The organism is Sulfitobacter delicatus, from assembly GCF_900102535.1.
Taxonomy (GTDB): domain Bacteria; phylum Pseudomonadota; class Alphaproteobacteria; order Rhodobacterales; family Rhodobacteraceae; genus Sulfitobacter; species Sulfitobacter delicatus.
The window spans coordinates 244851-301913 of sequence record NZ_FNBP01000003.1; the positions used below are offsets into that span (position 1 = coordinate 244851).

Consider the following 57063-nt stretch of genomic DNA (forward strand, 5'->3'; position numbering starts at 1 on the left):
CTGCTGCTTTCAATTCGGTGTGGTCAGCCAGGGCATTCCTTCCCTGAAAGTGGTGAGTATTAATGTCCCACCTGAGTATCCATGTGCCGTGACCGAACCGCTTTGACGAGTTCCTTGATGGGCCGTTGCGCATGGATGACGTTCACTTGACTGGAACTGCTTTATGTTATTTCCGCTAACGCTGGCGAAGGGGCTAGGAGTGCCAGTGCGAAGGCCCATATGTCAAGCGGTTTGAGGCCGACGTTCTACTGCGGTTGCCTTAATAAGGTCATGATTCATCACTTGAAATGGTCAAAGTGTAGCTCTTATTCTCGAAGTTCATCAGACGGCAAATATCCCAAAAACAATATTATGAACCTAAGAAAGACGATACATATGCGCATTACAAAAGCTCTTGTTTCCAGTTTCCTTGCGATGACTTTGGCTGCCCCGGTGCTGGCAAACCCCAATGAGGCACCTGACTTCACTGTCGAACTTGCGCGGCAGCTAGGCATGCCCACTTCTGCAGTGAATAAAGTAGAGAAAATGGGTGAGGACCTCACGCGCGAAGGTTTGACGGCGCATTACTTTACGGCTTTTGAAGCTGAGGTCTCTTCAATGCGCGAAATGTTTGCCAAAGTCGACGGCGGCGACGGTTACGTTGTGGTTCAAAAGGTTCTCGATACGGGCGACAGAATTCCAGTGATAGGTAATGTTCTGGGCGCTTATGAAGAAAACGGTTGGGAGGTTCGGGTGAATATCGAGGATGTACAAATGCCCGGTGGCCGCCCCATGAATAGCTTCCGCAGCGGCAATACCATTGTCATGCAAGCCGGAACTGACAAGCTTGAAGCTTTTTTGAAGCAGCGTGATGAGGCGCTTGAAACAGCACAAGAGCTAAAGCTGGCAGAAATGGAACGGAAGGCCGAACAGGATGCTTTGGCGCGTGATTTAGAGCGCAAACAGAAAGAAGCTAAAGCCAAGGCTGCCGCTAAGGCAGAAGAGGAGCGTCGCCTTTATGAGAAAAAGGTTGAAGCTACTCGTATCGCTGAGCGCGACAAGGCCGACGCGATGCTCATGAGCCTGTTTAGCATGGACAAAGCTCCAGAGTTGGAACTGACGTACGGCGGCATTCGCGCACCTGCTACTGTGGAAATGGTTCGGGCGGATGAGAGCATGGTCGAGATGAAGGCGACCTTTGAACTAGGGATGGGTAAAACCTATACAACAGATGTGAAATTCAATCTGAGCCATGAAGAGAATACGCTTCGCATGGGCATTCCTCAGGTTAAGAACTGGCGGGGCGGTTCGAATCTTTGCACCATCATTTCCGAGCCAAACACAGAAGGTGGTTTTATCTTGTTCAGCGACACCGCTAATTTCGGTTCGTGCGGTTTGGAGTTGCTGGTCAAAGGTCTGGACATCTCTAAGTCTGAAGGATGAACTAAATTTGGCGGCATTGCGAGTGGAGCCAGGCTAAGTTGTATTAACGGGCAGTAGGAGACTGCCGCCCGTCTTCGATCCTTCTCTTCATTTAAGAAGAGCCGCTCGGAGCGACTTAGGTTGAATCGTTCCTGTTAAGTTGCTCCCCTGAGAGTGGTTAGTATTAGTGTCCCATCTGAGTACCCATGCGCCGCGACGAAACGGGTCTGACGGGTTCTCTGGTGGACCCAGTGGCGGGCTTTGGGTTTCGTGGTGGTCCCATCGGCATAGACGACGGGTACTCAGGCGGACCTTCTTCTGTTTCTTTCGCCAGTGTCGCCAATCGTTCGTGGCAAGCTGAGTGCCACTGCGAGTCTGCATTCGCTTCGTGGTTGGGAGCCATTCGTGGGCTTTCCGATGATACCAGTTGCCGGGGTTGTGCAGGGCGATGAAGCCCTTTTCCTCCAATTCGACAAACGCGCGCTGGGCGGTTCCTTTTGATATGCCCAGCGCGCTAACGGCTTCATTCATGGAAAGTCGTACGTTGCCGTTGTTGCCGCCGTTGAAGCGGGTATGCAGTTCGAGCCAAACTTTGACGGCGGCCCCCGAAAGGGACCGCCATGCTTCAGACTTCAATTGAGCATAGGGCAGGATGATGTACTGCCCTTCGCTGTCACGGCGCTTGCCTTTCGCCATTAGCGATGCCCTTCGCGCAATTCGTTTAGCGTTCGGACCCAGTGACTGGGCAGGCGCTGCTTGCGAGCCAAATGGCGCTCGAAGGGAGTGAGCGGGATGCTGAACGGTGCGTTGTGATGTAATTTCATGTTCACGGTTTTCCATCCAATAGCTGGATGCTTGCATCACAGGTAAGGACGTAGCGGGCATGCTGGCCGAGATAGCTGCCTTCATGCGGCTCCATGATGGTATCTATTGGGACGCCTCGTTCACGGAGGTCGAACACGTATCCAGACCATCTTGGCGCTGGACGTGTGATAGGTGTGACGCCTTTTGGACCTGTCTCGGCTAAATGTGCCATGGCCCAACCCAAGCGGCCCTTTAGTTTGAGTGTGCGGGGTTCTTCGCTCGAAAGCGCTACTTCAATCTTCATAGACTGAATCCTTTACGTAAGGATTGCAGCGCGGTAATGGGAAGGTGTTAAGACGACCCAGCGCCTGCGCCAGTTTTGTTACTGCGTGGGCTTTGTATTATCCGCCATAGTGCGCATTGGGGTGAGAAGCCAGCCAAGCGGCTACAGCACTTTCAGGCCATGCCACTGCGCGTTTGCCGATGCGGATGGGGCGCGGGAAATCGCCCGCGTCCACCATGGAGTAAAGGCTTGATCGGCTAAGTCCTGTAGCAGCTTCGACTGCGGGGCGGCGTAGGTGTTGTTCTGGCACGTCGCGGTTCCTTTCGGCTAAATGCGGTTCGTGCTGGAATACTTGACGGTTTTTGGCTCAACGTAAATCTGGGCAAGTGGGCAAGTGGGCAAGTGGGCAAGTGGGCAAGTGGGCAAGTGGGCAAGTGGGCAAGTGGGCAAGTGGGCAATGGCTGGGCGTCCTTTGCCTATTGACGTTGCCCTGTGATTGCCCACTTTGAATGCAGCCCGTTTTGCTTTAGCGAACGCACTATACTCCGCCGAGAATAGCCGACTCTCGCTTCTACGTCTGGCCACGTCGCGCCGCCCTTTCCATCAGGGAAGGCTGCCAAAATACACTCAAGAATGTGGTTCTCAGGTTTTTTTCTGGATTGGCGCTTGGCTCTACTCTCTTCGCGCGCTACCCAGTCGATTTCGCCAAAGCCCAAAGTTTCGTAATGCTCATGGTGAGTTTGTGGAACATCTGCCTCGTTCCAGCAAATAGACCAGCCGACAATCGGCCTTATCTGTTGGCGTAATTGTATCTGTCCATGAATCCGTGAGCGCCTTGAGCTTCGCGCCCCTGGTTTCAATTGTGTGGACGATATCCAAAAGATCGCGCGTCGATCGCGCCAGTCGGTCGAGCCGCGTTACAATCAGCACGTCACCTTCGGATAGCGCGTCGAGGCCTCTATTCAGCTCGGGACGATCCGATCACGCGTCGCTTATCTTCTCCCTGAATGCTGATGCGCACCCCGCACCGCCAAGCTGTGTATCGAGGGTCTGGCCGGAAGTGGAAACGCGGGCATATCCGATCAAATTCATGCCACCAATATGTACGCGATTTATGAACGCGCCAAGTGGTTAATATCATTGGAACGAGAAAGGCGTGCATTAGTCTTGATTTATGCAGGTAAGGCAATTGTGCATTACATATCTGAGTCATCTGTTTTGGGAATAGATTTAGATTTCAACGCGTCAAGACTGGGGAATGAACTATCATGGATAGGATCAATCTGCCCACCTCGAAATCAAACCGCGAACTGGAAGTATTACTTGGCAAAATCCGCTTCGCCGTTGAAATCTTGCGCCACCAGTAGTCGAGACCGAGGCGGGTCAGCGTACTGGCGCGAAGCGCGGGCTCGTCGTAGTAGGGCGCGAGATGGTTGCGCCATACCTTGAGGCATTCCGGGTTGAAGCAATTCGCTCGCCAATCTGGGACGAAAGCCACTGGAAGCTCTGCATATGCCCTGTAGGTGCCGGTTTTTCTAATGATTGGGATCGCCCCGTGGAGAATGGCTTGCCAGGCTTTTGGCGACGGATCGAGTCCACCACCCTCAACGCAAAACACAAAGGCGTGGTTCTCGACTTCCGCGAGAAACTCTGGTTCTGAAAGCTCTTCCCGAGCAACGGTGCACCAGTCAGACCATTCACCCTCGGCGCGGGTCGTAACTTCGCGGCGAATTTTCCATTGTTCGCCTTCGCGCACGCGGTGGGCGCAGAATGCGCGGAGTGGCCTGGTTGCCGTTGCAGAGGTGTGGGGTATACTTATACCTGCCCTCAGGCAGCCCCTCGGGAAACACCATTCCAGTAGGCAAGGCTACAAAACAGTCATTATCGGCATCCGAAAGGTTTTCCGCAAACCACCGGATCAACATGGGATGGTTCAATATAGCCTGGATACACGCGTCTTCTGAATCGTCGAACGACCGCCAGCGTTTATCCAATTGCCGAGGTATCGTCGTATCTTCTGACCCGGATACGAGAACGAACGGCGTACTCAAGCATGGCAAAATCTGATTTGCGAAGGCGCGGACAGCAGCAAAAGGGTTGCGGAGAGACAAGAATATATGACGGGGGGGATCCGTACGCAGGTTCTTGTGCAGATGCGTCGTATCGCTGTTGGTGTCACTCAACACAACCCAGTCGCAACGGCTCGCGATGCCTTAAATCTTGTAGGCGGCGGAACCCAAGTTCTTTGGAAATAAACGCATTGACAGCGGAATGAAAAAACCCGTCTCTTCAGATGCCGCATTGAGGTCCCGGTCGGGACTGGACACAATCGCCATTTGATCAGACCACCCGAGCTCGGAGCGCATCGTAGGTTGATTGAAATTCGGGAGAAAGCGCGACCGATTCGGAAATCGAGTTCCGCCTAAGATCAGGCTCAAAAAAGGAATTGGTGTCTTCCGATTGCGAGATACCGATAAAATCCAGAATACCGTTCAATTGCTCTTGGTAATCATCAGCTGAGCTATCGAATGAAATAAGCGGGACATATTGTTTTTCGCAGACATCGAGAAGCAGACGGTTATAGTGGAGCCAGAGCTCCATACCTTTCTCGAGGGGAAACTGGTTTCGCTCTTGAAGGGACCGCGCCGCCGCTACAGGATGGCGGAACGATCCGACGATCTGGGCATCAGGTATGGCGTCAAGCCACCCCTGTAGCACCAGAAGAGTTCGTGGTTCCTTGAAGCCCCATTTCCGATCCGACGGATATTCGCCAATAAGCCGATCGCGCTCGGCAATGCGCTTGGCAGCCCATTTTACAGCGAGGGACGGAGGGTCACTCCAAGTAGCCTGGTTGTCCGCTAAAACCGCATCGTTGAGAGCCATGATTCTGCGGTTTTCCCGGTTGCCTTTGGGGTTCGTGTGAGGCGCTCGGTCAATATCTCCCATTTCCAGCCCAGCGGCCTCTAGACAACCGGTCAAGCAACTGGTTCCACTCCGGTGCATGCCGAGAATAATAACGGGTTCTATCATAAGTTTTGTCAGGCCTCCAATTGCAAGTCAGCTAAACAGATATAGAGTTTCTGCCTTAGCTCAAGGATGAATTTGAGAAGCCCCACCTGAGTGGATTGAATGCTGGCGCATGATTGGCCTGAATTCCACCCCGACGCCCATCGTGCCACGAGATCGTCCTATTCTTGCCGATCCTAGGCTCATGGAAACAGGCTTCGATGATGCCCGTCCTGTGGTAGTCGGGAAAACACGCTACCGCCCTGTTTCGCTGGTTCTGACTTCGTCTCAAAACAGACGGAAACACAACACAGGCGAAGGAGTGTCTAGTATGTCTCGCGGGCTTTGCTGGAGGTCTCCGGATTGCTGCACACCATGTCGTTCGCATCGGAACCGGCCCTGCCAACCGATGGTCGCCTCCATGCATTCCCGAAAGCCTACTCCGTGCTGTCGGGTTTGTCGGTCAGTACTGTGTTGATGATTGCGACGTAGCGGTCGGCGAGGTTGCGAACGTCCTGGTGCGCAAGTTCGATGATTTGCCGCAACTGAGTGTGGTCCCCAATTGGTTCGTAGCCTTGCGACATCATGTGCGCCTCAATGGCCGAGATCCTGATCGGATCGTCGGCCAAAAACTCCCGAAAATTCCTATCTGCTTTTCGCGCATTGCAGGCGCGACAGCTAGGGACGAGATTGCCAAGCCGATGCTCGCCGAGAGCCTGTTTGTTGATGGGGACGATGTGGTCCATAACCAGTTCCCCTTCTGCACCGCAATAGGCGCAAGCTCTGTCGAACGCATCAACCACTTCTTGCCACTGGGGCGCGTTGAACTGCTCATCGCCGAGACGGCTTAGAATGTTTCGTACCAGATAATTCTGTGCGTTTCCGATGGCGCTTCCCTTGTAACGACCTCGCGCAGCACGGGTGGCAGCGTCGGATGGCAGGGCATCGGAAGTCGCTGGCACAGGGTGAAAATCTGCGGGGAGTCCTTTGCTGGTCAAGTAACGCTGCAAAAGGGGAAGGCTCTTGCTGGTCGGAGGATTGAACCATTGGCTCGTCACGCGCACGGGGACGCCATTAACCTCATATACGCGCGTCCAGTACCTGACCCGATCAGCGGCACTTATCTGGGCCACCTGACGGCAAAACGGATAATTGATATCGAAGGTTTCTTTTGAATATCTCGGGTCTTGCAGGCGCGCAAATTCTTCGGGCTCAGTGTCTTCGCAGTATTTGAAGATTGCCGGAACGCAGCTTTGGACAATCTGACCTATCTTCATGAATCCTCCGTAATGCTTGCAAAGAAAGCCTACCCGCGGAGCTATTTTTAGACGACTATCATTTTCGGCCAAGGTTGACTTCCATCAGCGAAACGCTCGCTCCGCCCGGCGCATGCGAAGCTTACAGTAATTTGCAGCCAGTCACGCTTCCGTCTACAATCACTTTAATCAGGAACGCAGCCTTTCAATTCGACCCAATTTCAAGCTGAACCGTGATGGCGCACGCACTGAGTAGTGCTGTCTCTGCGCGAAATAGGGGGCAGCGTCATCGCTCATTCAGAGACTGGTTCGAATTCGTCTGGCAGCCCCGCTAGCGCTTTCATACAATGCTTGATTATAGGTAGCGTTACGGCCATCTCTTCCAAGAACGCCAAAACCCCTCAGTGAAAATCCCGCGACTTCGGAATTACCCTTACTTCACGCGGGTGTGCGTGCATCGCCATTTGGCCGGGCAGCGGATGGGTCGGGTGATCGCCCCGCGTGGTGATGCCGGGCATCGGCGCATCCGACAGCGCGGCGAGCCGGTCAGAGCGGTCCTCCAGCCGGTCGGCCACCACATGGATCACCCGCCCGTCGGTCTGCACGCGGCCTTCCACGACCAGCAAGCGTGCAGCCATGATCGTGGGGCGGTAGAGCTTGAACATATTGGGCCAGATCACGAGGTTGGCGACGCCGCCTTCATCCTCTAGCGTGATGAAACAGACGCCCTTGGCGCTGCCCGGCTTCTGGCGCACCAGCACCAGTCCAGCGAGCTTGACCCGCCGGCCATGCCCCATCCGCGCCAGATCGCGGGCCGAGGAAAACCCCTGCGCGGCGAGACTCGAGCGGTAGAACGACATCGGATGCGCCTTGAGCGACAGTCGCAGCGTCTGGTAATCGGCCACCACCTGTTCGGCTTTTGGCATCACCGGCAGGGCGACTTCCGGCTCCGGCCCCTGAGACGCCGCCTCGGCATGGTCAAAGATCGGCAGCGCGGGCGCGTCGCGCAGCCCTTGGCTCTGCCACAGCGCTTGGCGCCGGTCGATCCCCATGCTGCGCATCGTGTCGGCGGCGGCCAACTGGCGGATCGCCTTGGCATCCAGCCCGGCGCGGGTCTTGAGGTCTTCGACATCGACAAAAGGCGTCTCGCGCCGGTCCATGATCCGCACGGCGGCTTTCTCCTGCAACCCATCCACCATGCGCAGCCCCAAGCGCAGGGCAAAGCCCTCGCCACAAGGCTCCAGCGTGCAGTTCCAATCCGAGAGGTTCACGTCGACGGGCCGCACCTCGACCTGATGCTCGCGCGCATCGCGCACGATCTGGGCGGGCGCGTAAAACCCCATGGGTTGTGAGTTCAGCAGCGCGCAGGCAAAGGCCGCCGGATAATGGCATTTCATCCATGAGGAGACATAGACCAGCTTGGCGAAACTCGCGGCATGGCTCTCAGGAAAGCCGTACTCCCCGAACCCCTTGATCTGGTCAAAACAGCGCTGCGCAAAGACCGGGTCATAGCCGCGTTTGGTCATCCGGCCGACCATCTTGTCCTGCAGCTTCTCGATCGTCCCGCGCGAGCGGAAGGTGGCCATGGCCTTGCGCAACTCATTGGCCTCGGCGGGCGAGAACCGCGCCGCGTCGATGGAGATTTTCATCGCCTGTTCTTGAAATATCGGCACGCCTAAGGTGCGGCTGAGGATGCTGAACAATTCGTCCTGCGGATAGGCCGGGCCGGGGGCGGGGTAGACGACGCTCTCGAGCCCCTGACGGCGGCGCAGATAGGGGTGGACCATATCGCCTTGGATCGGGCCGGGGCGGACAATGGCGACCTCGATCACCAAATCATAGAAGACGCGCGGCCGCAGTTTTGGCAGCATCGCCATCTGCGCGCGGCTTTCGACCTGAAAGACCCCCAGACTGTCGCCCCGGCAGAGCATGTCATAGGTCGGTCGCCCGGTGGCGTCGTCCTCGTGATCCTCCACCGGGACGGTCGCCAGTTCCAGCGGGCGGTCGTAATGCGCTTCGATCAGATCAAAGCATTTGGCTATACAGGTGAGCATGCCAAGGGCGAGGATATCGACCTTGAAGATCTGCAGCGCGTCGATGTCGTCTTTGTCCCATTCGATGAAACTGCGCTCGGGCATGGCGCCATTGCCGATGGGGACGATCTCGGTCAGGGGGCGTTCGGTCAGGATAAAGCCGCCGACGTGCTGGCTCAGGTGCCGCGGCATGCCGATCATCTGTTTCGCCAGCGTCAGAACCATACGCAGATAGGGGTCCGACAGGTCCAGCCCCGCTTCGCGGGTGCGATCATCGTCCATCTGGCCCTCGAAACTGCCCCAGATCGTGCCCGCGAGTTTCGAGGTGACGTCCTCGCTGAGCCCCATCGCTTTGCCGACCTCGCGAATGGCCGAGCGCGGGCGGTAGTGGATCACCGTGGCGCAAAGCCCGGCACGGTGGCGGCCGTATTTGCCGTACATATATTGGATGACTTCCTCGCGGCGCTCATGCTCGAAATCCACATCGATGTCGGGCGGCTCATCGCGTTCCTCCGACAGGAAACGCTCGAACAGCAGGTTATGCACCGCCGGGTCAACCGAGGTGATGCCGAGGCAGAAACAGACGGCGGAGTTGGCCGCCGAGCCGCGTCCTTGGCAGAGGATCGGCGGCTGCGCGTCCTGCCGGGCAAAGCGCACGATGTCGTAGATGGTCAGGAAATAGCGGGCGATCTTTTTGCTCTCGATCAGGGCGAATTCCTTGTGGATGGTCTTTTCCACCGCCTCGGGCAGGCCGTCAGGATAACGCCGCGCCGCGCCCTCCCATGTCAGGCGCGACAGTTCCTCCATCGGCGTGCGGCCTTCGGGCACGATCTCATGCGGGTATTCGTAAGCTAGATCAGTGAGTTGGAAGGTGATCTTATCCGCCAGCCTGCGCGTCTCGGCGATGGCATGGGGCCAATCGGCAAAGAGGCGCAGCATGGCTTCGGGGGATTTCAGGTGCCGCTCGGCATTGGCCTCCAGCAGATAGCCCGCTTTCGGCACGATGACCCCTTCGCGGATCGCCACCATCACGTCCTGCAGGGGGCGGCGGTGGCGGGCGTGGTAGAGCACGTCGTTGGTGGCGAGGAGCCTCAGCCCATGGGCGCGGGCGAGCGCATCCAGCCGGTTGATCCGCGCCCGGTCATCGCCGCGGTAGAGGTGGCTCGCGCCCAGATGCCGCATGTCCGGCAGCGCCTTGACCAGCCGCGGCAGGCCGGCGGCAAAGACGTCGAGGTTCTCGGGTGGCATGACAATCAGGTGCAGCCCTTCGGCGTGTTGCGCCAGCATTTCCAGCGTCAGATGGGTCTCGCCCTTTTGCTGCCATTCCCCGTCCACCGATTGCATCTTGCCCGCCGACAAAAGCGTCGAGAGCCGCGCATAGGCGGCGCGGTCCTGCGGGTAGGCCAGCAGTTCGGTGCCGCAGAGCAAAACCAGCCGCGCGCCGATCAGGGGGCGGATATGGGCTTTCTCGGCCTCCACATGTATCCGCACCACACCCGCCAGCGTGTTGTGGTCCGCGATGCCGATGCTGTCATAGCCGTGGTGATGCGCCGTCTCGACCAGATCGACGGCGTCCGAGGCGGCGCGCAGGAAGGAGAAGCAACTGGCCAGCCCAAACTCGACATATTCCGCACGGGGCGGGGTGCTGAACCCGTCTTCGCCCAGCGTGCGGCGCTTATGTCCCTCCTGCTCGGGCATCAGGCGAAAAGCCCATGCAGAAACCAGCGTGGCTCGGCCCCGCGCCCGTCGTGGATCACCCCCTCGCGGTAGAGCCAGAAGCGCTGGCCGCCTTCGACCTCCACCTTGTAATAATCGCGCAGACGGGTGCCGGGGCGGTCGCGCCACCATTCGGGCGCAATGCGCTCCGGCCCCGCGTGGCGCATGGTTTTATAGGTTACGCGGCGCCAGTTGAACTGCGAGGGCGGGCCTTCGGGCACGGCATAGATCACGCGCACTTCCTCGGGCGGGGTCAGCAGGCGCAGGGGGCGGTCGCGCAGCAGGGTGGGTGCCGCGGTGGGCGTGCCTTGCAGCGCATCGACGCGGCGCTCCACCCGTTCGGGCCTGTGGCTCTCTTGCCAATCGGGCCAGCTGACCTTGTCCGCCCCCAGCTTGGCCGCGAGACGGTCGAGTAGGCCTGCTACATCCGCCGAGGGGTCGCGTTTGCCGTCGAGGTGGTCTTGGATCAGCGGCAGCGGCTCGCTGTCGGTGGCCTCCAGCGTCAGCAGGTCAAAACCAAAGCCGCTGTCGATGTTCTCCAGCTTGCCGTCGAACAGCCTGCGCAGATGCGTGGGGTCTCGGCTGGCCCGCGCCGTGGCGACGCCGAGGGCGCGCCAATCGCCGTCGATGCGGTAGATCGTGAGCCTGAGCCGCCGTGCGCCCAGTTCGGCGCGGGCCAGAAGGGTGCAGAGGTCCTCGACCAGCGTGGGCAGATGCGGGGCGGGGTCGATCACCGGTTCAGCCAGGCGGCTGCGGGTCATGAAGTGGCGATGGTCGGGCGGGGCGTTGAGCGGATCGGGCGCGGTGCCGAGCGCTTTGTCGAGCAGGATCAGCGGGTTGCGGTCAGGCTTGAGGCTGGCGAAGCGGCGCATTAACGCGGCGCGAGGCAGATCGGAAAGCGCGCCGATGGTCTTGAGGCCGAGCCGGTCCAGTAGCCGCGTGGTCTGGGCGTCGAGCCGCAGGGCGGCGACGGGCAGGGGGGCGAGGGCGGTGGCTACATCTTCGCGCCCGCAAATCTGCGCGCCGGAGCCGAAGCGCGCCAGCGCCTGTGCGGCACCGGGGGTGGGGGCCATGGCGACCCGTGCCGTCAGCCCTTGCAACGCGAAACGCGCCCGGATGTCGCGCAGCATCGCGGCTTCGCCGCCGAACAGATGCGTGCAGCCGGTGACGTCCAGCAGCAGACCGTGGTCCACGTCCCGCGCCGTCCAAGGGCACCAGCGCCGCGCCCAATGCACCAGCCGCTGGATCAGCGCCTCATCACCTTCCAGATCGGCAGGCTCGACATGCAGATCGGGGTGGATGGCCTGCACATCGACCACCCGCGCGCCTGCCTCGATCCCGCGCGCCTGTGCCGCAGCACTTAGCCCATGGACCACCGGCCCATGGCTGCCGTCGCGTGACAGGACGACGGCCACGTCATCCCCCGGTACGCTGCGGTATTGGGCGATCACCCGGCGCCACCGCTCCATCGTCAGCATAGGGAACCAGACGGAGACGATCTGCGGCGCGGGGGCTTTGGCGTTTTTCGGGGTCATGGCTGGCCACCCAACGGCCCGGTGGATGCCCGCGGGCGCGAAACAGGTCGAGATCCCACCGCGCCGCGCCCGGCGCCTGCGCGTCCTGCGGATGGGCTTGCGAGGGCAGGGCAGAGATGCGCCAGCGCATCCGTGCCGCACTCAGGCCCCCCGGATCGCCGCTGCGAATGAGATAGAGCGGCACGCCCGAGGCCTCGGCCCGGAGCGACAGCCGTTTGGTGGCGGTGAAATCCAGCACCTCCGGCCCGCCATGGACCTCGCCGATCACCGCAGAAAGCCCCGCGCAGGCCGCCCCTTCCTCCATCGTCCAAAGCACGTCGCGCGGGTGGCTGACGGTGACCAGCAGCACCGGCTGCTCCAGCCCGAAACCGCGCAGGCTGGGGGTATAGGGCGCCCCATTCTCGCGCCGCGACAGAAAGTCTTGCACCCAAAGCACCGGGCCGGCGCTTTGCGGCAGCAGCGAGAGCACAAAACCGGTGGCCGAGGGGGCTGCAAACCCGGTCGGAAACACATCCGTCAGCGGCGCATGTGTGGCCAGCACCCCCGGCTCGGGGGGCGTCGACGGCTTGCGCCGTGGCAGGGTAAGGACCTGCCCATATGAAGAATCGGTTGTCATGCACGAATCCATATGTTCACATTTTGTTCTACATATAAATCACGAACTGCGGTCCTGTCAAAGATCGCTGCACCCTTGCCGGGGGCTAATAAAACCGCATCTACTGGGCGCAACCACGGCGGCAAGGGGGCCTGATCCATGTGCAATCTCTATTCCCTGACCAAGGGCCAAGACGCGATCCGCGGCTGGTTCGACGGCATCGATGACCAAGCGGGCAATCTGCCGCCGATGCCCGGCATCTACCCCGATTACAGCGCTCCCGTGGTACGCGGCGGCGCGGAGGGCCCGGTGCTCACCATGATGCGGTGGGGGATGCCCTCGCCGGCCTTCGCGCTCAAGGGCAAAAAGACCGACCGCGGTGTCACCAACGTGCGCAACATCGGCTCGCCCCATTGGCGGCGCTGGTTGGGGCCGGAGCATCGCTGCGTCGTGCCCTTCACCAGTTTTTCAGAGCCGCACAACCGCCCCGGCCAGCCCTCGCGCCCGGTCTGGTTCGCGCTCGACGAAGACCGCCCGCTGGCGTTTTTCGCCGGGATTTGGACGCAGTGGACCTCCGTGCGCAAACTCAAGGACGGTGAGACGACCGACAACCTCTATGGTTTTCTGACCACCGAGGCGAATGCCGAGGTCGGCGCGGTGCACCCCAAGGCGATGCCGGTAATCCTGACCTCGCCCGAGGCCGTGCAGGCGTGGCTGAGCGCCGAGACCGCCGATCTGCCCGCCTTACAACAACCCCTCCCGGATGGGACATTGCAGGTCATCGACCCCGAGGATTAAGCCGCCTCCGCCATCATCCGCGCGGCCATGGCGAGATCGGAGCGGAACTGCGCCTCGGCTTCCTCGCGCCGCGCCGGGTCCGGCACGCGCAAGAGGTAGGACGGGTGCAGGGTGATCAGCACCGGGATGCCCTCGGGCCCCGCCTCAATGCTGCCGCGCCGCTTGAGAATGCCCGTGCCCTTGCCGGTCAGGCTCTGCGCCGCCGTGGCACCCATGGCGAGGATCAACTTGGGCTGTACCTGCGCCACCTCGGCGTTGACCCACCAGCGACACTGATCGATCTCGGGTGTCTCGGGGCGCTGGTGGATGCGGCGTTTGCCGCGGGCGGTGAAATTGAAGTGTTTGACGGCATTGGTGACAAAGGCGGCCTCGCGGTCGAGGCCAGCCTCTGCCGCCACCCGGTCGAACATCTGCCCGGCGGGGCCCACGAAGGGGCGTCCCGCGAGATCCTCCTGATCGCCGGGCTGTTCGCCCACCACCATCAGATCGGCATTCCGCGGCCCTTCGCCCGGCACGGCTTGGGTGGCGTGGCAGTGTAGCGGGCAGCGGGTGCAAGCGCGGATGGCCGAGGGGAGTTCCTCCATCGGGCCATCCCAAGCGGAATCGAAGGCCGAAAGCTGCGCCTGCACGCGGTCCATGCGGACGGGGGGCAGGGTGGGCGCGGCTTCGGCCATGGCGCGGGCGCGGGCAGGGGCTTCGGCGATCATCTGCGGGATGAAGGCGGCCTCGGGCATGTTTTTCCAGTATTTCTTGGGCATCTCGGATTGCATCGCCTTCACCATCAAGCGGGCGGGGTTAAAGATGTTTTGGAAATAGGTGATCCACAACTGCTCGCCTGCGTCCTCGGGGAGGTCGGGCTTGGCATGGCCCTCTTGGAAGGTGAGTTTGCCATTCTCGAAAATCGCCGAGACATCTGGCGTGAGAATGCGCCAGTCCATATCCGAAAACCGCCGGACGAAGAAATCCGCCGTCGGCTCCACCGTGTGATGCGTGGGCTCGAACCAAGCCGCGAAACTGCGGCGCGGCGCATCGGGAGCGCCGATCTCGCGGAAGCGGACGAAGGCTTTCATCTTGTGCTGGCAGCGACGGACGTTCTTCTCCATCCCCCGCAGCACGGCGAGGTCCGCATCGCCCCGATCCGCCATCAGATGCGGCGCGTCCTTCACCCGCCACAAAAAGGCATAGAGCCGGGCGAAACGCTCGGGATCGCTGTGCCAGACGGCGGTTTCGGCCATGGAGATAAAGCTGCGCGGGACCGAGACCTTGCCCCCCGACGGCGTGGCACTTTCCCCGCCAAAAAGATCGGGTGCCGCCGCGTGGTCGCCCCAGAGGATTTGCTCCGGCGGCACACCCGCCGCCAGAAATCCGCGTGCGGCTTCGCGCCATACCTTGGCCGTGCCGATGGGGGACAGGGTGACGTGGTGCATCAGAAGAGCGTCATCTGTTCAGGCGGGGGGGCGAAGCGGGCGCGCAGGTTGGCGCTGTCAGTGAGGCCCCCGGGCGTCCAGCCCCCGGCGGTGGTGAAGGCACGGGCCTTTTTCATCGAGGCGCCCATGCGGGTGAGGTCTTCGTACCGCAGACTGCGGTGCCGCCGTGTGGCGAGGATGCGGGTCACCGTTTTCACGCCAAAGCCGGGCACCCGCAGCAACATTTCGCGGCTGGCGCGGTTCACGTCGAGGGGGAAGTGTTCGCGGTGCACCAGCGCCCAAGCGAGCTTGGGGTCGATTTCGAGGTCGAGGTTGCCGTCGCGGGTGACAGAGGTGATCTCGTCCAATTGAAAATCGTAAAACCGCAGCAGCCAGTCGGCCTGATAGAGCCGGTGCTCGCGTTGCAGCGGCGGGCGGATCAGCGGCAGTTTGGCGGAACTGTCGGGGATCGGGGAGAAGGCGGAGTAATAAACGCGTTTGAGCTTGTAGCTGGAGTAAAGCCGCGTCGATTGGCCGAGCACCGTGGCATCGTTGGAGCCATCCGCGCCGATGATCATCTGGGTCGACTGGCCTGCGGGGGCAAAGCGCGGCGGGCGTTTGCCTGTATAGGATTTCTCTTTGCCTGCGTCCTTCACCATCCGCACATTGGCCATGGCCCGGCGGATCTGTTCGGGCTTTTTCTCGGGCGCATATTGCTGCACCGCGCTGTCGGTGGGCAGTTCGACATTGATCGACAGGCGGTCGGCCAGACGCCCGGCTTCTTCGATCAACTCGGGCGAAGCATCGGGGATCGTCTTGAGATGGATATAGCCACGAAAGTTCTCTTCGTGCCGCAGCTTGCGGGCGATCTGCACCATGTCGGACATGGTGGCATCCGGCGATCGGATCACGCCAGACGACAGAAACAGCCCTTCGATATAGTTGCGGCGGTAGAACTCGATGGTGAGCTTCACCACCTCATCCACGCTAAACCGCGCTCGGTCGACATTTGAGGACACGCGGTTGATGCAATAGCTGCAATCATAGATGCAGAAATTGGTCATCAGGATTTTCAGCAGACTGATGCAGCGCCCATCGGGGGCGTATGCGTGGCAGATGCCGCTGCCTTCGTTGGAGCCCAGCCCCTTACCATCGCGCGAGTCGCGTTTGGTTGAGCCCGAGGAGGCGCAGGAGGCGTCGTATTTCGCCGCATCGCTGAGAATCGCCAGTTTTTGATCGAGTGTCTGTTTTGCCATGTGTTCTATATATGTTCTCATGGCGGGGGTGTCATTAGGAGAAGTTAACGACGCCGATAAACTGGGCGTGATACCGCCAGTTCGTGCTGTGTATAAGGGCGGGAATGAGCGGGCGCGGTTTCGTTTGACGGATGCGAAACTTGCCGCTACGAATTACATGCAGATACATATTATGCAAATGCATACGAGGGCACCGGGGCACAGATCGCGGGTCTTTGATAACAACTGGGAGACAGACAATGAAAACAACAACCACGCTCAGCGCGGCGCTTTTTGCCGTTAGCACCATCGCCACCACCAGCACTGCCAGCGCCGAGGAAGTTACCCTGCGCGCCGTGTCGGCCTTTACCCTCGGTACTGCTTTCAGCCGTGAATTTGAATCCTTTGTCGATTGGGTCAACGAGAACGGCAAAGGGGTCGTGCAGATCAATATGGTCGGTGGGCCCGAGGCCGTGCCACCGTTCGAGCTTGGCAATGCCGTGCAATCCGGCGTCGTCGACATCGCCAACAACACCACGGCCTATTACCCGAACCTGCTGCCCACGGGCGACGCGCTGCATCTGGCGGAAAACACCATCCAAGAGCAGCGCGAGAATGGCTGCTATGAGCTGGTCGACCGCATTCACCAAGAGCAGATGAATGTCAAATACCTCGGCCATGGCGGCGACGGCATCGGCTATCATCTCTATCTGACGAAACCGATCGACGGGCCGGACCTCAGCGGCCTGACCATCCGCACCACGCCGGTCTATCAGGCTATGTTCACGCAGCTGGGCGCCAATCTGGTGCGCACCGCGCCGGGCGAAGTCTATAGCGCGTTGGAGCGTGGGGCGATTGACGGCTACGGCTGGCCCTCGCAGGGTGTGCTCGATCTCGGCTGGGATGAGCAGACGAAATACCGTGTCGATCCAAGCTTTTACAACGTCGATGTGAACACTCTGGTGAACCTCGACACATGGAACTCACTCACCGACGAACAGCGCGCCAAGCTCGAAGAGGGTGCGGCTTGGATGGAAGAGCTTAACAACGACAACGCCGACCGCAACGCGTCGGAATATGCCGCGCAGGCCGAGGCGGGGATCGAGACCATCACGCTGAGCGAAGCGGATGCCGAGGCTTGGACCAATGCCGCGCGCGACGCGGGCTGGGCTGCGGTGGAAGAGGTGGATGCCGATCTCGCGCAGCAGATGCGCGCCTGCATGACCAAGTAAGCAAAGATGATCTCGATCCTCTTTGACCGGGCACTCCGGGGGCTGGCCGTTTTATCGGCCGGTATCCTCGGGGTGATCGCGGTGTTCATCGCCCTCAATGTGGTGCTGCGCAATCTCGGGTTGCCGGTGGTCTATGGCGCGTTGGATGCGATCCAATATGCGCTGATGATCGCCACCTTCCTCGGCGCACCTTGGGTGCTGTCGATTGGCGGACATGTGAAGGTTGACCTGATCACCAGCAATCTGACCGAGGGCACCTCCCGTGCGTTGACCCGCCTTACCAGCGCCATCGGCGCGGTGACGGCAGGGGTGCTGGGCTGGTACGGGCTGCAAGCGGTGCTGGCTTCGGCGGCGCGTGGCTCGATGATCCGCACCTCTTTTGTGATCCCCGAGTGGTGGATGCTGGCCTTTGTGCCGCTGTCGCTGGGGCTCTGCACCATCATCTTTATCCGACGTTTGCTCTTTCCGGAAACGGCCGAGCGTAGCCTGAGTGGTCTTTGACATGGAATGGGGCCTGATCCTGACCCTTATGCTGGGCGGTTTGGCGGTATTGCTGCTGATCGGCCTGCCGGTCGCATTTGCCTTTATCGCCGTGACCACCGTGGGCGCGTATTTCGTGCTGGGCGGAGACCGCGGCATCCTGCAACTGGCGCGCAATTCGGCGCAGTCGGTGGCGAATTTTCAACTCGCACCGATACCGCTGTTTATCCTGATGGGAGAGATCCTGTTTCAGACCGGGGTGGCGCACCGGGCCATCGACGCGATTGAGCGTGTGGTGACGCGCATCCCGGGGCGCATGTCGGTGGTGACAATCTTTGGCGGCACGATCTTTGCCGCCCTCTCGGGCTCGACCATTGCCAATACCGCGATGCTGGGCGGCACGCTGCTGCCGGGGATGCTGAAGCGCGGCTATCACCCGTCGATGGCCATGGGGCCGATCATGGCCTCGGGCGCGATTGCCATGCTGATCCCGCCCTCGGCCCTGGCGGTTCTGGTGGGCTCGCTTGCGGGCATCTCCATCGCCGGGCTGCTGATCGCGGGTGTGCTGCCCGCGCTGCTGCTGGCGGTGCTCTTCGTGGCCTATGTGGTCGGGCGCAGCTTGCTCGACCCCAAAGTCGCGCCGCCGGATGTCTATGAAGAGATGTCCCTGCGCGAGCGTTGGACGCCCTTTGCAATCTATGTGCTTCCGCTGTCGGTGCTCTTTGCCGTGGTGATCGGCTCGCTGCTGGCGGGCATCGCCACGCCGACGGAAAGCGCGGCCTTGGGCAGCATCACCGCCGTGATCATCGGCGCGGCCTACCGCTCGCTGAGCTGGGCCAAACTGGGCAAGGCGCTGATGGAGACGCTGAAGCTGTCGGTGATGATCCTCTTCATCATCGCTGCCAGCCAGACCTTTGCTCAGGTGCTCAGCTTTTCGGGGGCCACCAACGGGCTGATCAACGCCATCAACAGCTTTGACCCGACACCGCTGATGGTGCTCTTGGGCATGATCGCGATCCTGCTGTTTCTGGGCTGTTTCATTGACCAGGTGTCGATGCTGATGGTCACCGTGCCCGTCTTTGTGCCGCTGGCGAATGCCATGGGGATCAATGAGTTGGTGCTAGGCGTGGTCTATCTGCTGACCATGGAGATCGGCCTGCTGACCCCGCCTTTCGGACTGCTCTTGTTCGTCATGCGCGGCGTGGCACCGCCGGAGATCCGGATGCCGCAGATCTATGCGGCGGTGATGCCTTTCCTGCTGATCAAACTCTTCGTGCTGGCGCTAATCGTCTGGGTGCCAGAGATTGGGACTTGGCTGCCCAGCCTGATGGGCCGGTAGGGAAGGGCTATTTCGCCACCGCTTTGAGGTTCGCCATGAGGTGGTGGAACTTCTCGCCCTGAATGGCCACATGACCGCGCAGCGCCGCCGCTGCGCGGTCAGCATCGCCTTCGGTGAGCGCCGCCACGATGTCGCGGTGTTCGGCCATGGACTGCTTCATTCGGCCCCGCAGATGCAACTGCACGCGGCGGTAAGGTTTCAGCCGGCGGTGCAAGCGCCGGGCCTCTTGCTCCAGAAAACCATTGCCTGAGCTTTCATAGATAAGATGATGAAAACGCTCGTTTTCGAGGTAGTATTCATCCGGGTTTTCGGCATCCAGCGCGGCCTGACAGCGGTCGTTCACGGCGTCCAACTCGGCCAGCGCGGCATCGCTGATCCGCAGCGCCGCGAGCCGTCCGCAGGTGGCCTCGAACTCGGCCATGACCTCGAACATCTCCATCAATTCCACCGGGCCGGGTTGATGCACGAAGGCACCGCGCCGGGGTTCTTGAGTGACCAATCCGGTGGTCGCGAGCTTTTGAATCGCCTCGCGGACGGGGGTGCGGGACACGCCAAAGCGTTTCGCCAGTTTGATCTCGTCCAACCGGTCGCCGTCAGAAAGTTCGCCTGTAAAAACAAGCTGTTCCAACTCCGTGGCGATCTTATCTGCGCTGCGTTCGGTCATGGGGGCAGAGTATCCTTCCACCCAGAAAGTGCAAGATAGATATTCTTGTATACAAGATTGTTGACTCATTATGCAGATCGCGGGAACGTGTTGCCGTCGGGTTCGATTCGTCGACCGGCTTTTCTGGGAGGAATAAAATAATGAAACTGAATTTCGCATCGACCGTCGCTGCTGCCGCATTGATGATCGCCGGGGGGAGCGCCGGTGCTGAGGAGCTGCGCCTGTCGCATCAATGGTCCAACACAGATATCCGCCATGAGGTGGCCAAGATCGTCGCCGACGAAGTCGCCGCCGCGGACGTGGACCTTGATATCAAGATTTTCGGCTCGCAATCGCTGTTCAAAGCGCGCGAGCAATATACGCCGCTGAGCCGGGGCCAGTTGGACATGACGGTGCTGCCCTTGTCCTACGCGGGTGGCCAGCAGCCGGCCTATAACCTGACGCTGATGCCCGGTCTGGTGAAAAACCACGACCACGCGGCGCGGCTGAATGAGTCGCCCTTTATGGAAGCGCTCGAAGAGAAGATGGCCGAAGATGACGTGATGGTCCTGGTGCACGGCTACCTCGCGGGCGGCTTTGTCGGCGCCGATGGCTGCATCACTAAGCCTGAGGACATCAAGGGCCTGCAAACCCGTGCGGCGGGCAAGGCGTTTGAGCAGATGCTGGCCGGGGCAGGGGCTTCGATTGCGTCGATGTCGTCGTCCGAGATTTACAACGCCATGCAGACCGGCGTTCTGGACGCGGCGAACACGTCGTCCTCGTCATTTGTCTCTTACCGGATCTATGAGCAGGCGAAATGCTACACCCCGGCGGGCGATATTGCGCTGTGGTTCATGTATCAGCCACTGTTGATGAACAAATCGACCTTTGAAGGGCTGAACGAAGAGCAGCAGGCCGCTTTGCTTGCCGGTGCCGAAAAGGCGCAGGCGCATTATCTGGAAGAGGCTAAGAAGGAAGACGCGGCCTCCGAAGAAGTGTTCCGCGAGGCCGGGGTTGAGATCGCGCAGATGAGCCAGGAAGATTTCGACGCATGGCGCGAACTGGCGAAAGAGACGTCCTACAAGCAGTTCGTCGAAGACACCCCTGACGGGCAAAAGCTGCTCGACATGGCGCTCGCGGTCGAGTGATCGGAGTGGGGGGCGGTGCCCTGTGCCGCCCCAATCTAAGACCCTGAAAAGAGAGGCGTTTCAATGGCAACGCAGCCGAAGGCCGTGCAGTCCCGCGCGCGCAAAAACTTGTTCGTGAACACCGTGGACGCGATTTCGACGCTGGCGGGCTGGTGCGCCGCCGCGATGATCGTCGTCGCTGTGGGGATCACCTGTCAGATGATCTTTGTCCGCTTTGTGTTGAACCACTCAACGATCTGGCAGACGGAGATGGTGATCTACCTCGTGATCGCCGCGACGCTGATCGGGCTGCCCTATGTGCAAAAGCTGCGGGGGCATGTGAACGTCGATCTGGTGCCGCTGATGCTGCCACCGCGTCTGCGTTTTGGCCTTTGTGTCGTGACCCTGTCCATGTCGATCCTGATCATCACGGTCATGCTCTGGTATGGCTATGAGTTCTGGCATTTCGCGTGGGACCGGAATTGGAAGTCCGACACCGTCTGGGGCGTGCGTCTGTGGATTCCCTATCTGTCGCTGCCCGTCGGTCTTGGTCTGCTGGCGCTGCAACTGACCGCTGACCTTGTCGCCGTCATTCTGCGCATCGACACCCCCTTTGGATTGGAGACCTGAGCATGGATCCCCTCGTACTTGGCGGCCTTGTCGCAGTCTTCACCATTCTGGTCCTGTTTTCCGGCGTCTCGGTGGCCATTGGCCTGCTGATCGTCTCTGCTGGTTTCCTGATCGTTTTCGACGGTGCCCGCTCGCTTGAGCTGATGCCTGAAATCCTCTTCGGCAAGCTCGACAATTTCGCGCTGCTTGCGATCCCGATGTTCATCATCATGGGCTCGTCAATCGCCTCAACACGCGCGGGTGCCGACCTTTATGAAGCGCTGGAGCGCTGGTTGACCCGCGTGCCGGGCGGGTTGGTGATCTCAAACCTCGGTGCCTGCGCGCTCTTTGCGGCGATGTCGGGCTCCAGCCCCGCGACCTGTGCGGCGATTGGCAAGATGGGCATCCCCGAGATGCGCAAGCGCGGCTATCCGGACGGCGTGGCCGCAGGCTCCATCGCGGCGGGCGGCACGCTGGGCATTCTGATCCCGCCGTCGGTCACGATGATCGTCTACGGCATCGCGACTGAAAGCTCGATCGGGCGGCTGTTCTTGGCGGGCGTTCTGCCGGGGCTGCTGCTGGTTGGTCTGTTCATGGCGTGGTCGCTTTATTCCACCGCTAAGTCCGGCAACCGTGATCTGCTGAATGTGACACCTTACACATGGCGCGAGAAGTTCGAGATTCTGCCGCGGGTGCTGCCCTTCCTGCTGATCATCCTCGGCGTGCTTTATGCCATGTATGGCGGCATCGCGACCCCGTCCGAGACCGCTGCCGTGGGCGCGCTCCTTTGCCTTGTGATCGCGATGGTGATCTACCGTTTGTGGAACCCCAAAGACCTCTGGGTCGTGCTGCGCGACAGCACACGGGAAAGCGTGATGATCCTGTTCATCATCGCCGCCGCCGGGGTGTTCTCTTACATGCTGTCGAGCCTGTTTATCACCCAGTCCATCGCCGAATGGATCGGCACGCTCGACATCAACCGCTGGTTCCTGATGGGCGCGATCAACATCTTCCTGCTGATCGCCGGGTTCTTCTTGCCCCCCGTCGCGGTGATCTTGATGGCTGCACCGATCTTGCTGCCGGTGATCGTGACGGCGGGCTTTGATCCGATCTGGTTTGCCGTGGTGCTGACGATCAATATGGAGATCGGTCTGATTTCCCCGCCCGTTGGCCTGAACCTCTATGTCATCAACGGCATCGCGCCAGACATTCCGCTCAAGACGATCCTGCTCGGCTCGCTGCCTTTCGTGGCCTGTATGGTGCTGGCGATCATCCTGCTTTGCCTGTTCCCGGGCATCGCCACATGGTTGCCTGACCTCGTGATGGGGGCCGCGATATGAGCCTGTTGGCCGATCTGCTCTCAACCGTCTTTGACCGCTCGCGCCGGGCCGTTCCGGCGGGGCAGTGGGACAACCGCGCAATGGAGGAACTGGTGGCCGATCTAATCGGCAACCGGGGCGAGGTGCGCGGCATGATCCTCGCGCGGCAAATCCTCGACCGCTACGCCGCGATGACGCAGGAGGAAAAGCGCGGATTCTTCCTGCATCTCGCCACTGGGTTGGACATCAATCCGGACCGTGTGCGCAGCACTTTGCAGGACTATGAAACCGCCTCCTCCAAGGCAAGCTACCGCGCTTTCATGGCCGCCTCCGAGCCGCCACGGCAGGAGTTGGTGCGTCGGTTGAACCAAGTGCCGGGGGCGACGGGCAGTCTGGTGGCGATGCGCAACGATCTGCTCGCCATGACACGCGAGGAGCCGACGCTGGCAGCTGTCGACCTCGACTTTCGCCACCTGTTTTCCTCGTGGTTCAATCGCGGATTTCTGGTCCTGCGTCCAATCAACTGGGAAAGCCCGGCGCATGTGCTGGAAAAGATCATCGCCTATGAGGCCGTCCACGCCATCGACAGTTGGGACGACCTGCGCCGCCGGATGCAGCCCACAGACCGGCGCTGCTTTGCCTTTTTCCACCCCGCGATGCCCGACGAGCCGCTGATCTTTGTCGAAGTGGCGCTGACCAAAGGCGTGCCGGGGGCGATCAGTCAGGTGCTGACTGAAGACCGCGATGTGCTGAAGGCCGAAGAGGCCGACACGGCGGTGTTCTACTCCATCTCCAACTGTCAGGCGGGGCTGGCGGGGATTTCCTTTGGCAACTCGCTGATCAAACAAGTGGTCGATGACCTTTCCCGTGAATTGCCGGGGTTAAAGACCTTTGTGACCCTCTCGCCGATCCCAGGTCTGACCGCGTGGCTGGAAGAAGAGGGCGTGAGCGAAGAGACCGCCCGCGCCAATCTCGCGCCCCTGACCGCACGCTATCTGTTGCAGGCCAAACGCCCCGGCGGCGCGCCGCGTGATCCGGTGGCGCGGTTCCATCTGGGCAATGGCGCAATGGTCCACGCAGTCCATGCAGAGGCTGACCCGTCGACCAACGGCCAGAAACAGTCGTTTGGCGCGATGGTCAATTACCTCTATGACCTCTCCGCCGTGGCGCAAAACCACGAACGCTTTGCCGACAGCCACGAGGTCGCCGCCGCGCCGAGTGTCGTGGCGCTGGCACGCGCTGCCGAGAAAGCCGCCGAAAAGGCTGGCGATAAGACCGACACCAAAGGAGCAAAGTGATGGCAAACCCCCTTTACGATACATTGTTCGGCCGTCACGCCGGAAAGACCACGCCGTTCCTGCATCTGGCGGGTGGGGTGACGCTGACCCACGCTGGCTTCCTGTCGCGTGCGGCGCGTTTTGCCAATGTGCTTAGCGATCTAGGGCTGCGGGCAGGGGACCGGCTGGCGGTCCAGATCGACAAATCCCCCGATGCGCTCGCCGTCTATGCCGCCTGTGCGCAGGCAGGGGTGATTTTCCTGCCGCTCAACACCGCCTATACCGCCGATGAGGTCAGCTATTTCGTGACCGACAGCGGGGCCGCGGCCTTTGTCTGCCAGCCTGCGCGGCGCGATGAGATGGCCCCGGTGGCCAAAGCCGCGGGCACGCAGTTGGAAACTCTTGGCGCCGATGGTGACGGCAGTCTGGCCGCCCGCGCCGATGCCGCCGAGGATAGCTTTGACACGGTCGAGCGCAGCGGCGATGACCTCGCGGCCTTCCTCTATACTTCGGGCACAACCGGGCGTTCCAAGGGGGCAATGCTGACGCAAGCGAACCTGCTGTCCAACGCAGAAACGCTGGCCGATCTGTGGCAGTTCACCGCCCAAGACGTGCTTCTGCATGCCTTGCCGATCTTCCACACCCACGGGCTCTTCGTGGCAACGAATGTGACGCTGGTCGCGGGCGGGGCGATGGTCTTTATGCCCAAGCTCGACATTGACCAGATGATCGAACACATGCCCCATGCCACCGCAATGATGGGCGTGCCGACCTTCTACACACGGCTCCTGGACGACGCCCGCTTCACCCGCGACGTGGCGGACAATATGCGGCTTTTCATTTCCGGCTCCGCGCCGCTGCTGGCCGAGACCCATGTCGCATTCGAAGAGCGCACCGGCCACCGCATCCTTGAGCGTTACGGGATGACCGAGACCAATATGAACACCTCCAACCCCTATGAGGGCGAGCGCCGGGCAGGGACCGTGGGCTTCCCGTTGCCGGATGTGGAGCTGAAGATCACTGACCCGAAGACCGGGGAAACCCTGCCTGACGGCGAGATCGGCAGCATCGAAGTGCGCGGGCCGAATGTGTTCAAAGGCTACTGGCAGATGCCCGAAAAGACCGCCCAAGAGCTGCGTGAGGACGGGTTCTTTATCACCGGCGATCTGGGGCGGCGCGATGCGGATGGCTATGTCACCATCGTCGGGCGCGACAAGGATTTGATCATTTCGGGAGGCTATAACATCTATCCCAAAGAGGTCGAACTGCTGCTCGACGACCAGCCCGGCGTGCTGGAAAGCGCGGTGATCGGCGTCCCGCACCCTGATTTTGGCGAAAGTGTCGTCGCGGTGCTGGTGGCTAAGAAGGGGGCGGAATTGGACCTCGCCCAAATCGCTTCGGATCTGGGCGGGTCGCTGGCGAAGTTCAAACAGCCGCGCAAGCTGATCGTTCTGCCGGAACTGCCTCGCAACACGATGGGCAAGGTGCAGAAGAATGTGCTGCGCGAGAGCTACAGGGATTTGTTTCAGTAGGGCGCCAAAAGGGGGGGGCAGTGCGATTGCCTGCCCCTCAGTTCGGGGTGGATCGAAAGCCGCAGGTGATTGACACCGCCAGATGCAAACCGCACCACATGACTATGAAAGTCTGGTTCACCATTTTAGCGCTACTCTGGGCGCAGGCCGCTTGGGCAGAGCCTCCAGACCGTCAGTGTTCCAGCACGAAGTGGGGCCAATCCCACTGCATCCGCAGTGCCCATTTCGTCTATGACACCTGCAATGCTATCGCTGTGTTCTCCGAACGCCACGGCCTGAACCGCGACTTCTTCGCGCGCCTGATCTGGCAAGAGAGCCGCTTTGATCCCAACGCGCTGAGCCATGCCAATGCGCGCGGCATTGCGCAATTCATCCCCTCGACCGCCGCCCTGCGCGGGTTGGTCGATCCCTACAACCCCGCCGACGCGCTGGAGCATTCCGCGCAGTACTTGGCCGAAATGGCGCGCCGTTACGGCAATGAAGGGCTGGCGGCGATTGGCTACAACGGCGGCGAACGCCGGGTCGAAGGTTTCCTGGAAGGCGGAGGGCTGGCGGATGAAACGATTGCTTACGTCCCGATTATCACAGGTCTGGACGCGGAGGCTTGGCGCGACACGCCGCCCGAGAACCCCGATTTCCGCCTGTCAAAAACGGAGGACTTTCTGTCTGCCTGCTACGCCATGGGCAAGGCGCGACGGCTGACCCCACTTAAACTGCCAGAACCACCACTCAAACCATGGGGTGTGCAGATTGCCTTTGGCAAATCAAAGGCCAAGGCGCAGGCCGCTTACGCGCGGCGGGTCGCCCAGTGCCGCTCGCCGCTGTCAGGTGAAAAGCCGGACTACATCAAGGTCAAACACCGTGCCAGCGGGCAGAAGGGTTTTGTTATGGCGCGGGTCGGACGCAACAGTCGCGCGGCAGCTGACAAGCTCTGCGCCTCGGTCCGGGCTTCGGGCTGCCCCTGCGCTGTCTACGCGAATAAATAGGGCTGCTCAGGAACGGTGAGCCCTAAGAGCTTCCGGCACCGCGATCAGCAGCAAAAGGGTCGCAGCGATAATAAAAATCCAGCTCCCGACAAACTGAAACAAGAGCGCTCCACAAAGACCTCCGACGGTAAAACAGGCGAGGGTCAGACTGTGCAGCCAAAGCTTCGGCGTCGCGTCTCGCCGGGCCATCTCATCTCCCGCTAACGCGGCCAGTTCGATGCCGATATCGGTCGCCATTCCGGACACATGGGTCGTGCGGACCCGCGCCCGCGAGATCATCGTCGTGACAGCGTTTTGCAGCCCCATGACAAAGCTAAGAACGATGACCAGAAAGGTCTCGTGTTCGGCGGGCGATGACATGACGAATGCAGCGCTAACCAGCAGAAGAATAATGGCCTCGGCGGTGATTGCCAAAGCGTAGATTGAGCGGAGCTTCCGGCGTTCACCAGCTTGGATCGCAAGCGCCACCATTCCGGCGCCGCCTATAAAGGCAATGACCAGCCCCAAAAAGGAAAACGCGATCAGAAACGCGCCACCCGCGAGCAGATCCGCAAATGCCGAGATGTTGCCTGTCATATTTGCTGTGAACGAACCGGCGATAAGGAACCCGACGGCGTTCAGCGCACCCGCGACCGAGGAAAGCAGCCCTGCAAGAACCAGATCGATATTCGTGGTGCGGGCATCACCGACTTTGATCAGCATCTCTCGTCCTAGTATTCAGATCTCAAAGAATGGCACTGCCCCTATGCCCGCGCAACTATCGCTGACATTCAGACAAACGGCAACAGAACCGCTGAGCATAGCAGCCCGCTCTGCGACAAACTGGCCGCAAATGCCCGGTTTCGCTTGAGGTTCTGACATTTTTTCGACAGAAGGTGATGACCTTTCAGTCCGATAGATCAGGAGTTCGCGTGTCCCTCTTCCTAATCGTTGCCTTGCCCTTTCTCGGGGCGTTGTTGCCCGGATTGATGAATTCCGCAGGCCGTCAGGCCTGTGCAGGCGTGACCTTTATGGTCAGTTTGGTGGCGCTGGTGGGGCTGCTCACACATCTACCAGCGGTACTGGCGGGCGAGTTGGTGACGGCGCGGGTCGACTGGATCCCGGCTTTGGGGCTGAACCTCACGCTGATGCTTGACGGGTTGGGCTTTTTCTTTGCCTGTTTGATCCTCGGTATCGGTCTGCTGATCATCGCCTATGCGCGGTCTTACCTGTCGCGCGACGATCATATGGGCGAGTTTTTCACCTACCTTCTGCTCTTCCAAGGCGCGATGGTGGGGATCGTTCTGAGCGATAACGTTTTAATCTTGCTCATTTTCTGGGAGCTGACCTCGCTCTCGTCTTTCTTGCTGATCGGTTATTGGAAGCACCTGCCCGAAGGCCGCCAAGGAGCGCGTATGGCGCTGACGGTAACCGGCATGGGCGGGCTGGCGATGATCGGTGGCATGCTGCTCTTAGGCCAGATCGTCGGCAGCTATGACCTGAGCGTGATCTTGGAAAACCGCGATCTGATCCAAGCCTCGCCGCTTTATCTGCCTGCGCTGATCCTGATCTTGCTGGGCTGTTTCACCAAGTCCGCTCAGTTCCCGTTTCACTTCTGGCTGCCGCATGCCATGGCCGCACCAACGCCGGTCTCGGCCTATCTGCACTCTGCCACGATGGTGAAGGCCGGCATCTTCCTCATGGCGCGCATGTGGCCGGTGCTGTCGGGCACGCCGGAGTGGTTTGTCATCGTCACCACGGCTGGGCTGATCACCATGGTGCTCGGCGCGGTGATTGCGCTGTTCAAACATGACCTGAAGGCGTTGCTGGCGTTCTCGACCGTGAGCCATCTTGGCCTGATCACCATGCTCTTGGGCACGGGCACGGCCTTTGGCGCGCTGGCGGCGGTGTTTCACATCCTCAACCATGCGACCTTTAAGGCGGCGCTGTTTATGTCGGCGGGGATTGTGGATCACGCGGTGCACACCCGGGACATCCGGCGCTTGGGTGGGTTGCGGCATCTAATGCCGGTGACCTTTGTGATCGCAACGCTGGCGGCGCTGTCGATGGCGGGGATCCCGCTGCTGAACGGGTTCTTGTCCAAAGAGATGATGCTGGAAGAGACCCTGCACACTACGCTGTTTGATATGCCATGGCTGGTGCCAGGGCTTGCGACCTTTGGCGCGCTGTTCTCGGCGGCCTATAGCTTCCGGCTGATTGGTCATACTTTCCTTGGCAAAGAGCGCGACGACTATCCCGACCACCCGCATGATCCCAAGCCCGGCCTTTGGCTGCCGCCCGCGCTTTTGATCATTCCGGTGGTGGTCATTGGCCTCGCGCCCTTCCTCGCCGAGCCTTTTGTCAAGCTGGTGACCGCCTCTGTCTTGGGCGGCGCGGCAGAGATGCCCTCGGCGCATTTCAAAATCTGGCATGGGTTCGGTCCGGCGCTTTATATGTCGATCATCGCCGTGGTTGGCGGGCTTGTCCTGCTGGCGCTCTTCACCCCGCTGCTGCGTGTTTGGGACGCCAGCCCACGGCCTGAGGCCAAGCGCATCTTTGACCGGGTGATCGCTGGCGCGGTTGGCCTTTCGCAAGCGGTATCCCTCCGGCTGCACAACGGCGCCTTTTCGCGCTATGCCGCGATCATGGCGGTGACGGTGGTCGCGGTGGGCTATTACGCTTGGGCCACGGGCACGGTCGGGGCCGCGACCCGTGCGATGCAACCGACGAATGCTGTGCAGATCGCCGGTTGGCTGATGCTGGTCGCCGCCGCCTGCGGCTTGGTCTTCTTGCACCGCAACCGTCTGCTTTCGCTGATCCTCATCGGCATTGTCGGGCTGATCGTCTCGGCCGGTTTTGTCTTCTTCAGCGCGCCGGACTTGGCGATGACCCAACTAACCGTCGAAGTGGTCACGATCATCCTGCTGCTGCTGGCGCTGAACTTCTTGCCCAACCACACGCCGATTGAAAGCACCGTCCTGCGCCGCAGCCGTGATGTGGTGATCTCGGTCGTGGCCGGGCTGGCAACCATGGCGCTGTCCTATCACTATCTGCTGCGCGACACGGTGGCGCCGAGCATTTCGGAATTCCACCTCGCCAACTCCTACAAGGGCGGCGGCGGTACCAATGTGGTGAACGTGATCCTCGTCGATTTCCGTGGCTTTGACACCTATGGCGAGATCATCGTTTTGGGCATCGCGGCCCTGCTGATCTACGCGCTGACCGAGACGCTGCTGTCGGGCCCGGTCCGGGCGCGTTTGCTCAACCGCAAGCCGGACCAGCCGCGGGCAGGGGGCCGGCATCCGATGATGATGGTCGTCATGACCCGCGTGATCATGCCAGTGGTGCTGCTGGTGGGCTTCTACATCTTCCTGCGCGGCCATAATGAGCCGGGCGGTGGGTTTATCGCCGGGCTGATCGTGTCGATCGCTGTGGTGATGCAATATATGGCCAGCGGCTTTGCCTGGGCCTCGGCGCGGCTGCGGTATCCGTATCACGGGATCATCGGCACCGGCGTGCTGATCGCGGGGCTGACGGGCATTGGCTCATGGTTCTTTAACAAACCTTTCCTGACTTCGGATTTCACCTATGTGCGCATCCCGCCCTTCTACAAATTCGAACTGGCCACGGCGGCGCTCTTTGACCTTGGGGTGTTCCTTGCGGTGGTTGGTGCGGTGATGCTGACGCTGGAAAGCTTCTCGCGTCTTGCACGCCGCGCCCATGTGCCGGAAGCCGATCACCCGATGGACATCGACCCATCCCGCGAAGACACAAAGGCGGAGGCATAAAATGGAACTTCTCGTCGCTTCTGCCATCGGCATTCTGACGGCCTCTGGCCTTTACCTCGTGCTGCGTTTGCGGACCTTTCCGGTGATCATGGGCACCTCGCTGCTGACCTATGCGGTGAATGTGTTTCTGTTCGCCTCGGGCCGTTTGACCGTCGGCGCACCGCCAATCCTGACGGATGCTGCGCGCTACACCGATCCGCTGCCGCAGGCGCTTGTGCTGACGGCCATCGTGATCTCATTTGGCATGACCGCCGTGGTGGTGATGATCGCGCTTGGCGCTTATCTGGGTGGCAATGACGATCACGTCGATGATCTGATCCCCGCATCCGACGCGGAGGACCGCACATGATCCATTGGCTAATCCTGCCCATCGTGCTGCCTGCCTTTCTTGCACCTTTCATCGTGCTGGCGGCGCGCTATCACATCACCATCCAACGGGTGTTTTCGCTCTTTGGCGCCGTGGCGCTGATCGCCGTGGGGCTGGGCCTCTCGGTTGAGGCGGCCTCTGGTGAGGTCATGCTCTACCGTCTCAGCGATTGGGCCGCGCCCTTTGGCATTGTGCTGGTGGGTGACCGTCTGTCGACCCTGATGGTCACGCTGACCGCCGTTCTGGCGCTCTTTGTGTTGCTCTACGTCATAGGGTCCAAATGGGACGAACGCGGGCGGCATTTCCACGCACTGTTTCAGTTCCAGTTGATGGGCATTATGGGCGCTTTCCTGACGGGCGACCTGTTTAACCTCTTTGTGTTTTTCGAAGTGCTGCTGATCGCCTCCTACGGGCTGATGATCCATGCGGGTGGCACGGTGCGGCTGCGGGCGGGGGTGCAATATGTGCTCTATAACCTCTTGGGTTCGACGCTGTTCCTCTTTGCCCTCGGCGCGATCTATGCCGAGACGGGAACGCTCAACATGGCCGATCTGGCGCAGCGCGTGGCGCTGATTGATCTGGGCGAGACTGTGGGCATCCGCATCGCCGCCGTGCTGCTGTTGATGGTCTTCGCGATCAAAGCCGCCTTGGTGCCGCTGCACTTCTGGCTGCCGTCGAGCTATGCCGAAGCGCCCGGTCCGGTGGCGGCACTCTTCGCGATCATGACCAAGGTCGGCGCCTATGCGATCATCCGCGTCTATACGCTGATCTTCCCGCCGGAACTGGCGGCGACCGCCGATCTGCACACCACATGGCTGCTGCCTGCGGCGCTGCTGTCGTTGGCGCTCGGCATGGTCGGGGTCTTGGCGGCCAAGCAGTTGGACCGGTTGGTGGCCTTCTCGGTCATCGGGTCGATGGGCATGGTGATGGTGGCGATTGCGCTGTTTACGCCCGAAGGGATTGCCGCCGCGCTCTACTACATCGTGCATTCGACGCTGGCGGCCGGGGCGTTGTTCCTGATCTGCGATCTGGCGCGGGCCGGGCGGGCGAACCTTGATCTGACGGCGCAGCCGCAGGTGGCGGGGGCGCGACTGACCTCGGCGATGTTCTTTGTCGCGGCGATTGCGATGGTTGGTGTACCGCCCTTATCGGGTTTTGTCGGCAAGCTCCTCATCATGGATGCAGCGGTGCAGAACCCATACATGGTCTGGATCTGGGCCGTGATCTTGGGCGCCAGCCTGCTGAGCCTCGTGGGCTTTGGCCGCGCCGGTAGCACGCTGTTCTGGAAGGCCCGTGCCGTGCCGGTTGACGAAGACGCGGAGCCGACGGCGGCCCCCGGTGTGCTATGCTATGTGGGGGTCGGCGGCCTGCTGGCGCTGCTGGTGGCCCATACGCTGTTGGCCGGTCCGGCGACGGCCTATGCCACAGCGATCTCGAAACAGTTGTTTGGCCCGGAGCGCTATCTGACCACCGTGCTGGAAACCCCCGGCAAGCTGTCAGACGGCAAAGAGGAGGATCACTAAGATGATGCGACCATTCCGCTGGCTCTTTCCACACCCGTTCCTGACGATCCTACTCTCTGCGGTCTGGATCCTGCTGCAAAACGAACTCAGCGCCGGGATGTTGGTCTTTGGCCTGATCCTTGGCATTGTGATCCCGATCCTTACCGCCCGCTGGTGGACAGACCGGCCCCAAGGCATCCGCCCGCTGCGCATGATTGCCTATGTGTTGCTGGTGATTTGGGACATCATCGTCGCCAATGTGCAGGTGGCGTGGATCATTCTGACGAAATCCAACGCAAGCATGAAACCGGCTTGGGTGGTCATCCCGCTCGACCTGCGAGAGCCTGAGGCGATCAGCATTCTGGCGGGCACCATTACGCTCACCCCCGGCACTGTCTCGGCAGACCTGTCCGACTGTGGTCGCTACCTGCTGGTGCACGCGCTCGACGCCGAAGACCCCGATGCGGTACGTGATGACATCAAAGACCGCTATGAACGCCGGCTGAAGGAGATTTTCCTGTGACCCAAGCGAATGAACTGCTCACGATGGCGCTTTATGGCGCGCTGACAATGGTCGCGATTGCGCAGATCATGGCGATGATCCGGCTGTGGATCGGTCCGGGCACCGGGGACCGGATCCTGGCGCTTGATACGATGTTTATCAACGCCATCGGCTTGATCGTCTTGCTGGGCCTCTTGCAGGGCACGCAAATCTATTTCGAAGCGGCATTGATTATCGCCATGTTGGGCTTCGTCTCGACCGTGGCTTATGCCCGTTTTGTGCTGCGCGGAGATATTATCGAATGAACCCCGAGATCATCGCCACCTATGCCGTTATTCTCCTGCTGCTGATCGGCAGCTTCTTCATCATTGTCGCGAGCATCGGCTTGCTCAAACTGAGCGACCCGATGACCCGGCTACACGCGCCAACCAAAGCCGGCACGCTTGGGATCGGTGCCTATCTGCTGGCCGCGGTGGTCCATTCCTTTAGCGTTGGCGAAGGATCGCTGCACGAGTTGCTGATCATGGCCTTTATCTTTGTCACTGCACCGGTTTCTGCGAATTTCATGGCCAAGGCCAATATCCACCGCCGAGATTGCGCGCTGCAAACGCCGGAGCTGCCGGATGGGGACACTTGGGCCACGCTGAATGTGCCGGAGGAAGACCGCGAGGTCGAAGGCCCCCATACCTGAGCGGTTTGACCGACCCCATCCAACTCACGATCAAGCGGCCAAGAGCAATCTTGGCCGCTTTGCCATGTGCAAATGGTGGAAACCTGAAGGCAGCAGCATAGGTTAAGCGTCGGCCCGCCGAACCAATGCCAGAAAGGAGCCCGCTCTATGCGTCTCGCCTCGATCTTGCTGTTTACCCTCATGCCACTCGCCGCGCTGGCCCAAGAGCGCGCGGCTTTGGTGATCGGCATGGGCGACTATGAAAATGCCGAGGATCTGGACGGCCCGCGTGCAGATGCGAAAGCGGTCGGCGCCGCGCTGGAAGAGTTGGACTTTGACGTGACCACCTTGATCGACATGCCGGGGGCGGACCTAAAGCAGGCCATATCGGACTTCGCATTTCGCGCCGAAACAGCTGAGATCGCGCTGGTTTACTATGCTGGCCACCGCCTTGCGGCAGGGGGGCAGAATTTTATTATCCCGGCAGATGGTCCACTGGCCCCCGTGACCGCGCTACGCGAACAGGCGGTCGCCTTGCCCTCACTGATGCGGGCTGCCGGAAAGGCGCGCCACATGCGGATCGTGGTGCTTGATAGCTGCCAAGCCGCACCCCTGCAGAGCGTGGCACCCCTGACGCCGCCGGAGCCACGCGAAGGCACTTTGGTGCTGACGTCTGGCCGGGCAGGAGCTTGTGACAGTGGCGCAGAAGGGCCGGGCATTTTTGCCAAGACCTTGATCGACGCCTTGTCGCAGCCGGATGTGGAGATCAGCGTCGCCTTAGACAGGCTAAGGGCCGACCTGCGCAGCCGCACGGGCGGCGAACTTGCGCCTCGGCGCTTTGGCCAGTTAAAGGCCACACCCTATTTCCTTGCGGGCGGGCCAGAGGATGAAGATCAGGGCCCCGGAAACGACCGTCGTCGGACATGGTCGCGCTTGAATGATGCTCAGGCCACTGAACTCGCAGCGCTGGCCAGCCAAGGAGACAGCCGCGCTTTGCTTGCCTCGGCCTATCTCCAGCTTAACCCGGACGATCCCCGTCACGACCCCGCCGCAGCCGCTGAAAGCCTGGAGCGCGCCGCGCGTAGCGGCTCAGCAGAAGCGCGGTACCAATTGGCGCAGCTCTATGAAAAAGGGCAAGGTGTGCCGGAGGATAAGGACCGTGCGCTGGCGCTTTACGCAGAGGCCGCGGAGGAGGGATATGCGCCGGCGCTGAACGACCTCGGTTTCATCCATTTGCAAGGCGAATTGGGGCAGGAAGCGGACGAGGAGCGCGCCCGAGACTATTTCCGCCGCGCGGCAGACCGGCGTCACCCGGCCGCCATGTTCAACTACGCAGCGTTGATCGACGACGGGAAAGTCGAGGGACGCGGCGCGCCGGATGCGGCGCTCTACCTCTACCGCGCCTTGCGCGGAGGGGATGCGACATTGCTGGACCTGATGACCGACGAGTCAGAGCTTTTCAACAGCGAGACCCGCAAGGCGCTTCAGCGCAAGCTGGCGAGCGAAGGGTTCTATGACGGGCCGATTGACGGGGATTACGGGCCCGGCACGCAAGCCGGTATCCGGGCGGCCTACACCGGAGGGGAGCCTGCCGAACCCGAAGCTGACGGCGCTGAAGTGTCTGAACTTACAGTCGATAACGGTGAGACTGTAGCCAAGGAGGAAGAGGGGGAGGTCGCAGAGGTCGCTTCTGCCAGCACGGCGGAGGCAGTGTCGGAGGAAGCATCACAGGAGACGGAAGAAACGCCACAGACGGGCGCGGAGACTTTCACGCCTGACGCCACCCCCGAACCCGGTGCAGACGAAGACGTGACCCCGGTGCTGCGCCCGCAACAGGCCGCGCGGGACTGATCCCGCAAAACCATTGGTATTGGTTCTGGGCCTGCTTTAGATTGGCAAAATTAAATCCGGTTGCAATATCACCGCTGATGGCTTTTGATTGGCGCATCAGTCAATAAAAACTTCTCTGGGGAGAGACACCAATGAAAAAACTGCTTACGACATCCGTTCTGGCAATGACCGCCGCGACTTCGCTGGCCGCCGCCGAATGTAACGAAGTCACCTTCTCCGACGTTGGTTGGACCGACATCACCGCCACCACCGCCGCCGCTTCGGTCGTGCTGGACGCGCTTGGCTATGACACCGAGACCAAGATCCTTGCCGTGCCGGTGACCTATACCTCGATGGCGGCGGGCGACATTGACGTCTTCTTGGGCAACTGGATGCCCACCATGGAAGGCGATATCGCCAAATACCGCGAAGAGGGCAGCGTCGACACCGTGCGCGCCAACCTTGAAGGCGCGAAATACACGCTGGCTGTCAACAAGGCCGCCGCTGACATGGGCATCAAGACCTTCGCCGACATCGCCGCCAATGCTGACGCGCTGGAAGGCAAGATCTACGGCATCGAGCCCGGCAATGACGGCAACCGCCTGATCCAGTCGATGATCGACGAAAACGCCTTTGAGTTGAAAGACTTCGAAGTCGTCGAATCCTCCGAGCAGGGCATGCTGGCCCAAGTCCAGCGCGCCACGCGCAAAGAAGAGCCGGTTGTCTTCCTTGGTTGGGAGCCGCACCCGATGAACGCCAACTTTGAGCTAACCTATCTGGAAGGCGGGGACGATTACTTTGGCCCCGATCTGGGCGGTGCGACGGTCTATACCAACACCCGCGCCGGTTTTGTTGAGGAATGCCCGAACCTCGGCAAATTCCTGAACAACCTCGAGTTCACGCTGGAGATGGAAAACGAGATCATGGGCGCGATCCTTGATGACGGTGAAGAGGCCGAAGAGGCCGCCGCTGCTTGGATCAAGGAAAACCCCGAAGTTCTCGACACATGGCTCGCCGGTGTGACCACCGTGGACGGCGGCGACGCGATGGAAGCCGTCGCTTCGCTGAAGTGATCCGCACGACATGATGAAAACGGCCCGTCCCAGCGTTTGGGGCGGGCATTCTCATGCGCAATTCTCCAGAGTTGAAGGACTGACATGGACTGGCTGACCGAAAACAAGATCCCCGTGGCTGATGTGGCCGAACGCGCGCTGGATTGGCTGCAAATCAACGGGGCGTGGTTCTTTGACGGGCTGTCCGAGGCCATGGAATGGCTGATCGACGCGATCCTCTGGGTGCTGCAAACCCCGCATCCGCTGATCATCATTGCGGTCTTTGCTGCGATCACATTCGCCATTCAGCGCAACTGGAAGACCGTGGCCTTCGTGGTGCTGGGCTTCCTGTTCATCCTCAACCAAGATTATTGGGAAGAGACCACTGAAAGCCTGACGCTGGTGCTTTCGGCCTGTGTGGTCTGCATGGGGCTGGGCGTGCCGATTGGCATCGCGGTGGCGCATCGGCCTAAGCTCTATGCGTTGGTCGCGCCGGTTTTGGACCTGATGCAGACGCTGCCGACCTTTGTGTATCTGATCCCCGCCATTGTGTTTTTCGGCATCGGCATGGTGCCGGGCCTGATCGCCACGGTGATCTTCGTGCTGCCCGCGCCGATCCGGCTGACGCAGCTGGGCATTTCCTCGACCCCCAAGGCGCTGCTTGAAGCCGCGCAGGCCTTTGGCGCCAAGCCGCGCCAGACGCTTTGGAAGATCGAACTGCCCTATGCGCTGCCGCAGATCATGACCGGTTTGAACCAGACCATCATGCTGTCGCTGTCAATGGTGGTGATCGCCGCACTTGTGGGCGCAGACGGCTTGGGCGTGCCGGTGGTGCGCGCCTTGAACCAAGTCAATACGGGCTTGGGATTTGAATCCGGGTTGGTGATCGTCGTCGTGGCGATCATGCTCGACCGTATCCTGCGGGTGGGGCGGAAATGACTAAAGCAGTAGAATTCGACAATGTGTCCATCGTCTTTGGCGACAAGCCAGAGAAGGCCCTGCCGTTGATGGACGAAGGCCAGAGCCGCGCCGAGATTGAATCGGCGACGGGGCAGGTGCTGGGTGTGCATGATTGCTCGCTGAGCGTTGAGAGCGGCGAGATCCTAGTGTTGATGGGGCTGTCGGGCTCGGGCAAGTCCACGCTGCTGCGCGCGGTGAACGGGCTCAACCCGATGGTGCGCGGCACCGTGCATGTCCACGCTGCGGACTGGACCTGTGACGTGCATGCAAGCAGCGCCGCCGAGTTGCGGCAGGTGCGGCGGGAATGTGTGTCGATGGTGTTCCAGCAGTTCGGTCTGCTGCCGTGGCGGACGGTGCGCGACAATGTGGCGCTTGGGTTGGAGCTTTCCAATGTACCGAAAGCCGAGCGGTTGGAACGTGCGGATCGACAGTTGGCGCTGGTGGGGCTGAGCGATTGGGCTGACCGCAAGGTGGGTGAGTTGTCGGGCGGGATGCAGCAGCGCGTTGGTCTGGCGCGCGCCTTTGCCACCGAAGCGCCGATCTTGCTGATGGACGAGCCGTTCTCCGCGCTTGATCCGCTGATCCGGACGCGGTTGCAGGATGAATTGCTCGACCTTCAGCGCGAGTTGAACCGCACGATCATCTTTGTGAGCCATGACCTTGACGAAGCGTTCAAACTCGGCGGGCGGATCGCGATTATGGAGGGCGGGCGCATCGTGCAAATCGGCACCCCGCGTGAGATTTTCTCGAACCCGGCGTCGGACTATGTGGCGGAGTTCGTGGCCAATATGAACCCGCTTGAGGTGTTGACCGCCCGGGACGTGATGGGGCCGGTTGATGGCGTTGGTACGCAGGGCGAGACCGCAGCGGAAAGCCCGGTGCGTGATCTGATGGACCGGCTGCGCGGGCCGGATGCGGCGATTGCTGTGATGGAAGACGGTGCACAGATCGGCACGGTCACGGCGCATAGTATTGTGGATCGGTTGAAGGCTTAAATCGACACTCCGAAAGTGTCCCGCCCGGCGGCACGCCGGGCAGCGCCGACCCGCCCCCCAGGGGCGGCGCTTTCTGCGCCACCCCGCGGGTCTGCGCTGCCCTTCGTGGTTGACAGCTAGCGTTGCTCCGCAGCGGTCTCCGTCCCCAGCGTCTTCAGAATCGGGCAATCTGGCCGATCATCCCCCGCACAATCCCGCACCAAAGTGCTCAGCGTATCGCGCATCTCTTGCAGGTCGCGAATCTTAGCCTCGATCTGCGCCAGATGATCCTTCGCAATCGCCCGAACATCGGCACTGGCCCGGTTGCTATCCTCCCAAAGCGCCAGCAGGTTGCGGCAATCCTCGATGCTGAACCCCAGCGTCCTCGCCCGCCCAAGAAAGGCGAGCTTGTGCATCTCGCTCTCTCGAAAGGCGCGGTAGCCATTGGTATCGCGCAGCGGTTTGACCAGCCCGATATCCTCATAGTAACGGATGGTTTTCGGCGGCAGGCCAGTGCGTTCTGCAACTTCTCCGATGTTCATGCGACGCTCCTATTCTGCTGCCACGGGCACTGCGGCCCGGGCAGATTGGGTCTCAGCCGTCTCCGCCAGCGGCGGGGTGATCCAGCGCAGGCGCAGCGCGTTGCTGAGGACAAAGACGCTCGACAAGGCCATGGCCCCCGCCGCCAGCGCGGGCGACAGCAACCAGCCGGTAAGCGGATAAAAGGCGCCCGCCGCCACCGGGATCAGCAGCACGTTGTAGCCAAAGGCCCAAAACAGGTTCTGCTGGATATTGCGCATGCTGCGTTGACTCACGTCGATGGCATTCACCACGCCGCGCAGGTCGCCGGACATCAGCACCACATCTGCCGCCTCAATCGCGACATCCGTGCCGGTGCCGATGGCGAGGCCGACATCCGCCTGCGCCAGCGCCGGGGCGTCGTTAATGCCGTCGCCGACAAAGGCCACTGGGCCAGCTTCCGCCTTCAGCGTGTCGATGGCAGCGACTTTGCCGTCTGGCAGCACCTCGGCCACCACCCGGTCGATCCCAAGCCGTGCGGCGATGGCGTCTGCCGTGCCTTGATTGTCGCCCGTAATCATCGCGACCTTGAGGCCAAGATCATGCAGGGCGGCAATGGCCTCTGGCGTGCCGGGTTTGACCGGGTCGGCCACGGCGATCACGGCGGCAAGCTTGCCATCTATGGCGGCATAGAGCGGCGTCTTGCCCGCCGTGCCGTAGTCCGCGCCAATTTGCGCTGCATCACCAAGGGCGAGGCCATCGCGGGTCATCAGTCGGTCGGCCCCCACGCTCACCCGATGCCCCGCCACCATCGCGCTGACGCCATAGCCGGTGTGGGACTGAAAATCGGTGATCTCTGTCGGGACATTGCCCGCCCGTTCGGCCCGTCGCAAAATCGCCTGCGCAATGGGGTGTTCCGAGCGCGCCTCAACCGCGCCGATAAGCGGCAGCACCTCGTCTTCGGTAAAGCCGTTCAGCAGCGTGAGGTCAGTCAACTCCGGCTGGCCTTTGGTCAGCGTGCCGGTCTTGTCCAACGCCACGGTCTTTACGTCATGCAAGGTCTGAAGCGCGTCGCCTTGCCGGAACAGCACCCCAAGCTGCGCCGCGCGGCCCGTGCCCACCATAATGGAGGTCGGCGTGGCCAGCCCCATGGCACAGGGGCAGGCAATAATCAGCACCGCGACCCCGGCGACGAGCGCGTGGCTCAGCGACGGGCCAAAGGCCAGCCAGACGCCAAAGGTCACCAATGCCACGGCGATCACCGCGGGGACGAACCACAGGGTGATACGGTTCACCAAGTCCTGAATGGGCAGCTTCGCGCCTTGTGCCTCTTCGACCATGCGGATGATCTGCGCGAGCATCGTGTCGCCGCCGACTTTGGTGGCGCGGAAGGTGAGGCTGCCGGTGCCATTGACCGTGCCGCCGACAACTTCGGTGCCTTCGACCTTCTCAACCGGCACCGGCTCGCCGGTTATCATGCTTTCATCGACATAGGACCGGCCCGAAGCCACGACCCCATCGGTGGCGATTTTTTCGCCCGGGCGCAGGTGGATGATGTCGCCCGCGACGATCTCCTCTACCGGTAGTTCGACCACCGCCCCCTCACGTTCCACCCGAGCGCTGCGGGCGCGCAGGCCGATCAGCTTGGCAATCGCCGCCCCCGTCCGGCCCTTGGCGCGGGCCTCAAGGAAACGGCCCAAGAGGATCAGCGTCACGATCACCGCGGCGGCTTCGAAATAGACCACCCGGCTGCCTTCGGGCAGCACAGAGGGTGCAAATAGCGCAGTGACCGAGAAGAGCCACGCCGCGCCAGAGCCAAGCGCCACCAGCGAGTTCATATCTGGCGCGCCTTTGAGCAGGGCAGGGAGGCCCTTAAGGTAGAACTGTCGTCCCGGCCCGATCAGGACCAGCGTGGTAAGGACAAACTGCAAGAGCCAAGACGTCTCTGTCCCGATGGTCGCCGTCACCCAGTGGTGAAAGGCGGGGATCAGATGGCCGCCCATCTCCAAGATAAAAACGGGCAGGGTGAGCGCGGCAGCGATAAGGGTTTTGCGTTTCAGATGTGTCGCTTCGGCCTCCTTACGCGCCGTTGCGTCCTCTGCGGCTGCATCCCCGGCATCAAGCGTTGCGGGATAGCCTGCCTGAGCCGCGGCGGCCTGCAGCGCGCTCAGCACGTCGGGGTGGTCCAAAGCCTGCACCTGCGCCTCTTCCGTGGCGAGGTTCACTGACGCCGAGACCACGCCCGGCACATTGGCCAAGGCCCGCTCCACACGGCCCACACAGGAAGCGCAACTCATATTGGCGATGCGCAAGCGATGCGTGACCAACCGCGCGGGGTAGCCCGCCTGGGCCATGGCCTCGACCATCTGCAGTGTATCCACGTCAGCGTCTGTGGTGACTTTCACGCTTTCCGTGGCGAGATTGACCTGGGCTTTGCGCACGCCCTCAACGCCGCCCAGCACCTTTTCCACCCGTCCAACACAGGACGCGCAACTCATGTTTTCGACACCGAATGTCAGCGAAATCTGATCGTCCATTTCCGGCCCTCTGGTTCAAGTTGCTCCTCATATGGGGCTTCCAGTCACTGGAGGGTCAAGGGGTATCGGCGGAAAACTTGTCACGCACATTGCCACGTGAATGCGCTCAAAGGCCCGGCACGGTCGTATTACATGATGAGATGAAAGTGGTGCCCCCACACGGACTCGAACCGCGGACCTACTGATTACAAATCAGTTGCTCTACCAGCTGAGCTATAGGGGCACTGAGGGCTCATTTAGAGAAAGCGCGCGGGGGGTGCAAGAGGAGAAATGCGTCTTTCTTTGGGATTTTACACTGGCATCCAGAGCGGCTATTTACCCTTAAGGATTTGATAGTTGATCGGAATATCATGCAGCTCGTTTTGCATACTGGCGTTCATTTTACCGAAGACGAGCGGCTGCTGAAATGTCTGCTGCGCAATCAGGATGATTTCGCCAGCCGGGGAATCAAAGTGCCGGGGCCGAGCACCTATCGCAACCTGTTCCGGGACACGCTGAACGCGATGCACAAGACGGCCCCCTCGGAGGTTGCGCGCGATGTGCTGCTGGATGCGATTCTCGATGATGGCTCCGCCGAGCGGGTGATTTTGTCGGACGCGAATTTCTTCCGCTCGCCCGCCACGGCCTTGCAGCAGGGGATGCTCTATTCAGCGGCGCCCGTTCGGATGATGCGCATGGCGCAGCTGTTTCCAGACGATGACATCAGCATCTTCATGGCGATCCGCAACCCGGCTTCGTTGGTGCCGGTGCTGTTTGAAAAGGCCGCCGATCAGTCTCCCGATGCTTTTTGGGGCGATCGGGATCCGGAGGATTTGCGTTGGTCCGAGACCATCCGCCTGCTGCGCGAGACCGCGCCGGAGATTCCGGTCACGGTCTGGTGCAATGAAGATGCACCGCTCATCTGGGCGCAGGTGATCCGCGATATGGCGGGTCTTACGCAGGATACCAAAATCAAAGGCGGCTTTGATCTGCTACATTCGATCATGTCGGCGGAGGGCATGCAGCGCTTCCGCGGCTATCTTGACACGCACCCCGATATGTCCGAGGCGCAAAAGCGCCGGGTGATCACGGCCTTTCTTGATAAATTCGCGCTGGAAGAAGAGATCGAAGAAGAAATCGACATGCCCGGTTGGACCGAGGAACTGGTCGAGGAGATGACCGCGATCTATGACGCGGATGTCGAAGTCATCCGCGCCATTCCCGGGGTCACGCTGATCACGCCTTAGGGCGCAGCGAGTTCGGTGATGACGTCATATGCCATCGCCACATCTTCGGCGGTGGCGGTGAAAGCGCCTGCTTGAAAGCGGATCACCAAGTTCCCGTCAATGCGGGTTTGCGTGAGGTAGATGCGCCCGTCGGTGTTGATCCGGTTCACGAGGTCTTGGTTATGCGCATCGAGGTCATGCACCCCGGCAGGCGCGTGGCGAAAGGTGAAGAGCGACAGCATCGGCGCGGTCACGATCTCGAAATTTGCCGTATCATCCAACCGCGCGGCGAGGTCCTGCGCCCATGTCACATGGTTGCGGATCATCTCGCGCAGACCCTCCAGTCCGTGCGCCCGGATCAGGAACCATAGTTTCAGCGCCCGGAAGCGACGGCCTAGCGGGACCGACCATTCGGAGTAGTTCACGATCCCATCCGCACCGTGGGTCTTGAGGTATTCCGGCTGGATCGCCAGCGTGCGCACCAAATCTTCGGGGTCGCGCAGGAAATGCGTGGTGCAATCAAACTGCGCGCCCAGCCATTTATGCGGGTTCAGCACAACGGAATCGGCACGCTCCACCCCGGCCCAGAGGGTGCGAAACTCGGGGCAGATCATCGCAGAACCGGCCCAAGCGGCGTCCACATGGATATAAAGCCCCTCGGCCTCGGCCACATCCATCACGGCGGCGATGTCATCGCTGGCCCCGGCGCTGGTGCCACCGGTGCAGGCAATGATCCCGGCGGGCAGGTGGCCCGCGGCGCGGTCAGCGGCAATTGCGGCGCGCAGGGCCGTTGCATCCATCGCACGGTTTGGGCCTTGGGTGGGGATGCGGATCAGATTGTCTTCGCCGATCCCCGCGATCCAGATCGCCCGGTCGATGGAGGTATGCACCTCGGCTGAGCAATAGACCCGCATTTGCGGTTGGCCCGCCAAGCCCGCTTTGTTGCCCTGCCACGCCAAAGCCCGCTCGCGCATGGTCAGCACGGCGCAGAGCGTGGCGGAACTGGCGCTGTCTTGGATCACACCGGTAAAGCCATCCGGCAGGCCCACCGCCTGACGCATCCAGTCGCAAACCCGCGTTTCCAACTCGGTCGCGGCGGGCGAGGTCTGCCACAGCATACATTGCGCCGCGATGGCCGAGACGAAGTATTCCGCCAGCACTGACACGGGGGCGGCATTGGCCGGGAAATAGGCAAAGAAGCGGGGGTGCTGCCAATGGGTCATGCCCGGCATGATGGTCTGCTCAAAATCGTCAAAGATTGCCTGCATCGCCTCGGCGCTTTCCGGTGGCGTGGAGGGCAGGGCGGACAGGACGGCCCCCGGCGATACCTGCGCGCGTACGGGACGGTTGCGCAGACCTGCGTGGTAATCGGCAGCCCAATCAGCGGCGCGGCGGCCCCAGTGGCGGAAGTCTTCCCAATTCATCGCAGGTCCCCGGCACAGTTCATCCTCGGCGTGTAACGCATCTTATTCCCTCTCCCTGATCCCGGTGCCTGCATCTGCTCTTCAAGAAACGGCGCGCAGCGGCTATGCTGTTGTGACCGCTCCACAATCGGAACGGTGTTCGACTTGGTAAGTAGCGATCAGGAGCCCGTCAAGAATGGCCACCCAACCCCCTCTGCGCCGCACGGCCCGTACCCTGCCGATTGCCCTTTTGCGCGCACGCGAACGGGTGATGGGTCCGATCCGCGAAATCCTCAACGAAAGCGGGATTTCCGAGCAGAAGTACCGGGTGATCCGGGTCTTGGACGAGGCCGGACCGATGGAGCAGACGGCGCTGGCCAATGCCTCCTGCCTCCTTCTGCCCAGCCTTACGCGCATGTTGCGTGCGATGGAGGAAGAAGGGCTGCTCACCCGTGCAAGTGATCCCAATGACGGGCGTAAGTCCATCGTAACGGTGACCGACGCAGGGCAGCAGATTCTGCAGGATCATGCGGATGACGCTGCCGCCCTCTTTGCCGATCTTGACGAACGCTTTGGCAAAGAGCGGATGGAAAAGCTTCTAGATATGCTCGAAGACCTCGTGGCCCTGGATATGCGCGAAAAGGGCGAGCGCTAGTCCGCCTTACCCCGGCGTACCGCGCAAATGCCAGCCAGCGCCATACGCTTGGCGTCAGCCTGCGTTGCGGGGGCGCCCTGCTGCGCTAAAGCCCGCATATACAAAGACGCTTCCGCCTCTGGCCCAATCACCGCCAAAGTCTGCCCCAGCCAATAGGCCCGTGCTGCTGCCAGTTCAGCGCCAATCAGCGTCCCTGCCAACCGCGCCTGCGCGGTGGGGCCGGGCATCTCCCCAAGGGCGCGGTCCGCGCGCAAGGAGGCCAGTCGTCCGGCCAAGCGCTCGGGGCGCGAGAGCCCGTCGCTTAAGGCTTCGTCAAAGGCTGTGTCATCAAGTGCTGTGTCTTTGGGGGCAGGGCCCTCGGCGCCGAGTATTGCGATCAACTCACCCGTCAGGAAGCTCTGAAAGCTGACCACTTCGCCCGCGCTGATCTGCGCCCAAACTGATGTTGCACCGGGCAGGCAGATCACGCCGTCCCAGTCCTTATTCAGACTAAGGAACCCGGCGATCCGGGTCTCGGCACCTTGCAGTAAGCCGCTCGGCTCGCGTTGGCGCAGTCCGGGGATGATCTGAAGATCAAAACTCTCGGTCTTCACCGCCACCGTGTCAGGCGCAATCGCGTCGCAGGGCACGGGGCGCGGGGTCGCTTCGGACCATGTGACGGGCAGGCCGGCAACAAAGACTGGCAGGCGGCGGGGTACTTGCAAGTCGGCAGTGAGGCTGGACAGGGCGTCGATGAAACTCTCAAGACTGTCGACCGAGGCTGCACCTTCACAACTGTCCAAGACTGCGCTGCCCTGCATCGCCCAGACTGACAAATGACCGTCGAGCCATTCCACAGCCAACCAATCCGCTTGTGCCGCCTCCGCCATTGCGTTGCCTTTCTGCGTTGAACTCCAAGGAGGCATAGGCTTTGAGGCTCAGAACTTCAATCCGCCGCTAGCCGGATCTCGCTGCTGCGCGGCATTGCTTTAAGCCTAAAATATTTATCCTTGAACGAAAAGCCGACTCACCATACGCTCCCTCCAAACCGAACCAGAAGGGATTTTCGATGCGTGCAATCTGTCTTGGCGGCGGCCCTGCGGGGCTGTACTTCGCGATCTCGCTGAAACTGCGTCAGCCCGATGCTGATGTGACCGTGCTCGAGCGCAACCGCGCCGATGATACATTCGGTTGGGGCGTGGTGCTCTCGGACGAAACGCTCGACAATCTGGAAGCCAACGATCCTGTCTCGGCCAAGGAAATCCGCAGCCATTTCGCCTATTGGGACGACATTGCCCTACATCATAAGGGCAATACGATCCTGAGCTCCGGCCACGGTTTCTGCGGCATCGGGCGCAAGCGGCTCTTGCTGATCCTGCAGGAACGGGCGCGCGAGTTGGGCGTGAACCTGCAGTTTGAGACCGAAGTCAAAGCCGCCTCCGAATATATGAACGACTACGATCTGGTGGTTGCGGCGGACGGGCTGAATTCCAAAACTCGCATGGAGTTCGAAGACACCTTTAAGCCCGACATCGACGTGCGCCGCTGCCCCTTTGTCTGGCTCGGCACGCACCAAAAATTCGACAACGCCTTCACCTTCATCTTTGAGAAGACCGACAAGGGCTGGATCTGGGTCCACGCCTATCAGTTCGACAAGGACACGGCGACTTTCATCGTCGAATGCAGCCAAGACACCTTTGACGCCTACGGCTTTGGCGAAAAGACCCAAGAAGAGACCATCGCGATCTGTGAGGAGATCTTCAAAGACCACTTGGGCGGCCACAAGCTGATGACCAACGCCACGCATATCCGCGGCTCGGCTTGGATCAAATTCCCCCGCGTGCTCTGCGAAAACTGGAGCCATGAGAATGTCGTGCTCTTGGGCGACGCCTCGGCCACCGCGCATTTCTCGATCGGCTCGGGCACGAAACTGGCGCTGGAATCGGCGATCTCGCTGGCGAAACACGTCAGTGATGACGCCGATCTGCCCACAGCCTTTGAGAAATACGAAGAGGCGCGGCGGCTGGAAGTGCTGCGCCTGCAATCAGCGGCGCGCAACTCGGTCGAGTGGTTCGAGGATGTCGAGCGCTATCTCGACCTCGACCCGGTGCAACTGAACTATTCCATGCTGACCCGCAGCCAGCGGATCAGCCATGAAAACTTGCGCGAACGAGACGCGAAGTGGTTGGAAGGTGCCGAGAAATGGTTCCTCGAACAGGCGGGTGCCGACACCAACGGCCCGGTCCGCGCCCCGATGTTCGCGCCGTTCCAACTGCGCGAGATGAAGCTCAACAACCGCATCGTCGTCTCGCCCATGGCGCAATACAAAGCCGTCGACGGCTGCCCGACCGACTGGCACCTCGTGCACTACGCCGAACGCGCCAAAGGCGGGGCAGGGCTGGTCTATACCGAGATGACCTGCGTCTCGCCCGAAGGCCGCATCACGCCGGGCTGTCCCGGTCTCTATGCGCCCGAGCATGAGGCCGCGTGGCAGCGTCTGACCGATTTCGTCCATGCCGAGACTGAGGCTAAAATCTGCTGCCAGATCGGCCATTCGGGGCGCAAAGGCTCGACCCAACTGGGTTGGGAAGAGATGGACGCGCCGCTGAAGGCTGGCAACTGGGACACCATTTCCGCCTCCGCGATCCCATGGTCCGAGAACAACGCCGTGCCCAAGGCGGCGACCCGCGAGGACATGGACAAGATCCGCGACGAATTTGTCGAAGCCACCCGCATGGCCGAACGCGCCAACTTCGACATGGTCGAACTCCACGCGGCCCACGGCTACCTGATCTCCTCCTTCATCTCGCCGCTGTCGAACCAACGCGAGGATGAGTATGGCGGCAGCTTGGAAAACCGCATGCGCTACCCGCTGGAAGTCTTCAAAGCGATGCGCGACGCATGGCCCGAGGAAAAGCCCATGGCGGTCCGCATCTCGGCCAATGACTGGGTCGAAGAGGACGGCGTCACCCCCGAAGAAGCCGTTAAAATCGCCCGCATGTTCAGCGAGGCGGGGGCGGACATCATCGACGTCTCCGCAGGCCAGACCTCCAAACAAGCGCAACCGGTCTATGGCCGCATGTTCCAGACCCCGTTCAGCGACCGCATCCGCAACGACGGCGGCATCAAGACCATGGCCGTGGGCAATATCTATGAGGCCGACCACGTCAACTCGATCCTGATGGCGGGCCGCGCCGATCTGGTCTGCCTCGCCCGTCCGCATCTGGCCGATCCTTACTGGACGCTTCATGCTGCGGCCTCCATCGGCGACCGTCATGCCGACTGGCCGCTGCCTTACGGCCCCGGTCGCGATCAGGCGTGGCGTCTGGCGGACCGTGCCGCCGAAATGGAGAAAGTATGAGCCATATCGTCATCACCGGCGGAGGCTCTGGCGTGGGCGCCGAGATCGCCCATGCCGTGGCTAAAAGCGGCGCCAAAGTTACCATCATGGGCCGCCGCGAAGCACCTCTGCGCGAGCAAGGGCTGCCGTTTCAGACCTGCGACGTGACCGACGCGGATGCTGTGCAAACGGCCTTCGCCGCCGCGCGCGCCGCGAACGGCCCGATCACCGGCGTCATCGCCAATGCAGGCGCCGCCCACTCCGCCCCATTCGACAAGATCACCGCGCAGGACATGAGCGACATGCTCGCCGTGAACGTCACTGGCGTGTTCAATGTCTGGCAAGCCGCACTCGCCGAGATGAAAGAGGCCAAGCAAGGCCGCCTCATCGCCGTGGCCTCCACCGCCGGGCTCAAGGGCTACCCCTATGTAGCGGGCTATGTCGCGGCGAAACACGGAGTCGTTGGCCTGACCCGCGCGCTTGGGCTGGAACTGGCGCGCACGGGCATCACCGTCAACGCGATCTGCCCCGGCTTCATCGACACGCCGCTTCTGGAACGCTCGGTGGAGAACATCACTACCAGCACCGGCAAATGCGCCGATGAAGCTCGCGCCCTGCTGAAACGCGCCAGCCCCCAGAACCGCTTTGTGGAGACCTCCGAGGTCGCCGCCGCCGCCCTCTACTTGCTGTCCGACGCGGCAGCGGCAGTCAACGGGCACACGCTGTCCCTATCGGGGGGCGAGGTGTGAGCGACGCGGCCAAAGATCGCCTGCGCCTCTGGCTACGCCTTCTGAAGGTCGTGCGCGGCATCGAGCAGGACCTGCGCGACGAGCTCCGCCGCGCGCATAACACGACCCTGCCGCGCTTTGATGTAATGTCGGCCCTGTCGCGCCACCCCGAGGGGCTGAAGATGAGCCAACTGTCCGGGGTGCTGCGGGTGTCCAACGGCAATGTCACCGGCATCGCCGACCGGCTGAGCGAAGAAGGCTTGGTCGAGCGCATCCCCGTGCCCGGCGACCGTCGCGCCATGATGCTGCGGCTGACCTCAGAGGGCGCGACAGAGTTCGCCCGTCAGGCCGAGGCACATCAGGACTGGATCAACGAAAAACTGCGCGACGTCTCGCCCGAAGACGCCCGCGCCATGGCAGCACGGCTACAGGCCTTCGCCGCCAAGTCAGAACAAAAGGAACAAGTAAATGCGCAGTGATGTCAAACACTTCCAATGCGAAATTAAAGACCGTATCGCCACCGTACGGCTGGACCGCCCCGACCGTAAAAACCCGCTGACTTTTGACAGCTACGCCGAACTGCGCGATTGGTTCCGCGATCTGGTCTATGCCGATGACGTCGATGTGGTGATCTTCGGCTCCAATGGTGGCAACTTTAGCTCCGGCGGCGATGTGCATGATATCATTGGACCTTTGACCCGAATGAACATGAAGGAACTGCTGCGTTTCACCCGTATGACCGGCGATCTGGTCAAAGCGATTGTGAACTGCGGCAAGCCTGTCATCGCCGCTGTGGATGGCGTTTGCGTCGGCGCTGGCGCTATCATTGCCATGGCCTCCGACCTGCGTCTGGCCACGGCAGAGGCCAAGACGGCCTTCCTCTTCACCCGTGTCGGCCTCGCGGGCTGCGACATGGGCGCCTGCGCAATCCTGCCGCGCATCATCGGCCAGACCCGGGCGGCGGAACTGCTCTACACCGGGCGCGCAATGACGGCGGAGGAAGGCGAACGCTGGGGCTTCTACAACCGGCTGGTCACCGGCGAAACGCTGGAAGATGAAGCGCTGAAACTGGCGCAGAAAATTCAGGCAGGCCCGAATTTTGCGCATATGATGACCAAGACGATGCTGGCGCAGGAATGGGCGATGTCCATCGAACAAGCGATCGAAGCCGAAGCGCAGGCACAGGCGATCTGCATGCAGACCGGCGATTTCGAGCGCGCTTACAATGCCTTTGTCGCCAAAGAGCGTCCGGTTTTTGAGGGCGACTGAAGTGATCCAAAGCCAAATGATAAAACTACGCGGGGAGGCGTAAACCATGGCTGACAAGAGTTTTCTCGACTGGCCGTTCTTTGAGCCGCGCCACAAGGAACTGGCACTGGCGCTGGACGACTGGGCCGGCAAAGAACTGGTGAATGTCGATCACGGTGACACCGACAGCGCCTGCCGCGATCTGGTGACGATGATGGGCCAAGACGGCTGGCTGCGCCACAGCGGCGCCGAGGGCGACGAGGTGCTCGACGTCCGCACGCTCTGCCTGATCCGCGAAACACTGGCGCGCCACGACGGGTTGGCGGATTTTGCCTTTGCCATGCAAGGGCTTGGCACCGGGGCGATCTCTCTGTTCGGGACCGATGAGCAAAAGGCCGAATGGCTGCCCAAGACGCGCTCGGGGCAGGCGATCTCGGCCTTTGCGCTCACTGAGCCGCAATCCGGCTCCGACGTGGCCAACTCCACCATGACAGCCAAGGCGGACGGTAACGGCTATGTGCTCGACGGCCGCAAGACGTGGATCTCTAATGGCGGCATCGCCGACGTTTACACCGTCTTCGCCCGCACCGGCGAAGCACCGGGCGCCAAGGGGCTCTCAGCCTTCATCGTGCCCGCCGACACGCCCGGGCTGAAGGTAGAGGAACGCCTCGAAGTCATGGCCCCACACCCGCTGGCCACACTGCATTTCGACGGCGTAAAACTGCCCGGCTCGGCGCTTTTGGGCGAGGCGGGGCGCGGCTTTGCCATCGCCATGTCGGTCCTCGACGTCTTCCGCTCCACCGTCGCCGCCGCCGCTCTGGGCTTTGCCCGCCGCGCGCTGGACGAAGCACTGGCCCGCGTGACCTCCCGGCAGGTGCAAGGCGCGCCCCTGAGCGAGTTGCAGATGGTCCAAGGCCATATCGCCGATATGGCGCTCGACGTTGATGCCGCTGCCTTGCTCGTCTACCGCGCCGCCTGGACCAAGGACAGCGGCGCGCCGCGCGTCACGCGCGAGGCGGCGATGGCGAAGCTCTTTGCCACCGATCAGGCGCAGAAGGTCATCGACAAAGCCGTCCAACTGCACGGCGGCGACGGTGTGCGTAATGGGGAGGCAGTCGAGCGACTTTACCGCGAAATCAGGGCCTTGCGCATTTACGAAGGCGCGTCGGACGTGCAACGTGTTGTCATCGCGCGCCAGACATTGGGAGCCATGGGATGAAGCTGTACCAAAGTGCACATGAAGACACTTTCGCCCGCGACAACCTGCCGCCGATGGACCAATGGCCAGAGTTCAACCTCTCTATATTTAACTACCCTGAGCGCTTGAATGTCGGCGTCGAACTCACTGATTCTATGGTGGGAAGGGGATTCGGAGATCGAACTGCCCTGATTGGCAACGGTCGCCGTCGCACCTACAAGGAACTGGCGGATTGGACAAACCGATTGGCCCGCGCCATGGTGGAAGACCTCGGGTTGAAGCCCGGCAACCGCGTCCTGATCCGCTCGGCCAACAACCCGGCAATGGTGGCCTGCTGGCTGGCGGCGAGCAAGGCCGGGGCGGTGGTGGTCAACACCATGCCTATGTTGCGTGCCGGCGAGCTTTCGGCGATTGTCGATAAGGCTGAGATCAGCCATGCCTTCTGCGATACGCGGCTGATGGACGAGATGACGACTTGCGCGAAGTCGTCTAAGTATCTCAAGACCGTTGTCGGCTTTGACGGGACCAGCAACCATGACGCCGAGTTGGACCGTTTGGCGCTGGAAAAACCGGTGCAGTTCGAGGCCGTGCAAACATCACAAGACGATGTGGCGCTGCTTGGGTTCACCTCAGGAACGACGGGTAACCCCAAGGCAACAATGCATTTTCATCGCGATCTCCTGATCATCGCGGATGGCTATGCGCGTGAGGTGCTCGGCGTCACACCGGAAGACATTTTTGTCGGCTCGCCGCCCTTGGCCTTTACCTTTGGCCTTGGCGGCCTCGCGGTCTTCCCCCTGCGCTTTGGCGCGGCGGCAACGCTGCTGGAAACCGCCAGCCCGCCCAATATGATCGAGATCATCGAGAAGTATAAGGCGACCGTCTGTTTCACCGCGCCTACGGCCTACCGTGCCATGTTGCAAGCGATGGAAGAAGGTGCGGACCTCAGCAGCCTTCGCGCCGCTGTCTCTGCCGGAGAAACGCTGCCTGCGCCAGTCTATCACGAATGGCAAGAAAAGACCGGAAAGCCCATGCTCGATGGCATCGGCGCGACGGAGATGCTGCATATCTTTATTTCCAACCGTTTCGACGACCACCGCGCCGCCTGTACGGGCAAGCCGGTGACCGGGTATGAGGCGCGGGTGATCGATGCCGTGGGCAATGAGGTCCCGCGCGGTGAAGTGGGCCGTCTGGCCGTGCGGGGGCCGACAGGGTGCCGCTATCTCGGCGATAAGCGGCAGGCGGATTATGTGAAAGACGGCTGGAACATCACCGGCGACAGTTTCACCATGGACGAAGACGGCTATCTGCATTTCGCGGCCCGCAATGACGACATGATCATCAGTTCCGGCTACAACATCGCGGGTCCGGAGGTTGAGGCGGCCTTGCTAAGCCATCCTTTCGTCAGCGAATGCGGGGTGGTTGCCGCCCCGGATGAGGCGCGGGGCTCTATCGTTCAGGCGCATGTGGTTCTCGTCGAGGGCACTGCCGAAGATGCCTTGACGATCAAGACCTTGCAGGATCATGTTAAGGCAACGATCGCGCCCTATAAATATCCGCGCGACATCCGCTTCCTCAAGGAACTACCGAAAACCGCCACCGGAAAAATCCAGCGGTTCGCACTGAGAGAGGGCAAATGAGCACCTTCGACGAAGCCTCAAAAGGCGCCAAAATGAGTTTCGCCAAGGACAAGTCCTATGGCGATTACCTTGGGCTGGACCAGATCCTTACCACTGAAAACCCGCTCGACATGGCGCATGATGGGCTCTTGTTCATCATCCAGCACCAGACCTCCGAGTTGTGGATGAAGCTGGCGATCCATGAGTTGACCGCCTGCCGGGAAGCGCTGCAAGCCGGGGAATTGCGGCAGAGTTTCAAGATGTTGACCCGCGTGGCGCGAATTTTCGAACAGCTCAATTCCGCATGGGACGTGCTGCGCACAATGACACCAAGCGAATATACCGCCTTTCGCCCCTATCTGGGCGCGTCTTCGGGGTTTCAGTCTTACCAATACCGGCTGATCGAATACCTACTGGGCAACCGCATCGCGGCGCTAACGAAATTGCATGAGCATACGCCGGAGCCCCATGCCGCACTGGTGGCCGAGATGGAGAAGCCGAGCCTTTATCAGGTGGCGATTGACCTGATGTGCGAGCGCATGGGCGAGGCCCCCTTGGGCGGCGCGCCGGAGGCGAAGGGCTGGACGCCCAAGCAAGAGGTGCAAGACCTTTGGCAGAAGGTTTATGAAGACCCGACAACCCATTGGGAACTTTACGAATTGGCCGAAAAGCTGGTCGATCTCGAAGACTACTTCCGGCGGTGGCGGTTCAACCACGTCACCACCGTGGAACGTATCATTGGTTTCAAGCGCGGCACCGGGGGCACCTCTGGTGTGACCTATCTGCGCAAAATGCTCGAAGTGGAACTCTTCCCCGAGCTTTGGCATGTCAGAGGAGCATTGTAGGTGTCTAACGTATTGAAAAAAGAAGCCTTCGTCCTGCCTGAGGGCGTCATCTACCTCGACGGAAACTCGCTCGGCCCGCTGCCCAAGGCGGCCGCTGCGCGGGTTCAGGAGATGATCGCCGACGAATGGGGCCAGATGCTGATCCGCGGCTGGAACCAAGCCGGTTGGATGGAGCAGCCCACGCGCGTGGGCAATATGGTCGCGGGCATTGTCGGCGCGCCGGAAGGCTCGGTCGTTATGGGCGACACGCTGTCGATTAAGGTCTTTCAGGCGTTAGCTTCGGCGGTAAAACTGCGGCCCTGTCGCAAGGTGATCCTGTCGGACAGCGGCAACTTCCCTTCGGACCTCTATATGGCCGAAGGCTTGGTCGGGCTGCTTGAGCAGGGCTATGAGCTTCGCACCGTGGCGCCCGAAGAGGTCAAAGACGCGATCAACGAAGACATCGCCGCCGTGATGCTGACCGAGGTCGATTACCGCACCGGGCGCAAGCATGACATGAAGGCGATGACCGAGCTGACCCACGCCAATGGCGCGGTGATGGTCTGGGATCTTGCGCATTCGGCGGGCGCTCTGCCGGTCGATCTTGAGGGCAGTAACTGCGAATTTGCGGTCGGTTGCACCTATAAATATCTCAACGGCGGCCCGGGCGCGCCGGGCTTCATCTATGTGCGCCCCGATCTGGCGGATGAGGTGCAACCGGCGCTTGCCGGGTGGCTGGGGCACCGGCAGCCCTTTGCCTTTGAAGAGAATTACCAGCCTGGTAAGGGGATCGAGCGGATGCGCGTCGGCACGCCGCCGGTGATCCAGCTGACCGCGCTTGAGGTCGCGATGGAGCTTTGGGCTGACGTTGACATGCAAGAGCTGCGCGCGGCCTCCATCGCGCTGCAAGAGCAGTTCATCGAAGAGATCGAGCGCGACGTGCCGCAATTGACCCTCGCCAGCCCGCGCAACAGCGCCGAGCGGGGCAGTCAGGTGTCGTTCCGCTTTGAAGAAGGCTATGCCGCGATGCAGGCGGTGATTGACCGCGGCGTGATCGGCGACTTCCGCGCGCCGGACATCATGCGCTTTGGTTTCACGCCGCTTTATCTCGACGCTGAGGATGTCTCCAAGGCCGCCGCGATTATTCGCGATGTGATGGAAAACCGGCTCTGGGACAACGAAAAATACAAGACCCGCGCAAGGGTGACCTGACAGGGTCAATTCCCCTCGCTAAGCTGGCTAAACGACCCAACAAAGCGGGCCCGTCAAAGAGGCCCAAACCAATCAAGGGAGAACGAAATGAAGATGAAAACACTCGTGATGGCGGCCTCGGTCGCGGCACTGGCGGCAGGCGGCGCATGGGCCGAAGAGGGCAAGGTCAAGGTCGGCATGATCACCACCCTTTCGGGCGGCGGCGCGGGCCTTGGCATCGACGTGCGCGACGGCTTTATGCTGGCGGCCAAGATGGCGGGCAATGAGAACCTTGAGGTGGTCATCGAAGACGACCAGCGCAAGCCCGAGATCGCCGTGCAACTGGCCGACAAAATGATCCAGTCCGAGAAGGTCGACGTGATGACCGGCATCATTTGGTCGAACCTCGCAATGGCCGTGGTGCCGGCGGCGACGGCGCAGGGCAAGTTCTACCTCAGCCCCAACGCTGGCCCCTCTGCGCTGGCGGGCAAGGGCTGCAACAAGCTTTACTTCAACGTCGCATGGCAGAACGACAACCTGCACGAAGCGGCAGGCGCTTACGCCAATGACGCAGGTTACAAGAACACCTTCATGCTGGCCCCGAACTACCCAGCGGGCAAGGACGCGTTGACGGGCTATAAGCGCACCTATAAGGGCGAAGCCGCGGGTGAGGTCTATACCGATCTGGGCCAGACCGACTATGCCGCCCAGATCGCGCAGATACGCGCTTCGGGTGCCGACAGTGTCTTCTTCTTCCTGCCGGGCGGCATGGGGATCTCCTTCCTCAAGCAATACGCCAACTCGGGCGTCGATCTGCCTGTCGTCGGCCCGGCCTTCAGCTTTGACCAAGGCATCTTGCAGGCTGTGGGCGAAGCCGCGCTTGGCATCAAGAACGCCAGCCAGTGGAACAAGGACCTCGATAATGAGGCGAACAAAGAGTTCGTGGCGGCTTTCCAAGAGGAATACGACCGTCTGCCGTCACTCTATGCCAGCCAGGGCTACGACACCGCGAACCTGCTGCTGAGCGCGATGGACAAGGCTGATGTCTCTGACGAGGACGCCTTCCAAGCGGCGCTGAAGGAAGCGGATTTCGCCTCTGTCCGGGGCAAGTTCAGCTTTGGCAACAACCAGCATCCGATTCAGGATTACTACGTCCGCGAAGTGGTGAAGGAGGGCGATGTTTACACCAACAAGCTCGTCGGCCCCTCGCTGACCGATCACGCTGACGCCTACGCGGCTGACTGCAAGATGTAATCCTTTGCGGCCCCGGCGGAGCGTCGGGGCCGACATTTCCACGCATTGACGCCGGGCATCGTCCGGCGCGCCGGGAGGCTTTGCCAAATGTCACTCATCCTGCTCATAGAACAGGTGCTTAACGGGGTCCAATCCGGGATCATGCTGTTCCTGATGGCGGCGGGCCTCACACTGATTTTCGGGGTGATGGGGCTAATCAATCTCGCCCATGGGTCGCTCTATATGGTCGGTGCCTTTGCGGCGGCGGCGGTGGCGGCGGCGACCGGCTCGTTTTTGCTGGCGCTGGTCGCGGCCTTGGCAGCGGCGGCGCTCGCGGGTTGTCTGATCGAAATGACGGTGATCCGCAGGCTTTATGACCGCGACCACCTTGACCAAGTCCTCGCAACCTTCGCGCTGATCCTGATCTTTTCTGAGGGCACGCGGTTCCTCTTTGGCTCCTTCCCGCTGTTTCTCGACATTCCCTCGGCGCTGTCGGGCCCCGTGATGCTGCCGGGTGGCATTCAATATCCGCTGTACCGTCTGGTGATCATCGGCGTCGGTCTGGCGATTGCGGCGGGTCTTTTCCTGCTGATCGCCCGCACCCGCATCGGGATCCAGATCCGAGCAGGCGAGGCCGACCGCGAAATGATCGCCGCCCTCGGCGTTGACATTGCCAAGCTCTACACGCTGATTTTCGCGCTCGGCGCCGCACTGGCCGGACTGGCGGGCGCGTTGGTCGGCGCAATCCAGTCGGTGCAGGTGGGCATGGGCGAGCCGGTGCTGATCCTCGCCTTCGTGGTCATCGTCATCGGTGGCATCGGCTCGATCAAAGGTGCGCTCATCGGCGCGCTGTTGGTGGGGCTGACCGACACGCTCGGCTCGGTGCTGCTGCCGCTGCTTTTCGCCAACTTCATGGAAGCCTCTGCGGCCACCTCGGTCGGCTCATCGCTGGCCTCCATGTCGATCTACATTCTCATGGCGGGGGTCTTGTTGTTCAAACCCACCGGCCTGTTCGGGGAGGCGTAAGATGACCCGCGAAACGATCCTCAACACCTTCCTCTTTCTGCTGCTGCCCGCCACGGCACTGGCCGCCTTTGCGCTGGATGAACCCTTTATCATCACGCTGGCGACCAAGGCCGCGATCCTTG

Annotated in this window: 53 protein-coding genes, 1 tRNA gene and 1 pseudogene (2 of these 55 running past the window's edge); 35 read left to right on the forward strand and 20 right to left on the reverse strand. The window is 61.2% G+C overall.

Features of this window, described 5'->3' with window-relative positions; translation table 11 throughout:
* On the reverse strand, positions 1-14 hold the 5' portion of the coding sequence (locus tag BLS57_RS20030) for an SDR family oxidoreductase (RefSeq protein WP_341868826.1). Its footprint begins 271 nt before the window's first position; the window shows 14 of its 285 coding nt (coding positions 1-14); its start codon is at positions 12-14; its stop codon lies off the left edge, out of view.
* 361 nt (positions 15-375) lie between these two features.
* Between BLS57_RS20030 and BLS57_RS07570 the strand changes: the two genes are divergently transcribed.
* A complete protein-coding gene (locus BLS57_RS07570) occupies positions 376-1422 on the forward strand; it encodes a hypothetical protein (RefSeq protein WP_093740809.1) in 1047 nt (348 codons plus the stop codon).
* Between the two features lie 87 nt (positions 1423-1509).
* Here BLS57_RS07570 and BLS57_RS07575 read toward each other — a convergent pair whose 3' ends face one another.
* The 7 genes from BLS57_RS07575 to BLS57_RS07600 form a co-directional block, all read right to left on the reverse strand.
* Positions 1510-2097: a helix-turn-helix domain-containing protein gene (locus tag BLS57_RS07575; protein ID WP_093740811.1), complete on the reverse strand. Its 588-nt coding sequence runs from the start codon at positions 2095-2097 to the stop codon at positions 1510-1512.
* 130 nt (positions 2098-2227) lie between these two features.
* Entirely contained in the window at positions 2228-2509 is a 282-nt protein-coding gene (locus BLS57_RS07580; RefSeq protein WP_093740813.1) for a winged helix domain-containing protein, read from the reverse strand.
* 97 nt (positions 2510-2606) lie between these two features.
* Positions 2607-2798 carry a helix-turn-helix transcriptional regulator gene (locus BLS57_RS07585; RefSeq protein ID WP_093740815.1) on the reverse strand — a complete coding sequence of 64 codons (192 nt, stop codon included), beginning with the start codon at positions 2796-2798 and terminating at the stop codon, positions 2607-2609.
* Positions 2799-3217: 419 nt separating this feature from the next.
* Positions 3218-3454 (reverse strand): recombinase family protein, encoded by a 237-nt coding sequence (locus tag BLS57_RS20110; RefSeq protein ID WP_208597543.1) that lies wholly within the window; start codon positions 3452-3454, stop codon positions 3218-3220.
* A gap of 271 nt (positions 3455-3725) precedes the next feature.
* Complete coding sequence (locus BLS57_RS19585; protein WP_139186617.1) at positions 3726-4244, reverse strand: hypothetical protein; 519 nt, start codon at positions 4242-4244, stop codon at positions 3726-3728.
* Positions 4245-4828: 584 nt separating this feature from the next.
* Positions 4829-5518, reverse strand: coding sequence for a sulfotransferase family protein (locus BLS57_RS07595; RefSeq protein ID WP_093740818.1), 690 nt, complete (start codon positions 5516-5518; stop codon positions 4829-4831).
* 413 nt (positions 5519-5931) lie between these two features.
* Positions 5932-6771: an HNH endonuclease gene (locus tag BLS57_RS07600; RefSeq protein WP_093740821.1), complete on the reverse strand. Its 840-nt coding sequence runs from the start codon at positions 6769-6771 to the stop codon at positions 5932-5934.
* Positions 6772-6856: 85 nt separating this feature from the next.
* Here BLS57_RS07600 and BLS57_RS19925 point away from each other — a divergent pair.
* Positions 6857-7006: pseudogene (locus BLS57_RS19925) on the forward strand (IS6 family transposase); the annotation flags it as partial.
* Between the two features lie 145 nt (positions 7007-7151).
* Here BLS57_RS19925 and BLS57_RS07610 read toward each other — a convergent pair.
* Genes BLS57_RS07610 through BLS57_RS07620 form a run of 3 tightly spaced genes read right to left on the reverse strand, consistent with a single transcriptional unit; the run spans position 7152 to position 12650 of the window.
* Positions 7152-10481, reverse strand: coding sequence for an error-prone DNA polymerase (locus BLS57_RS07610; protein ID WP_093740824.1), 3330 nt, complete (start codon positions 10479-10481; stop codon positions 7152-7154).
* Positions 10481-11968: a Y-family DNA polymerase gene (locus BLS57_RS07615; RefSeq protein ID WP_093741214.1), complete on the reverse strand. Its 1488-nt coding sequence runs from the start codon at positions 11966-11968 to the stop codon at positions 10481-10483. Before BLS57_RS07615 ends, BLS57_RS07610 begins: the two co-directional genes overlap by 1 nt.
* Positions 11916-12650 carry an ImuA family protein gene (locus BLS57_RS07620; RefSeq protein ID WP_244153625.1) on the reverse strand — a complete coding sequence of 245 codons (735 nt, stop codon included), beginning with the start codon at positions 12648-12650 and terminating at the stop codon, positions 11916-11918. Before BLS57_RS07620 ends, BLS57_RS07615 begins: the two co-directional genes overlap by 53 nt.
* 138 nt (positions 12651-12788) lie before the next feature.
* Here BLS57_RS07620 and BLS57_RS07625 point away from each other — a divergent pair, with 138 nt between their 5' ends.
* On the forward strand, positions 12789-13427 hold the full coding sequence (locus BLS57_RS07625; RefSeq protein ID WP_093740831.1) for an SOS response-associated peptidase: 639 nt from the start codon (positions 12789-12791) through the stop codon (positions 13425-13427).
* On the opposite strand, the gene BLS57_RS07630 is transcribed toward BLS57_RS07625, so the two are convergent.
* Both BLS57_RS07630 and BLS57_RS07635 read right to left on the reverse strand, forming a co-directional pair.
* A complete protein-coding gene (locus BLS57_RS07630; RefSeq protein ID WP_093740833.1) occupies positions 13424-14854 on the reverse strand; it encodes a UdgX family uracil-DNA binding protein in 1431 nt (476 codons plus the stop codon). The genes BLS57_RS07625 and BLS57_RS07630 overlap by 4 nt on opposite strands.
* Complete coding sequence (locus tag BLS57_RS07635) at positions 14854-16089, reverse strand: putative DNA modification/repair radical SAM protein (protein WP_093740835.1); 1236 nt, start codon at positions 16087-16089, stop codon at positions 14854-14856. Before BLS57_RS07635 ends, BLS57_RS07630 begins: the two co-directional genes overlap by 1 nt.
* A gap of 239 nt (positions 16090-16328) precedes the next feature.
* Here BLS57_RS07635 and dctP (BLS57_RS07640) point away from each other — a divergent pair, with 239 nt between their 5' ends.
* From dctP (BLS57_RS07640) to BLS57_RS07650, 3 genes are read left to right on the forward strand one after another with little or no spacing between them, the layout of a single operon-like run.
* Entirely contained in the window at positions 16329-17300 is a 972-nt protein-coding gene (dctP, locus tag BLS57_RS07640; RefSeq protein ID WP_093740837.1) for a TRAP transporter substrate-binding protein DctP, read from the forward strand.
* A 6-nt stretch (positions 17301-17306) separates the two neighbouring features.
* The gene (locus BLS57_RS07645) at positions 17307-17801 is read left to right on the forward strand and encodes a TRAP transporter small permease (RefSeq protein WP_093740839.1); all 495 of its coding nucleotides are present in this window, start codon (positions 17307-17309) and stop codon (positions 17799-17801) included.
* A 1-nt stretch (position 17802) separates the two neighbouring features.
* Entirely contained in the window at positions 17803-19119 is a 1317-nt protein-coding gene (locus BLS57_RS07650) for a TRAP transporter large permease (protein WP_093740842.1), read from the forward strand.
* A gap of 7 nt (positions 19120-19126) precedes the next feature.
* Here the strand turns inward: BLS57_RS07650 and BLS57_RS07655 are convergent, their stop codons facing one another.
* Positions 19127-19783, reverse strand: coding sequence for a GntR family transcriptional regulator (locus BLS57_RS07655; RefSeq protein ID WP_093740844.1), 657 nt, complete (start codon positions 19781-19783; stop codon positions 19127-19129).
* Between the two features lie 140 nt (positions 19784-19923).
* On the opposite strand from BLS57_RS07655, the gene dctP (BLS57_RS07660) reads away from it, so the two are divergent.
* The 6 genes from dctP (BLS57_RS07660) to BLS57_RS07685 all read left to right on the forward strand — a co-directional run bounded on the left by dctP (BLS57_RS07660) (position 19924) and on the right by BLS57_RS07685 (position 26612).
* Positions 19924-20910 (forward strand): TRAP transporter substrate-binding protein DctP, encoded by a 987-nt coding sequence (gene dctP, locus BLS57_RS07660; protein WP_093740845.1) that lies wholly within the window; start codon positions 19924-19926, stop codon positions 20908-20910.
* 63 nt (positions 20911-20973) lie between these two features.
* A complete protein-coding gene (locus BLS57_RS07665) occupies positions 20974-21519 on the forward strand; it encodes a TRAP transporter small permease (RefSeq protein WP_093740847.1) in 546 nt (181 codons plus the stop codon).
* 2 nt (positions 21520-21521) lie between these two features.
* Positions 21522-22838, forward strand: coding sequence for a TRAP transporter large permease (locus BLS57_RS07670; RefSeq protein ID WP_093740849.1), 1317 nt, complete (start codon positions 21522-21524; stop codon positions 22836-22838).
* Complete coding sequence (locus tag BLS57_RS07675) at positions 22835-24115, forward strand: malonyl-CoA decarboxylase (protein WP_093740851.1); 1281 nt, start codon at positions 22835-22837, stop codon at positions 24113-24115. The genes BLS57_RS07670 and BLS57_RS07675 overlap by 4 nt, the downstream gene beginning before the upstream one ends.
* Entirely contained in the window at positions 24115-25626 is a 1512-nt protein-coding gene (locus BLS57_RS07680) for a malonate--CoA ligase (RefSeq protein ID WP_093740853.1), read from the forward strand. The genes BLS57_RS07675 and BLS57_RS07680 overlap by 1 nt, the downstream gene beginning before the upstream one ends.
* Positions 25627-25724: 98 nt before the next feature.
* A complete protein-coding gene (locus tag BLS57_RS07685) occupies positions 25725-26612 on the forward strand; it encodes a lytic transglycosylase domain-containing protein (protein WP_244153626.1) in 888 nt (295 codons plus the stop codon).
* 6 nt (positions 26613-26618) lie between these two features.
* On the opposite strand, the gene BLS57_RS07690 is transcribed toward BLS57_RS07685, so the two are convergent.
* Complete coding sequence (locus BLS57_RS07690; protein WP_093740857.1) at positions 26619-27314, reverse strand: YoaK family protein; 696 nt, start codon at positions 27312-27314, stop codon at positions 26619-26621.
* Between the two features lie 209 nt (positions 27315-27523).
* Here BLS57_RS07690 and BLS57_RS07695 point away from each other — a divergent pair, with 209 nt between their 5' ends.
* From BLS57_RS07695 to choV, 10 genes are all read left to right on the forward strand, one after another.
* Positions 27524-30379, forward strand: a complete 2856-nt coding sequence (locus tag BLS57_RS07695) for a monovalent cation/H+ antiporter subunit A (RefSeq protein ID WP_093740859.1) — start codon at positions 27524-27526, stop codon at positions 30377-30379.
* A gap of 1 nt (position 30380) precedes the next feature.
* On the forward strand, positions 30381-30728 hold the full coding sequence (locus BLS57_RS07700) for a Na+/H+ antiporter subunit C (protein ID WP_093740861.1): 348 nt from the start codon (positions 30381-30383) through the stop codon (positions 30726-30728).
* The gene (locus BLS57_RS07705; RefSeq protein ID WP_093740863.1) at positions 30725-32269 is read left to right on the forward strand and encodes a monovalent cation/H+ antiporter subunit D; all 1545 of its coding nucleotides are present in this window, start codon (positions 30725-30727) and stop codon (positions 32267-32269) included. The genes BLS57_RS07700 and BLS57_RS07705 overlap by 4 nt, the downstream gene beginning before the upstream one ends.
* Before the next feature lies 1 nt (position 32270).
* Complete coding sequence (locus BLS57_RS07710) at positions 32271-32771, forward strand: Na+/H+ antiporter subunit E (protein WP_093740865.1); 501 nt, start codon at positions 32271-32273, stop codon at positions 32769-32771.
* The gene (locus BLS57_RS07715) at positions 32768-33055 is read left to right on the forward strand and encodes a K+/H+ antiporter subunit F (RefSeq protein ID WP_093740867.1); all 288 of its coding nucleotides are present in this window, start codon (positions 32768-32770) and stop codon (positions 33053-33055) included. The genes BLS57_RS07710 and BLS57_RS07715 overlap by 4 nt, the downstream gene beginning before the upstream one ends.
* The gene (locus BLS57_RS07720) at positions 33052-33441 is read left to right on the forward strand and encodes a Na+/H+ antiporter subunit G (protein ID WP_093740869.1); all 390 of its coding nucleotides are present in this window, start codon (positions 33052-33054) and stop codon (positions 33439-33441) included. Before BLS57_RS07715 ends, BLS57_RS07720 begins: the two co-directional genes overlap by 4 nt.
* Before the next feature lie 147 nt (positions 33442-33588).
* Positions 33589-35271, forward strand: coding sequence for a caspase family protein (locus tag BLS57_RS07725; RefSeq protein WP_093740872.1), 1683 nt, complete (start codon positions 33589-33591; stop codon positions 35269-35271).
* A 131-nt stretch (positions 35272-35402) separates the two neighbouring features.
* On the forward strand, positions 35403-36323 hold the full coding sequence (locus BLS57_RS07730; RefSeq protein WP_093740874.1) for a choline ABC transporter substrate-binding protein: 921 nt from the start codon (positions 35403-35405) through the stop codon (positions 36321-36323).
* A gap of 84 nt (positions 36324-36407) precedes the next feature.
* Complete coding sequence (choW, locus tag BLS57_RS07735; protein WP_093740876.1) at positions 36408-37241, forward strand: choline ABC transporter permease subunit; 834 nt, start codon at positions 36408-36410, stop codon at positions 37239-37241.
* Positions 37238-38257 (forward strand): choline ABC transporter ATP-binding protein, encoded by a 1020-nt coding sequence (gene choV / locus BLS57_RS07740; RefSeq protein WP_093740878.1) that lies wholly within the window; start codon positions 37238-37240, stop codon positions 38255-38257. Before choW ends, choV begins: the two co-directional genes overlap by 4 nt.
* 116 nt (positions 38258-38373) lie before the next feature.
* On the opposite strand, the gene cueR is transcribed toward choV, so the two are convergent.
* The 3 genes from cueR to BLS57_RS07755 all read right to left on the reverse strand — a co-directional run bounded on the left by cueR (position 38374) and on the right by BLS57_RS07755 (position 41515).
* Positions 38374-38778 (reverse strand): Cu(I)-responsive transcriptional regulator, encoded by a 405-nt coding sequence (gene cueR, locus BLS57_RS07745; protein ID WP_093740880.1) that lies wholly within the window; start codon positions 38776-38778, stop codon positions 38374-38376.
* Positions 38779-38787: 9 nt separating this feature from the next.
* Positions 38788-41292 carry a heavy metal translocating P-type ATPase gene (locus tag BLS57_RS07750; protein ID WP_093740882.1) on the reverse strand — a complete coding sequence of 835 codons (2505 nt, stop codon included), beginning with the start codon at positions 41290-41292 and terminating at the stop codon, positions 38788-38790.
* 147 nt (positions 41293-41439) lie between these two features.
* Positions 41440-41515: transfer RNA gene (locus tag BLS57_RS07755), tRNA-Thr, on the reverse strand.
* 127 nt (positions 41516-41642) lie between these two features.
* Between BLS57_RS07755 and BLS57_RS07760 the strand changes: the two genes are divergently transcribed.
* Positions 41643-42518, forward strand: a complete 876-nt coding sequence (locus tag BLS57_RS07760) for a hypothetical protein (protein ID WP_093740884.1) — start codon at positions 41643-41645, stop codon at positions 42516-42518.
* Here BLS57_RS07760 and BLS57_RS07765 read toward each other — a convergent pair.
* A complete protein-coding gene (locus tag BLS57_RS07765; protein ID WP_093740886.1) occupies positions 42515-43921 on the reverse strand; it encodes a pyridoxal phosphate-dependent decarboxylase family protein in 1407 nt (468 codons plus the stop codon). The genes BLS57_RS07760 and BLS57_RS07765 overlap by 4 nt on opposite strands.
* A 175-nt stretch (positions 43922-44096) precedes the next feature.
* Here BLS57_RS07765 and hpaR point away from each other — a divergent pair, with 175 nt between their 5' ends.
* Positions 44097-44555 carry a homoprotocatechuate degradation operon regulator HpaR gene (gene hpaR, locus BLS57_RS07770; protein WP_093740888.1) on the forward strand — a complete coding sequence of 153 codons (459 nt, stop codon included), beginning with the start codon at positions 44097-44099 and terminating at the stop codon, positions 44553-44555.
* On the opposite strand, the gene BLS57_RS07775 is transcribed toward hpaR, so the two are convergent.
* A complete protein-coding gene (locus BLS57_RS07775) occupies positions 44552-45424 on the reverse strand; it encodes a 2-dehydro-3-deoxygalactonokinase (RefSeq protein ID WP_167356386.1) in 873 nt (290 codons plus the stop codon). The two genes, hpaR and BLS57_RS07775, sit on opposite strands and share 4 nt — an antisense overlap.
* A 179-nt stretch (positions 45425-45603) precedes the next feature.
* On the opposite strand from BLS57_RS07775, the gene BLS57_RS07780 reads away from it, so the two are divergent.
* The 11 genes from BLS57_RS07780 to BLS57_RS07830 form a co-directional block, all read left to right on the forward strand.
* On the forward strand, positions 45604-47895 hold the full coding sequence (locus BLS57_RS07780) for a bifunctional salicylyl-CoA 5-hydroxylase/oxidoreductase (protein ID WP_093740892.1): 2292 nt from the start codon (positions 45604-45606) through the stop codon (positions 47893-47895).
* Complete coding sequence (locus BLS57_RS07785) at positions 47892-48623, forward strand: SDR family NAD(P)-dependent oxidoreductase (RefSeq protein ID WP_093740894.1); 732 nt, start codon at positions 47892-47894, stop codon at positions 48621-48623. Before BLS57_RS07780 ends, BLS57_RS07785 begins: the two co-directional genes overlap by 4 nt.
* The gene (locus tag BLS57_RS07790; protein WP_093740896.1) at positions 48620-49081 is read left to right on the forward strand and encodes a MarR family winged helix-turn-helix transcriptional regulator; all 462 of its coding nucleotides are present in this window, start codon (positions 48620-48622) and stop codon (positions 49079-49081) included. The genes BLS57_RS07785 and BLS57_RS07790 overlap by 4 nt, the downstream gene beginning before the upstream one ends.
* Positions 49071-49871: an enoyl-CoA hydratase family protein gene (locus BLS57_RS07795; protein WP_093740898.1), complete on the forward strand. Its 801-nt coding sequence runs from the start codon at positions 49071-49073 to the stop codon at positions 49869-49871. Before BLS57_RS07790 ends, BLS57_RS07795 begins: the two co-directional genes overlap by 11 nt.
* A 46-nt stretch (positions 49872-49917) precedes the next feature.
* Positions 49918-51069, forward strand: coding sequence for an acyl-CoA dehydrogenase family protein (locus tag BLS57_RS07800; protein ID WP_093740900.1), 1152 nt, complete (start codon positions 49918-49920; stop codon positions 51067-51069).
* The gene (locus tag BLS57_RS07805; RefSeq protein ID WP_093740902.1) at positions 51066-52688 is read left to right on the forward strand and encodes an AMP-binding protein; all 1623 of its coding nucleotides are present in this window, start codon (positions 51066-51068) and stop codon (positions 52686-52688) included. The genes BLS57_RS07800 and BLS57_RS07805 overlap by 4 nt, the downstream gene beginning before the upstream one ends.
* Positions 52685-53512: a tryptophan 2,3-dioxygenase gene (locus BLS57_RS07810; protein WP_093740903.1), complete on the forward strand. Its 828-nt coding sequence runs from the start codon at positions 52685-52687 to the stop codon at positions 53510-53512. The genes BLS57_RS07805 and BLS57_RS07810 overlap by 4 nt, the downstream gene beginning before the upstream one ends.
* A complete protein-coding gene (gene kynU, locus BLS57_RS07815) occupies positions 53513-54703 on the forward strand; it encodes a kynureninase (RefSeq protein WP_093740905.1) in 1191 nt (396 codons plus the stop codon).
* A gap of 93 nt (positions 54704-54796) precedes the next feature.
* Complete coding sequence (locus BLS57_RS07820) at positions 54797-55936, forward strand: ABC transporter substrate-binding protein (RefSeq protein ID WP_093741216.1); 1140 nt, start codon at positions 54797-54799, stop codon at positions 55934-55936.
* Positions 55937-56023: 87 nt separating this feature from the next.
* Positions 56024-56941 carry a branched-chain amino acid ABC transporter permease gene (locus BLS57_RS07825; protein ID WP_093740907.1) on the forward strand — a complete coding sequence of 306 codons (918 nt, stop codon included), beginning with the start codon at positions 56024-56026 and terminating at the stop codon, positions 56939-56941.
* Position 56942: 1 nt separating this feature from the next.
* Positions 56943-57063: the 5' end (the start) of a branched-chain amino acid ABC transporter permease gene (locus BLS57_RS07830; protein WP_093740910.1), read on the forward strand. Its footprint extends 863 nt past the window's final position; only the first 121 of its 984 coding nucleotides appear in the window; the start codon lies at positions 56943-56945; the stop codon falls past the right edge of the window.

Bases quoted from the DNA above. Each gene is read 5' to 3' on its own strand.
- cueR (WP_093740880.1), bottom strand. From the start codon at position 38,778: ATGAACATCGGAGAAGTTGCAGAACGCACTGGCCTGCCGCCGAAAACC.
- BLS57_RS07795 (WP_093740898.1), top strand. From the start codon at position 49,071: ATGCGCAGTGATGTCAAACACTTCCAATGCGAAATTAAAGACCGTATC.
- BLS57_RS07630 (WP_093740833.1), bottom strand. From the start codon at position 14,854: ATGCACCACGTCACCCTGTCCCCCATCGGCACGGCCAAGGTATGGCGC.
- BLS57_RS07705 (WP_093740863.1), top strand. From the start codon at position 30,725: ATGATCCATTGGCTAATCCTGCCCATCGTGCTGCCTGCCTTTCTTGCA.
- BLS57_RS07615 (WP_093741214.1), bottom strand. From the start codon at position 11,968: ATGGAGCGGTGGCGCCGGGTGATCGCCCAATACCGCAGCGTACCGGGG.
- BLS57_RS07805 (WP_093740902.1), top strand. From the start codon at position 51,066: ATGAAGCTGTACCAAAGTGCACATGAAGACACTTTCGCCCGCGACAAC.
- hpaR (WP_093740888.1), top strand. From the start codon at position 44,097: ATGGCCACCCAACCCCCTCTGCGCCGCACGGCCCGTACCCTGCCGATT.
- BLS57_RS07700 (WP_093740861.1), top strand. From the start codon at position 30,381: ATGGAACTTCTCGTCGCTTCTGCCATCGGCATTCTGACGGCCTCTGGC.
- BLS57_RS07665 (WP_093740847.1), top strand. From the start codon at position 20,974: ATGGCAACGCAGCCGAAGGCCGTGCAGTCCCGCGCGCGCAAAAACTTG.
- BLS57_RS07750 (WP_093740882.1), bottom strand. From the start codon at position 41,292: ATGGACGATCAGATTTCGCTGACATTCGGTGTCGAAAACATGAGTTGC.
- BLS57_RS07620 (WP_244153625.1), bottom strand. From the start codon at position 12,650: ATGACAACCGATTCTTCATATGGGCAGGTCCTTACCCTGCCACGGCGC.
- BLS57_RS07600 (WP_093740821.1), bottom strand. From the start codon at position 6,771: ATGAAGATAGGTCAGATTGTCCAAAGCTGCGTTCCGGCAATCTTCAAA.
- dctP (WP_093740837.1), top strand. From the start codon at position 16,329: ATGAAAACAACAACCACGCTCAGCGCGGCGCTTTTTGCCGTTAGCACC.
- BLS57_RS07575 (WP_093740811.1), bottom strand. From the start codon at position 2,097: ATGGCGAAAGGCAAGCGCCGTGACAGCGAAGGGCAGTACATCATCCTG.
- BLS57_RS07690 (WP_093740857.1), bottom strand. From the start codon at position 27,314: ATGCTGATCAAAGTCGGTGATGCCCGCACCACGAATATCGATCTGGTT.
- BLS57_RS07800 (WP_093740900.1), top strand. From the start codon at position 49,918: ATGGCTGACAAGAGTTTTCTCGACTGGCCGTTCTTTGAGCCGCGCCAC.
- BLS57_RS07570 (WP_093740809.1), top strand. From the start codon at position 376: ATGCGCATTACAAAAGCTCTTGTTTCCAGTTTCCTTGCGATGACTTTG.
- dctP (WP_093740845.1), top strand. From the start codon at position 19,924: ATGAAACTGAATTTCGCATCGACCGTCGCTGCTGCCGCATTGATGATC.
- BLS57_RS07775 (WP_167356386.1), bottom strand. From the start codon at position 45,424: ATGGCGGAGGCGGCACAAGCGGATTGGTTGGCTGTGGAATGGCTCGAC.
- BLS57_RS07685 (WP_244153626.1), top strand. From the start codon at position 25,725: ATGACTATGAAAGTCTGGTTCACCATTTTAGCGCTACTCTGGGCGCAG.
- BLS57_RS07785 (WP_093740894.1), top strand. From the start codon at position 47,892: ATGAGCCATATCGTCATCACCGGCGGAGGCTCTGGCGTGGGCGCCGAG.
- BLS57_RS07720 (WP_093740869.1), top strand. From the start codon at position 33,052: ATGAACCCCGAGATCATCGCCACCTATGCCGTTATTCTCCTGCTGCTG.
- BLS57_RS07780 (WP_093740892.1), top strand. From the start codon at position 45,604: ATGCGTGCAATCTGTCTTGGCGGCGGCCCTGCGGGGCTGTACTTCGCG.
- BLS57_RS07810 (WP_093740903.1), top strand. From the start codon at position 52,685: ATGAGCACCTTCGACGAAGCCTCAAAAGGCGCCAAAATGAGTTTCGCC.
- BLS57_RS07635 (WP_093740835.1), bottom strand. From the start codon at position 16,089: ATGGCAAAACAGACACTCGATCAAAAACTGGCGATTCTCAGCGATGCG.
- BLS57_RS07710 (WP_093740865.1), top strand. From the start codon at position 32,271: ATGATGCGACCATTCCGCTGGCTCTTTCCACACCCGTTCCTGACGATC.
- BLS57_RS07670 (WP_093740849.1), top strand. From the start codon at position 21,522: ATGGATCCCCTCGTACTTGGCGGCCTTGTCGCAGTCTTCACCATTCTG.
- BLS57_RS07825 (WP_093740907.1), top strand. From the start codon at position 56,024: ATGTCACTCATCCTGCTCATAGAACAGGTGCTTAACGGGGTCCAATCC.
- BLS57_RS07820 (WP_093741216.1), top strand. From the start codon at position 54,797: ATGAAAACACTCGTGATGGCGGCCTCGGTCGCGGCACTGGCGGCAGGC.
- BLS57_RS07655 (WP_093740844.1), bottom strand. From the start codon at position 19,783: ATGACCGAACGCAGCGCAGATAAGATCGCCACGGAGTTGGAACAGCTT.
- BLS57_RS07650 (WP_093740842.1), top strand. From the start codon at position 17,803: ATGGAATGGGGCCTGATCCTGACCCTTATGCTGGGCGGTTTGGCGGTA.
- BLS57_RS07625 (WP_093740831.1), top strand. From the start codon at position 12,789: ATGTGCAATCTCTATTCCCTGACCAAGGGCCAAGACGCGATCCGCGGC.
- BLS57_RS07765 (WP_093740886.1), bottom strand. From the start codon at position 43,921: ATGAATTGGGAAGACTTCCGCCACTGGGGCCGCCGCGCCGCTGATTGG.
- BLS57_RS07645 (WP_093740839.1), top strand. From the start codon at position 17,307: ATGATCTCGATCCTCTTTGACCGGGCACTCCGGGGGCTGGCCGTTTTA.
- BLS57_RS07730 (WP_093740874.1), top strand. From the start codon at position 35,403: ATGAAAAAACTGCTTACGACATCCGTTCTGGCAATGACCGCCGCGACT.
- BLS57_RS07680 (WP_093740853.1), top strand. From the start codon at position 24,115: ATGGCAAACCCCCTTTACGATACATTGTTCGGCCGTCACGCCGGAAAG.
- BLS57_RS07675 (WP_093740851.1), top strand. From the start codon at position 22,835: ATGAGCCTGTTGGCCGATCTGCTCTCAACCGTCTTTGACCGCTCGCGC.
- BLS57_RS07725 (WP_093740872.1), top strand. From the start codon at position 33,589: ATGCGTCTCGCCTCGATCTTGCTGTTTACCCTCATGCCACTCGCCGCG.
- BLS57_RS07760 (WP_093740884.1), top strand. From the start codon at position 41,643: ATGCAGCTCGTTTTGCATACTGGCGTTCATTTTACCGAAGACGAGCGG.
- choW (WP_093740876.1), top strand. From the start codon at position 36,408: ATGGACTGGCTGACCGAAAACAAGATCCCCGTGGCTGATGTGGCCGAA.
- BLS57_RS07610 (WP_093740824.1), bottom strand. From the start codon at position 10,481: ATGCCCGAGCAGGAGGGACATAAGCGCCGCACGCTGGGCGAAGACGGG.
- BLS57_RS07595 (WP_093740818.1), bottom strand. From the start codon at position 5,518: ATGATAGAACCCGTTATTATTCTCGGCATGCACCGGAGTGGAACCAGT.
- choV (WP_093740878.1), top strand. From the start codon at position 37,238: ATGACTAAAGCAGTAGAATTCGACAATGTGTCCATCGTCTTTGGCGAC.
- BLS57_RS07580 (WP_093740813.1), bottom strand. From the start codon at position 2,509: ATGAAGATTGAAGTAGCGCTTTCGAGCGAAGAACCCCGCACACTCAAA.